The organism is Glutamicibacter sp. AOP12-B1-11, from assembly GCF_052379245.1.
In the GTDB taxonomy this organism is placed as follows: domain Bacteria; phylum Actinomycetota; class Actinomycetes; order Actinomycetales; family Micrococcaceae; genus Glutamicibacter.
In genome coordinates, this window is record NZ_JBQSYL010000032.1 from 1 (window position 1) to 45,450 (window position 45,450).

A 45,450-nucleotide genomic window follows, 5' to 3' on the forward strand; every position below is an offset into this window, starting at 1 on the left:
GAGATAATTGCCGTTGAAGGCTGATGGTGTTGTTCCTCGGATGAGGTGTGAACGCGTTTCCAGAGGCTGCGGGGGCGCCTCGACGGTACGCAAATTTTGGGGGGTGCTTCACCGAGGCGCTGAATTCGCTGGCTCGTGAATGCGGAAAGGTAGGAGAAGCTCAGAGATTGGTTGCCGGATTACGAGGATCGATCCTGGCTCTGGTCGCCTCAAATGCCCAGGCATCCTGCAGTCGCATCTCGTTCTTGGCCGCGGTCAGCAGTGCATCGGTGAGTACCCGGGAGCGGTGCTGTCCGAAGCTCAGCCCTCGGTGGGAAGGCCGTGGATCCGCCGATTCTCCCGCTTGCGAGAATCTTGGAGACAGCCGCTGGGTAAAGATCGAGTGCTCCGTGTGCGGGGCTGAGATCCGAGCCGTTGCGGCGGTGAGACGGTCGGCGATCTCCTGCACAGCGGTGTCTGGCACGTAGAGCACCATCGCGTCGCTGCGCGGATAGGCGAGGGAAGAGGAAAGCGCTTTAGCCTGATAGCCGCCGGCTGACTTTGCTAAGACATCTAGGACGATAGGCCAGAGTTCCAAGGCTTGAGCCGCCGAATCGCAGGTGACATAGATTCGTGCAGTGACCTGCTCCGCATCGATTCCGCTTGCTCCGAGCGCCAAGACGTATCCGGGAGTGGTCCGGGTGCGCCAGCTGGGCGTGCGCACGGCCGCTTCGGATGAGGGATCCAACCGAGACACATCGTGGTGTGGGACAAGTACCTTGACGCCGCCGAGGGTGACTACGTGGTGCTTGAGACCTTGGACATCGACCGTTTGCCTTGCGGGCGATCCGGATTGCTGCCAGATGCTTCGGTGGGGGATATCCGCGATTAATTCGTCCGCGAGATCCTGGTACCCGGTCGTTGGCATATTCTCGATGAGCGGATTTCTGATGTGCAGGTGAGTGTAGGTGGCCGCGCTAAGCTGCGATCTGAGCTCACTTCGACTTCCTGCGCTCAATGAGGTGCTCCCGATACGCGCCGTATTCGCCGCCAAGTCCACCCTGACGTGATCGGCCAATCCTTCAAGTATTCGCTCAAAGCTCGCCCAGCGGGTGAGGGTCGGTGGCATCAGTGTTCACTCCTTCCGAATCCAAGGGCTTGGTAATAGCTGCCAGGACTAAGCAACGCCTTTCGTCCGACGCCGGCTGCGGCTCGTTCGATGCCAGGTAGCCGGGAGACCATTGCAGCTCGGGCAATTGAACGATCGATGAGATGCCAACCCAGATGCGCGGTGGCGCGCACGGGGAGCTGCTCGTCATAGCCGGTTGCGATGCGGGTGTAGCTGCGCCAGAGTTCCTGGATCTGCGGGACCACCATGGCCATGCGTTGCGCCATGACCGCTGTGGCCTGCTCTTCGTCGAAATGTTCCGGGGGCGCCCCGGCATTGCCCCGGCTGGTGACCGTGTCGAGAACCGCGCGGTAGATCCATTCTCCGGCCAGCATGCCGAGATCCCGGGCGGGATCTCCTAGTCCGAATTCCTCCCAGTCGAGCAGGAGTAGCTCGTTCTCCTCAAGATGAAACTGGTCGAGCCGCAGGTCCGCGTGGATTGGGCTGGTTTGATGCTGCAGTTCCCAGTCACGCAGTTCAACGGCTGCATTGATGAGTAGATTATCGGACTGCAACTGCGCCCACAGCGCGATTTCGGCGAGGGTAAAATTCTGGTACTGGGCCTGCGGAACGCCGAGGTGCAGCATTTCAATCGGGGGACTGGAAATGGTGGTGGGCTCCAGACCTGTCGGGGCAGCGGTATGCAAACGTCCAAGGATTTCACCGGCCCGTGACGCGAAATCTGCCGGCACCCGTTCCTCAACCACCATGCTGGCTAGGCTTTCACCGGGGCAGTAGTCAAAGATGAGAAGGCGTTCAATTTCATTCGAGGCGATCAGGCGTGCGCTTGCCGGCGCATGGTGCGGATGCGTGTGGGCGAAGCGTGCGAATTCCAAGGAGCGATTGAACGCTCGCGGCGTCGAAGATTTTTCGGAGAAACGTTTGGCAAAGACCTTGCTGCCATCGGCTAGCGTCAGGACCCAGGTCCCGTTGCGCCCGGCAAAAGCTGCCGGAGAAATACTCCGGACCGAGGCCCGCCCTAGCTGTTCCAATAGCGCATCAGCCAAAAGTGAAGCCTGATGAGCCTCGGGGTTCAAAGATCGAGGATAAAGCGTAGTCGTGCTCATGATGATCTGCTTCCTTCCTGTTCGTACCGGCGACGCCGATACGAACAGGGAATCTCGAAGAGCTGACGGGGTCGCTAGCGGAGGAAATTGGTGACGACGTAGGCAATGGCGACGCCGAGGGCGAGCAAGGCGAGATTACGCAGTTGCTTTCGAATATTCGAGGGCTTCTTGGCGAGATCCTGATGATTGTCGTTGTCAGTCATGGGGTGTCCTTTCGTCATTGACTGTGTGAAGCGGGAGAATCTAGGCGGCATCGTCGGAGCTGAGCGCATCGCGTAGCGAGACTCGCGAACCGGTACGCAGCGCGTTGTTCCGGTAGAGCTTGGTGGCCATCCAGAAAAGCACTGGAATGGACAGCACCGCGATTGCGGCGGAGGTCGCCATCTGCCAGGCATCTACTCCATCGAGTCCGACGCGCATCGGCATGAGGTACGAGGAGAACAGCGGTACGAACGACAGGGCGTGCAACCAGCCGTTCTCAAGATTATTGGGCAGGACATAGAGCGCTAGTACCAGCAGCACCATCTGCAAGACCGACAGCGGCATAACCGCAGAAGCTAAATCTTCTTGGCGGGCCACGGTGGCCGCCAGCGCCGTGTTCAATAGCGCAAAGATGGCATATCCAAGCAAGAACCAGATCAGGAACCACACCAGGATAGGTCCAGCTTCCACGTCGAGTAGCGAGAAGCCTCCCACCACCGAGAACCCGAGCACCCCTGCGCCACCGATGACCAGTAATTGCGTGAGAGTTACCAGGCCGATGCCGATGAGCTTGCCGAGCAGCAACGGCGTGATACCGATTTTGGTCAGCAGGATTTCGACGACTCTCGAAGATTTTTCCTCCACGACCCCGGTGGTCAGGCTTTGAGCCGAATAAACCAGAGAGGTAAGGAGTGCACAGATCATGGCTGTGGCAAAGAGCATTCGAGGATTAAGCGTGAAGGCCTGAAATTGCTCCATGGAGTTCACGAGGAACCAACCGCCGATGCCTGCTGCTGCGGCGACTCCCAGGGCAAGTAATCCGGTGGTAATCAAGATGGTTCGATTGGCCGTCCGGGTGAGGATTTCGCGCCGAATTACCAATCCAGTTTCGCGGAACGTTCCGCTCAGGCCCGGCATGATGTTAAGGCTTAGCGGCTGGGTGGTCATGAGATTCCTCCTGCATTCTGGGCGAGTTGTGCGTTGATGGTCAGTTCGCCACGTCCGGCGGAAATGAAGTCCTGGGACAGCAAGTCGTCCAAGGATCGCTGAATTGCTTCGATGCTGCGCAAGGAACCATGACGTTGCGCCGCCGCCAGTAGCGCCGGCGGCAGGTCCAGATCGGTTCCGGACATGGACACGAACACCGTGCTGTGGTCTTCGGCGGGCAACGTGACTGTGAGCCCTCGGATCATGGCGATCTCTGCTGCGAAGCCGTCGGCATTCGCCGAGAACCTCAGCTGCCATCTGCTTTGGCCGTCATTTTGCAATTCGGCGACACTGCCGCTGGCCTTCACTCGCCCTTGGTCTAGGACGCAAACCTTGTCGCAAAGACGTTCTACCAGGTCAAGCTGGTGGGATGAGAAGAGCACCCCCACACCGCGGGCAGCCTGTTCGCGAAGCAGCGAACCCATCGTGGCCACCGCGGTTGGGTCCAAACCAGAGAACGGTTCATCGAGGACCAGAAGCGCAGGATTGCCGACGAGCGAGACAGCCAACTGGACACGTTGCTGATTGCCCAGCGACAGGTCCTGGATTAAGGTTTTTTCCCGCCCGGTCAAGCCCAGGGAGCCGATAAGATCGTCGGCAACCGCTCTGGCCTGTTTTCCCATATGGCCTTCCAGCAGAGCAAAATGAATAATTTGCTCGCGGACGGGCATTTGCGGGTAGAGTCCGCGTTCTTCTGGCATGTAGCCGATGGCTCGACGATCTGCCGTGGTGATTGGTGATCCATCCCAGGTGATTTCTCCCCGGTCGGCGTTCAGCAATCCGAGGATTAGCCGCATCGTGGTGGTCTTGCCGGCGCCGTTACCGCCAATGAACCCGACGATCTCGCCGCGTTGAACCGAAAGGTCCATATCGTGCAGAACCGTGCGGTTGCCGAAGCTGCGGACGATGCCGGTGAGCTGCAGTCCGTTCATGAGGTGCTCCTCGTGTTGGTTTCGTTATCGATACCGACTCTATGGAGCGAAGAACGAGCTGACCCTGTACTTGAGTACAGTTCTGCATTGTTCTAAAGGCCAATATTCCTTCCTGAGCGGGAATTGATCAGCACTCCTGGCAGATTAGTTGAGCGTATATTCGCAGACTATCGATTCGCTTCCCACTGTTCGAAGTGTGGGTATTCGGCCTGCCGCCATTTAATCCAGCTGAATCATATAGAGCGGAATTATTGGTCTTTTGTATATGTGCCGCATGCGCGGACCGGTGAAAAGTTGTTGGTGGCACAAAGCTGCCGGGCACGTCATCATCTAGATCGCGAAAACTGGAGAAACTCATGGTCAAGTTGCTTACCGCTGGAACCGTTGCACTCAACACCACACTTATTTCCTTGGCCGACGCGGCATTCAGCGGAGCATTGCTATGCCAGTACTTCGGATTCTCTTGCTAGCTCAGGTTGCGAATTCCACGCTGAGTAAAGGTATAAACGTTGCTCATGACTCAGTGGGCCATGGGATTCAGCAGCTGCCGATAGCCCCATGACGCGTTTTCGCGCAAATGCAGAATAAGGTGCTACAAGCCGCGCTGAGTCCATTGGCTCCTGCTCGCTGACCCTTGCGGCGCCGACATGGGACGCGGACAGCGGGATCCGGCATTAAGGACTTGCAGAAGGTTAAACGAAAAAGTCTCGGGACATCAAATCAACGATGTCCCGAGACTTTTACTTTTTTGGTGCGCCCAGAGGGATTCGAACCCCCGGCCTCCTGTTCCGTAGACAGGCGCTCTATCCAGCTGAGCTATGGGCGCATATTTAGTTTGCTTGATTCACTCTCGCGAACCTCGAATAACTATACAGATGAAATTCGATCGGTACAAATCGCAGGTGGACGGTATCTATCGAAAGTGAACAGAAGGTTATGTGAAGAATCCAAAAGGGTACCGGTCTACGTGACCTTGGTCACATAAATGGGTTGATGTTCATCGATAAACCCCCGAAATTTCGGGAAATTTATCTTCCCAAGTCTAACATCAGCCCAATGCTGAGGATTGGGTCACACAATGTGCCAGCTGGAGTACCCCTAGCCTTGATTTATTGACAAATTCAGCCCAATGGAGGGAATGGATAATGAGCACGAGCTCCGATCAGAACGTAATCGACGCAGCGCCAACCACGCACGCAAAGTTGGCAGCTTGGGTTGAGGAAGTTGCCGCGCTGACGAAGCCCGAACGTGTTTATTGGGTCGACGGCTCCGCTGCGGAGAATGACCGCCTGACCGCTGAACTGGTTGAGGCCGGCACTCTGGTTAAGCTGACCGACCCGAACTTCCCGAATTCCTACGCAGGATTCTCGGATCCGAAGGACGTCGCCCGTGTTGAGGAGCGCACCTTCATCTGCTCGGAGAAGGAAGAAGACGCCGGCTTCACCAATAACTGGGAAGACCCAGCGAAGATGAAGTCGATGCTCAACGGACTGTTCGACGGATCGATGCGCGGACGCACCATGTACGTCATTCCTTTCGTCATGGGCCCGCTGAACGCCGACGAGCCTGCATACGGTGTAGAGCTGACCGACTCCGCCTACGTGGTCGCTTCGATGCGCGTCATGGCCAAGATCGGTAGCGAAGTGCTGCGCAAGATGGAAGCCGAAGAAGCCTTCTTTGTTCCTGCGTTGCACTCGGTCGGCGCACCGCTTAAGCCAGGGCAGGAAGATGTCGTCTGGCCATGCAACGAAGACAAGTGGATCGTGCACTTCCCCGAAGAGCGCGCCATCATGTCTTACGGCTCGGGCTACGGCGGAAACGCCCTGCTGGGCAAGAAGTGCTACTCGCTGCGCATTGCCTCGGCAATGGCCCGCGACGAGGGTTGGCTCGCCGAGCACATGCTGATCCTGAAGCTGACCAGCCCACAGGGCAGGTCCTACAACATTGCAGCGGCCTTCCCCTCGGCCTGCGGCAAGACGAACCTCGCCCTGCTGGAACCAACCATTGAAGGCTGGAAAGCCGAGACGCTGGGCGATGACATCAACTGGATGCGCATCGGCAAGGACGGCGAGCTGCGCGGGGTGAACCCGGAATACGGCCTGTTCGGTGTGGCGCCGGGCACCGGGTGGTCCACCAACCCGAACGCCATGCGTGCCATCACCAAGGGCAACTCCATCTTCACCAACGTAGCGCTGACCGACGAAGGCGGCGTCTGGTGGGAGGGCATGACCGACGAGGCTCCGGCGCACCTGACCGACTGGTTGGGCAATGACTGGACGCCAGAGTCGGGCACCAACGCGGCGCACCCGAACTCCCGTTTCTGCACCCCGATCGACCAGGTCGACATGCTGTCCGAGGATTACTACTCGCCAAACGGCGTGAAGATCGACGCGATCCTCTTCGGCGGACGTCGCAAGACGACCATCCCGCTGGTGACCGAGGCACGCAGCTGGACCAACGGCATCTTCATGGGTTCAACCCTGTCCTCGGAGACCACCGCCGCCGCTTCCGGCGCAACCGGTGTGATCCGCCGCGACCCGATGGCCATGCTGCCATTCATTGGCTACAACGCAGGGGACTACCTGAACCACTGGGACAAGATCTCCGAGAAGCTCAACCCGGAGCAGATGCCGAAGATCTTCTTGGTCAACTGGTTCCGCCGCACCGCCGACGGCGGCTTCGCATGGCCTGGTTTCGGAGATAACTCGCGCGTGCTCAAGTGGGCCATCGAGCGTATCGAAGGCACCGCGGACGCCAAGGAGACCATCATCGGCAACGTGCCAACCGGCGACTCCCTGGACCTGACGGGTCTGAAGGATTTCACCCCAGCCGACGTGGAGGCCGCCGTGGCGGTCAACAAGGACGAATGGGCCACCGAGGTCGAGGGAATCGAAGAATGGTACGAGAACTTCGGTGACGCGCTGCCAGCATCGCTGCGTGCCGAGCTCGACGGTTTGAAAGCCCGCCTCAGCGCCTAGCTTTCGGTGGCAGAAGATCCCGTGGGATCCGCAGAACTGCGGATTCCGCGGGATCTTCGTTTAACCACGCGGAGTTGATTGCCCGCCCATCGCTAGGGGTGCTCCATGGCGCCGGGGTGGAAACGATCCGCGGTGTAGAGGAGCGCGCCAAACGCGATCAGCGAACTGGCCACCGCGGTGAGCGCAAAGGCCAACGCGGAATCCGCCCCGGACAGACCGACCAGCGGGGTGGCTAACGCGCCGATGAGGAATTGCGCCGACCCCAAGAGTGCGGAGCCCGAGCCCGAAACATCGCGCACCTCGGCCAACGCCAATCCGGTGGTATTGCCCATGGTGAAGCCGATCGAGGAGACCAGCACGAAGATCACCGCCGCCAGGCCCAGACTGCGTATCTGGAGCATCGCCAGCAGGAGGATCACCAGGCTTGCGCCCAGCAGAATCGTCAGCGCGACCGATATGGTGCGGCGTAGCGGGACCCGGCCCACCAGCCGTGCAGAGACCAAGCCCGAAAGGATCAGGCCCGCCGCGTTGAGGCCGAAGCATAGGGCGTAGCCCCGCGCGCTGAGACCCAGCACCTCTTGATAGAGGAAGGGCGAGGCCGAGACATAGGCCATCATCGCGCCGAAAGCGAAGCCGAACTGGACCAGGTAGCCGACAAATCGCCGGCGGGAGAGCGCCAGCTTCAGCGGGGCAAGGAAATTTCCGCCCGAACGTGCCGCGGGGGCGAGGGTTTCTCGGTAGATGGCCAGGGATCCGGTGACCATGAGCAGCGCGGCGGCGCTGAGCACCCACAGCACCAGGCGGAAGCCGCCTAGCTCACCGAGGTAGGCTCCCAAGAGCGGGGCCACCGCCGGAGCTATTGCCCCGAAAGTCATCAAAATGCTGAAGGTTCGTGCGGTCTGGACGCCCTTGGTCGTGTCGGCCACGATCGCCTTGGAAATCACCACGCCCGCCGCTCCGCCGATGCCTTGCAAACCGCGGGCGATGCTCAACGCCTCCAAGGATGGCGCCAGCGCGGCGGCCACCGAGGCCAGCACGAATAATGCGGTGCCCCAGCGCAACGGCCTGGCGCGGCCTAGCCGGTCCGAGAGCGCTCCCCACAGGAGCTGTCCAAGGCCCATCCCCAGCAGGAAGAAGGTCAGGGTCAGCTGGATCGCCGAAGCGGAAGTGGAGAACTCCTGCGTCATCGCCGGGAAGGAAGGCAGATACATGTCCGTGGCCAGCGGGCCGGTGGTGCCCAGCAGGATCAGCAGGGCAAAAAGCGGTGGGGTCAAGCGTGAGCGCTCGAAGGCAGAAGGCATAAGCCCATTCTAGAAGCGGAAACCGCCCTAGCTACGCTTGTTCCCTAGCGAGGTCCGTCGCGGGTACCTGCTCCAGCGGACCGGGCGGTTTGGCGGCAAACCAGGTCACCCCGGCACCGGCCAGCGCCACGCAAAGGATGCCGAGCAGGGACAACCAACCCAGCTGCTCACCGAGCACCAGCCAACCGATCAGCGTGCCCATGGCCGGGTCGATGGCGAACAGCGTACCCACCACGCGGGCCGAGGATATGCGAGCCGCCAGGGTGTCCACCAGATAGGGGATGGCCACCCCGATCGCGCCGCTCAGGGCCAGTAGTCCCCATTGCGCTCCGGTCACCTCGGCAACCTTCGGGATGCCGAAGGGCAAGGAGACCAGCGCGGCGATCGACACGGACAGCGCCAGCGAGCTGACGGAGGAGTCGCCTGCCTTGCCTACCTTCTCGGCCAGCAGGGTATACAACGCGAAGCAGAGTCCCGCCCCGATGCCGAAGGCGAAGCCGAGCAGATCGAAATGGCCGCCGGGCCCGGCAATGAGAATCACCCCGCCCAGGGCGAGCAATGCCCAGGCGGCCTCGCGGATACGGCGGGAGAACACCAGCGCCACCACCGCAGGGCCCAGAAAATCCAGGGTGACGGCAACGCCTAGGGGCAAATATTCGATCGCCTTATAAAGCAACAAGTTCATCGCCGCCATGACGATTCCGTAGCAGGCAATCGCCGACCACGCGCTCGCGCTGTGCCCGCGCACGGTCGGACGCAAGAAGACCAGCAGCACCACGGCCGCAAGGACTAGCCGCAAGGAACTGACGGCGGGTGAGCCGAGTGCCTCGAACATGCTTGCCGAGATTGCCGAGGAGCTCTGCACTCCGATCGAACCCAGCACCACGAAAAGCGCCGCGCGGCCACCCGAATGTGGCGGGGCGGCCGGTTTGCTTTGAGCTTGGGAGTTCATAGGGGGACAACCTTTTTCGAGTCGGGGCCTCTCTGATTGAAGTGCAGGCAGGTCAGTTGGCCAAGAATACGGCGTGGAATTGTCACAATCCGGGTTCAGTTTCCAGCTACCGACGGGTAAGTGGGTGCAAAATCAACTAAATATGAAAAGATGAATCCATGGTTTTGGCACGATTGATTCTAGGGTTGCTTTGTTTGGCACCGATGACTGGTTACGAGCTCAAGAAGCACTTTGACTCCTCTATTAATCACTTCTGGAACGCCGACAAGGCACAGATCTACCGCACGTTGGCGCAGCTGGTGGATCAAGGCTGGGCCACGGTGACCACCGTGGCCCAGTCGAATTATCCCGACCGCCAGGAGCACCACATCACCGATGCGGGGCGCGAGGCCCTGGTCGGGTGGCTTTCCAACGGCGCGGCCCACGGTGCCGAACGAGATCCGTTCATGGGCCAGGTCTTTTTCGCTGCCGAGCTGCCGCGCGAGGACATCGACCAGCTGCTGGTCGAACGCCGGGCCAAGACGCAGGCGATCCTGGATGACTACCTCTCGCAGCGCGAGGGCATCGATATGCGAGCTGCCGCGGACCGTCGTAGCTTCCTGATGGCCGCCACCTTGGACCATGCAATCCGACAGCAGGCCGCCGAGCTGGAGTGGCTCGACGCAGTATTGGAGCATCTGCCATGACGCTAGGCAAAGATCAGGGGCCCACGGCGAAGAAATTCACCCGCGAGGCTACCGATTACCCCGAGCTGCATCCGGCTCGCCGGCAGGCGGGGCCGCATAAGCACGAACAGACGCTGGTGTTCCTGCATGGCGGAAACGTTGGCAACTGGAGCTGGGATCCGCAGGTCCTGGCCTTTGGCGACTATAACGTCTTGACCTTGCACCTGCCGGCCTTCGGCGCGCGCAGCGAAGAAACCTGGCAGGGACTGGATTCCGCCGCAGACGATGTGGCGGCGCTGATCGCCGACGAAGTATCCGAAGGCGGAGTGCATCTAGTAGGGATGTCGCTCGGCGGTGTCATTGCCTTGCATGTGGCGGCCCGGCATCCGGAACTGATCGATTCGCTGTTGCTGACCGGCACTCCGGTCACCGGAGTTCCGGCCGCGGCACGTGCGGTGAACCGGATGCAGCTCAAGCTCATCGGCAGCGAATGGTACTGGCGGTTCCAAGCCGGCGCCTACGGCATGGTGGATGACGAAAGGGAGCTGTTCACCGAACACGGGGTGATGCTGAAGCCGGAGAATCTGCGCGCCATCATGGACGATCTGGATCCCGGAGGAGTGCCGGAAAGGCTCTCTGCCTACACCGGCCCGGTGCTCGCGCTGGCTGGGGGCAAAGAACCCAAACTCGTGCAGAAGTCTTTCGCGGCGCTCCGCGAGGAGCTTGGGCAGGCGGTGACCCGGGTGGTCCCGGGAATGCACCACCAATGGAATATTGAGAACCCCTTGCTGTTCAACTCCGTGGTGCGGCGTTGGATTACCGACTCGACGATCCACCCGATCCTCGTAGATCCGTTAACCGCCAAGCCATCGAAACAGCCCAAGGCTTCCAAGCAGGCAAAGCCCGAGCGCGCGGCAACTGTTGAAGCGCCCGCAGAAAAGCCGGAGCGAGCCTCAGCGCCGCAGTCCGCGGTCCCGGACGAGAAACCGAAAGCTAAAAAGCCCGAGAAGAAGTGAATGGCTTCGGCTGACAGCTAAGCGCGGTGCAGCTGCCCCCATTGATGTAGCTGCACCGCGCTTAGCCGGTCTATATTCAGGCTGCTAGCCAAACATCCGGTCCGAAGACCTCGTAGTGGATGTGCTGGGCTGGGACGCCGGCGGCCAGCGCCTGGCCGCGGACCGCGTGCATGAACGGCAGTGGCCCGCACAGGTAGAGGTGGCTGCCGGCGGCAACCTGATCGCTCAGGTCCATGAAGCCCGCGGTGGCCTCGATGCGTTCCGGAAGTTCTCCGCGTTCGAACCAGGTGCGCAGCTTCGCCTGTGGCAGCTGGGACAGCGAATCGAGCATCTGCTCGCGCAGCGGCCAGGAGGCGTAGTCCCGGTCCGCATGCAGCACGGTGATTTCACGGGTCGAGCCGTGCGCCGCCAGGGTGCTCAGGGCCGCGGCGCTCGGAGTGCAGCCGATGCCAGCGGTGGCGATGACCAGCGGTGCGCCAGAAACGTCGATGATGAGGTCTCCATAGGGATTTGAAAGTTCGACTTCGTCCCCGACCTGCAGCGCGCCATGCAGGACCGGGCTGAACTCGCCAGCCACATCAAGTTTCACGGTGAACGTGCGCCGTGCGGTGTTCTCGATATCCGCGCTGAGCGTGTACTGGCGAACCTGGCGCAGGCCATCGGCCATCGGCATGCGCACCGAAATGAATTGTCCGGGCTTGGCTAGGGTAGCCGCGGTGTCATCGCCCGGCTCGAAGCTGAAGGTCAGCGAGCCGTTGGCAGCTTCGGTACGTTCGATGAGCCTCCACAGGCTGTAGACGACGTCGTTTGCCTGCTGAGCGTACAAGCCCTTTTCGATCTTGATCAGCGCGTGGGCCATCAGCCAGTACACCTCGCTCCAGGCCTCCGCGATTTCCTGGGTCAGCGCGTCGCCAAGGTCCTCGGCGATGGCGGCGAACAGGTGCTCATGCACGATGGGGTACTGCTCCTCGACGACACCGAGCGAGCTGTGCTTGTGCGCAATGCGGGCCAGCATGGTTTCGGGCAGCGTCGCTGGCGAATTCAACAGGTGGGCGGCGAAGACCGCGATGGAGCCGGCGAGAGCCTGCTGCTGCGTTCCGTTCTTCTGGTTCGACCGGGAGAAGATTCCGTCGAGCAGCTGCGGGTGAGCGGCAAAGAGCCGCTCATAGAATTTTGGGGTGATGCTGGAGATGCGCTGACCAATAATCGGCAGCGTGGCTTCGATGATTGGGCGGGACTGGTTTGAAAGCATCTGGTCTCCTTGAAGGCGGGAATAACTTGTATTTGAAATACAAGATTATGCTTTTAGTTCTACTCCTTGTAGAAGATGATTGCAAATCGATCAGGAACTTAGCGGAAGCCCAGGGCTTGGCTACGCGCCATGACGAACAGTGGGGAAGGGGAGGAGACCAATTGCCGGCGAGTTTTCGCAAATCTCTTTGACCGTCAACGGGTCTAGGGAAGCATAAAAGGCTTCTCTGGCCGCCCGCAATGCCAAGCGCAGCCGGCAACCGCCAGCCAGGGGGCAATCGTCCGTTGCGTCATGAGATGTGCAGTCCACGACATCTTCACGCCAATCCAGCCGGCGCAAGAGCGCGCCCACGGAGAACGCTAAACCTTGCTCGGTCATCTGTGCGCCACCATGACGCCCACGGGTGACCTCGATGAGGCCCAGGGTGCGCAATTCCAGTACGGCCTTGGCCACGTGGTTATAGGGAACCCCGACTAGGTCGGAAACTTCACGGCTGGTCAGTTGGCCTACGCCCGGTGCGCCTAGAACCATTACGGTTCGTAGGCACACGTCGGCGAAGGCGCTGAGTTTCATGAACTCAAGTCTACTGCTGGGTGTTGGCCCACACCGACTCGGCGGATTCCGCGGCAGGATCTTCGAAGGTCCACTCGCCGCCTGGTTCGGATGGCATGGCGTATGGCTGGACAATCGCCAGCGCCGCGCCGACCTTGTGCTCGGCCACCACATGGATGGCGTCGCGGTCATCTGCTTCGAGCAGCACGTCCGAGGCGATCGCAATCGCATCGAAGTGGGTTCCCTGCTGGTTGAGCACCTCAACCAGATCCGCGGCCATGGCCTCGGTGTCGATGTCCGCATCCGGGTCTTCGGGGTTGTCCGTTGGTGGAACCGCGATCAGACGCAGCTCTGGCTCGCCATCGGCTTCCGTGGGTTCCAAGGCGATAGCGAAAGGCAGGAAGACGCCCTGCTCCTCAAGCTGCTCGCGGGCCACACCCAGTGCGGTGCCCAAAACCTTGTTCAGTGCGTCCTTGACGGACTCGTCTAGTTCTTCGAGATTCATGGCTTTGACCCCTTTACTTGGTGGTGTTTGCTTCGCGCACGATTGCTAAAACCGTATCGCGAATCGGTTCGATATGCTGCGCCGTGGCGCCTTCACCGTTGAAACGCAGGAACGGTTCGGTATTCGAAGGACGCAAATTGATCCACCAGCTGCCGTCCTGTGCGCTGAAGGTTGTGCCATCCAGCGTGCTGACGTCCACCGGCTGGCCGGCAAAATGCGCTACCACCCGAGCGATGGCACCAGCCTTGTCCGCGACCTCCGAATTGATTTCCCCGGTGGCAACATAAGGCTCGTATTCCCGGCCCAACTCGGAAAGCGGCAACTGCTGCTCACCCAAGGCCGCCAACACGTGCATGGCAGCGAGCATGCCGGTATCGGCATTGTAGAAATCACGGAAATAGTAGTGAGCCGAGTGCTCACCGCCGAACACCGCCCCCTGGACCGCCATCTCGGCCTTGATGAACGAATGACCCACACGGGTCTCCACCGGAACACCACCGAACTTCTGCACAAACTCGGGCACCGCCTTGGAGGTGATCAGATTGTGGATGACCACCGGTTGCTGCTCGCCCTCGGCCTGCACCCGCGCGATCTCCCGGACCGCCACCAAGGCGGTAATCGCCGAAGGAGACAACGGCAGGCCGCGCTCGTCGATCACGAAGCAACGATCCGCATCCCCGTCGAAGGCCAGCCCCAGGTCCGCGCCGTGCTCCAGCACCGCCGCCTGCAGATCCTTGAGGTTTTCCGGTTCCAGCGGGTTAGCCGGATGGTTCGGGAAGGTCCCATCGAGGTCGAAATACAGTGGCACGATCTCCAGCGGCAGGCCGGGAAGGACCTGATCTCCGAGAACCGCGGGGGTGGTCAAACCGCCCATGCCATTGCCGGCATCAACCACCAGCTTCAGCGGGCGGATCGCGGAAAGGTCCACCAGCTCGCGCAGGTAGCCTGCGTAGTCGGCCAGCACGTCGCGTTCGCTGACGGTGCCCTGGGCGCCGTCACCGGAAACCGGCAGGCCCTCATCCAGGTACTGCTGAGCTAAGTCACGAATGTCGAAAAGCCCGGTGTCCGAAGAGATCGGCCGTGCCCCGGCCTTGGACATCTTGATGCCGTTGTACTGGGCCGGGTTATGGCTGGCGGTGAACACCACGCCGGCGGCCTTGTGCTTGCCGGAGGCAAAATAAAGTTCATCGGTGGAGATCAGGCCGAGCATCACCACATTGGCGCCGCGGTAGGTGGCGCCCCGGGCGAAAGCCTGGGCAAAAGTCGTGCTTGACGGGCGCATGTCGCCGCCAACGAGGACATCCTTCCCGGCCAGGGACAACACGTCGACAAAAGCGGCGCCGATAGCTTCGACGGCTTCGGCATCCAGGCTTTCACCGACTACGCCTCGCACGTCATAGGCTTTGAAACTCTGGTTCAGGTCAATTTCTTCACTCACAGCATTCAGACTACCGGTTTGGCGGTGCCAAGCGGTGGCGAATGGCCAGTTAGTACATGGGAAATGGCTTACACTTCCACGCGGTTGTACCCAATGCGCGCCGAGGAGAACAAAAACGTGGGCCGATACTGAAATACTGTGGATATGGAAGCCACACAGCACAATGATCTGAAGAATCTCGCGCTGCAGAAACTGCGTGCCCTCGTACAGCATCCCGAGGCACAGTTTCACGACGGACAGTACGAAGCGATTAGCGCGCTGGTCGAAGAACGCCGCAGGGCGCTGGTGGTGCAACGCACCGGCTGGGGTAAATCTGCGGTGTACTTCATTTCCTCGTTGTTGTTGCGTGAACAGGGCTTCGGCCCCACCCTGATCGTCTCCCCGCTGCTTGCCCTGATGCGGGATCAGGTGGCCGCGGCAGAGCGTGCCGGAGTGCGGGCCGCGGCAATCAACTCCGCCAATGTACTCGAATGGCGCGAGATTCTGTCCAAGCTGGAACGCGACGAGATCGATGTGCTGCTGGTTTCGCCCGAGCGCCTGAACAATCCCTCTTTCCGGGAACAGCAGCTGCCGATGCTGATGAGCCGCCTGGGGCTGTTGGTGATTGACGAAGCCCACTGCATTTCCGACTGGGGACACGATTTCCGCCCCGACTACCGACGCATTCGTGACCTGATCAACCGTCTCCCGCAGGGCCTGCCGGTGCTTGCCACCACCGCAACCGCGAACTCCCGCGTGGTGCAGGACGTGGCCGAACAGCTCTCCGGCGGAACCCAAGAAGTCTTCACCTTGCGCGGCACGCTCGCCCGCGACTCGCTTCGCTTAGGGGTGCTCCGCCTGCCCTCGCCCCGAATGCAGCTAGCCTGGCTGCTCAGCCACATCGACGACTTCCACGGCTCGGGAATCATCTACACCTTAACCGTCTCTGCCGCCGAAGACATCGCCCGGCTGCTGCGCGATGCCGGGCATCCGGTTGCCGCCTACACCGGACGCACCGACATAGAAGAACGCGAAAAACTCGAACGCGCGCTGAAAGCCAATGAAGTCAAGGCGCTCATCGCCACCAGTGCCTTGGGCATGGGCTTCGACAAACCAGATCTGGGCTTTGTCATCCACGTGGGGGCGCCAAGCTCACCGGTTGCCTATTACCAGCAGGTCGGTCGCGCCGGTCGTGGCAGCATCAATGCCGATGTCTTGCTGCTGCCGGGCTCGGATGACGCAGAAATCTGGGACTATTTCGCTACCAGCTCCATGCCCGACCAGAACCGGGCGAACCAGGTCCTGGAGGCCTTGGCCCAAACCGACGGGGCGATGAGCGTGCCAGCTCTGGAAAGCGCAGTGAACCTGCGGCGCTCCCCGCTGGAGCTGCTGCTCAAGGTCCTCGCAGTAGATGGTGCCGTCGAACGCGTGGCCGGCGGATGGATGCGCACCGACATGCCTTGGGCCTACGACGCAGAGCGCTATAAGCGAGTGGCGCAAAGCCGGGTGCATGAACAGACCCTGATGATTGATTATGAGAACACCCGGGGTTGCCGAATGGAGTTCCTCACCAAGGCGCTTGACGACCCGGAATCAGCCCCTTGCGGACGCTGCGATAACTGCGCTGGCACCTGGTTCGATGACCACATCCCGGATGCGTCCAAAGACAACGCCCAAGCCGCCCTGGTGCGTGCCGGCGTCCAGATAGAACCACGCAAGCTCTACCCCTCGGGTCTGCAGCGACTGGGGCATTCGCTGAAGGGCAAAATCCCGGTGGATGAGCAATTGGCCACCGGCCGCTCGCTGGCACGACTGACCGACCTAGGCTGGGGTAACCGGTTGCGTCAGCTCTTCGCTGACCCGGTGGACAAGCCAATTGACCCCGCCATGCTCGAGGCCTGCACCAAGGTGCTGGCCGAGTGGAACTGGGAACAGCGTCCGGTCGCCGTACTGGCGATGCCCTCGACCAAGCGTCCACAGTTGATCAGTTCGTTGGCTCAGGGGCTGGCGCAGATCGGCCGGCTACGTTATCTGGGGCAGCTGGAATACCGCGGGACGCCGCCACAGGGCGGACCGGGCGGTAACTCGGCCTTCCGTCTGGCAGCCGTGGCAGACGCCTTCGAAATTCCTGCACAGATCGATCAACTGCTGTCCACCGCACCGGGGCCGGTGATGCTGGTTGACGATCTCGCCGACTCCCGCTGGTCCTTGGCGATGGCGGGCCGTGCATTGCGGATCGCCGGAGCACCGGGTGTTTTGCCTTTCACTCTGGGCATAGCAGGGTAATTGCACAGTTAAACGAAGTAGTCTGGATGTATGGAGATCGTCATCTGGCTCGTTGTTGCTATTGCTGTTATTACCCTCGGTTACGTGTGGCTTCAATCTGTCCGGAAGAAAAATACTACTCAGATTTCGCAAGCTATCAGTCGGGAAGCAGCGAAGGATGCAAACGCGAAGCTCGATGACAGCTCACGCAACGCCATCTATCGGAACCTTGCTAAGGGCGACGTCATGGGGGCCGTGCAGAATTATCGTGCGGTAACCGGTGACACGGTAAAGAACTGCGTGATCGCAGTGCGTAGCCTCGACGCCTATCCGCAGACCGCGCCGGTTAAGGAACTGCCAGTTGATGAAGCCGAAATTCAGGCGCTTCGGGACAAGCTGGAAGCTCAGATCGCCGATTCCGAAGAGGACTCGGGCGTGGCGACGTCTCCGGCCGTTGCCCCGGAAGCCGATGAGGATAAGTCTGACGATCTGTGGGTAGTTCCCGAAGAGTGGAGCAATCAGTTCGGCTCCGAGCAAGAACATAGCGCCACGCATTTTAAGATGGCCTTCGAAGTTGAGGGAGAGGCGCACGAGTTCTCCAGCGAAGAACTGCCACCCAACGAATACGATCAGCTGTTCTCGATGCTGCGGGACGAGAACTTTTCTGGTGCCGCCGAAATCCTGCACGGACACACGGGACTCCCCGTCGAAGACCTTGAACGCATGATCTCTACTTCGCCAATTGCCGGGCAAAGCTCGCATGGGAACGTGGCAGATTTTCGTTTCGAAGGCCAAGGCCCAGATGGACCGGTGCACTTCGACGCGGCCGATCTGCCCGAAGCAGAACGCGAAGCGTTATTTGACGCCATCGCGCACACCGACCTTGAACGAATGTCCGAGATCATTGTGCGCCACACGAAATTGCCTGATGACGTCGTGCAAAACATGCTTCGCACCTTCGTGAAGCGCAAGGACTAGATTCGTCGCCAATTTCGTTGCTTCGTGCTCAATGGATGGCTATCGTGAGGAGATACCAGCCAGTTCGACCGCTCACGAAAGGAACCTGACCGTGGATCCAAGCGACAAGGATGCGGACGAGAACTTACCTCCGATCGGCGATGACCAGCAGCAGAACGAGCAGCTAAATGAAGAAGCCGCAGCCAAGCTGCGCGAGGCGGAAGAACGGATCAAGGAAGCCGCGCACGATGTAGAGCTCGACCTGAAATGATCATCGAAAGCCCCTGAACTTTCGGCTCAACCGCCGTGTTCGGGGGTCTCTGCGTTAACGTGCCAATACCGGGCGGACATCCGGAAGCAGTAATTCTGCAAAGACCTAGAAGAAAAGTAAAACCCCCTAGTCACCTAGGGGGTTTTGGCGGACACGGGGAGATTCGAACTCCCGGTCGAGTTTAACCCCGACACTTCATTAGCAGTGAAGCCCATTCGGCCGCTCTGGCACGTATCCATCCGCTGTTTCCAGCAGAATCTAGCCTACCCGAACATGGTCGAGTGTTCCAAAACGAGAGTGTTAACGTACCTGTCGCCACAGGAATTCGTAGCTCGTAGCCAACATTCTGGCGGTCGATTCGTTGTCCGTGGAACCGGCATGCCCACCGTCTTCCGGTTCGTGGTAGCGAACGTTGGCGATGCCCTTGTCGATCATTCTCGCCGCCATCTTACGGGCTTGAGAGGGGCCAACTCGGTCATCGGTGGTAGTCGTCCAAATCAGCGATGCCGGGTAATCATCGGTCGGGTGCGGTTGATCATCCAAGCGATGCAGTGGGGAGAACGTGCGCAAGAACACCCAGTCCTGTGGAACGTCGGGATCTCCGTACTCGGCAATCCACGAGTGCCCCGCCGCCAGCTGGGTATACCGTTGCATATCCAGCAATGGCACACCGCAAGAGATCGCGCCGAACAGCTGCGGGTAGCCGGCAATCATATTGCCCATCAACAGGCCACCGTTGGACCGTCCGGTCGCCGCCAGCCGGGCGCGACGGGTCACACCGCGGGCGACCAGGTCTTCGGCTATGGCTGCGAAGTCTTCATAGGCACGATGGCGGTTTTCGCGTAATGCCGCACGATGCCAGCTGGGGCCGTATTCGCCGCCGCCACGAATGTTGGTCATGACGTATACCGGCAGGCGCCCATTGCCGGAGCGTCTACTCAACCATCCGGCTCCCATAGCCGGGGCATAACCCGGAGTCATGCTGTGCTGGAAACCGCCATAGCCGTCCATCAACACAGAATTTTCGCCGTCGAGTTTCAACCGCGCATCGGCGACTTGGAAGTAGGGCACACGAGTCCCATCGTTGGAGCGCGCAAAATGCTGCGTCACGCTGAACCCGGCAGCGTCAAAACGCTCGGGAGATCGCTTTACGACTTCTGGCTCCGCTCCGATCGACCCACGAAATAAGGTTGTCGGGGTGGTGAAGCCGGTGACCGTCATCCAATAATCATCGGCGGTCGCGGCATCCTCATCGTCCACCGCTCCCACCGAAACGCTGAGCATCGGGTCGGCGAGCGGCAGGGATGTTTCGGCAAAGTTCTCGCGCAGGTCGAATACCCGAATCTGCGCGGCCACATCGTGTAGCAACGAGACCAGCAGGTAGTTGGCGGTGAAGTCCATGCCTTGCAGGGAAGTCTTCGCATCCGGTTGGAAGATGACCTTCTGGATGCGGCCGTCGTTCAGGAAATCGGTGAGATTGCCGATTGCCAGGGACCCTGCAGGAATGAGCTCTGCATGATGTTCCCAGTCGGTTTGCGGGGCGAACAACACCCATTGGCGGTGCAGGCTGACCTGCACATCGGTCGGGACCTCAATATTATGGTGGGTCCCGTCGAGGATGACGCCGGTGCGTGAGTTGTAGAAGTCGATGGCATCGGTAGTCACGATGCGTTCAAAGCCCGGAGCCGAATCGAAATAGCAGAAGGCCGCTACATGTTCTTGGGCAACTTCAAAAACGACCTCGGCATCTTCCAGAGCTGTACCGCGGGTGAGCTTTCGTGCGGTGCGTGCATAAGTTGAACGTGTCGTATCGGACTCGTTGGTAGCCGAAGCGACCAGCAACGTATTTTCATCGATCCAGCTTGCCGAGGTCTTTGCAACGGCGAGGTCGAAACCGTCATCGATGAAGCGCAGGGTTTCCAAATCGAATTCACGCACACGCACCTGATCTCCACCGTCGGGGCTTAACCGGATGAGTGCCCTGCGGTGTGGCTGTCCTTCTGCCGGCCGCAAAAACGCGGACCCGGCGAAGTGCCATGGTTCACCCTGCTGCAGGGCATAGCCGTCCATGTCCAACAGAATTTCCCACTGGGGATTCTCGGTGCGATATGAATCCCACGTGGTACGGCGCCAGAGGCCCAGGCGGTGCTCGGCATCCCGCCAGAAGTTGTAGTAGTAGTCTCCGCGCTTGGTGACCATCGGGATGCGGTCCTGAGCATCCAGCACCCGGCGAATAGCGTCGACCCTTTGCGAAAAGTCGGCATCGTGAAGTTCGGCTTCGGTGCGTTGAGTTTGCGCGCGGACCCATTCCAACGCGGCATCATCGTGGGTGGCTTCTAGCCAGGCATAAGGATCGGTCGTTTCCAGGGATTCAGACGGCGTTGAAGGCATAGCCACAGTCTATGCATTCAAGGTAGATCATGGGCCAGCGACGCTCTTTTGAATTTGGGCCGCAGCTTTTGCCGGGAGGCTGGGGCGCTTGATGGCGTGACAAGTTGCTTCTAGGCAATAATCTTGGAAGGTGAGCAACTTCTGGGAAGAACCCCAACCACAGTACAACGTCGCTATAGTTGGCGCTGGCCCGCGCGGTACCAGTGTCATCGAACGCCTAGCTAAGCTGGCCGTCAAGGTGCCCAAGCTGGCTACCTTGGTACGCGTAACGGTGTTCGACCCGTACCGCCCGGGGTCCGGGCATGTATGGAATCCAAAACAGTCGCTACACTTCCTGATGAACACCCCTGCCTCATTTCCAACGGTAGCTCCCGAAAGGGTCGCAGCTGAACCGGGGCTTAGCTTCCGGCAGTTTGTGGAGGCCAATGGGGATGGCCTCCGGCTCGAAGAGCGTCAAGCCGCTGCGCTGCGCGCCACGCAACCTGGCACCTACCCGCCACGAGCAATTTACGGTCGCTACCTAGAACACGTTTATGACTCGTGCGCCCGCGTGCTCGATGAGCATCCGAATTTCGTTTTGAACTACATCCGCGCTGAAGTGTTGGCGGTTCGCCCGCAGGAGGCTGGCTACCGACTGGATTACCGGTCCTTTGCCCAAGGAGATCCTGGCGCCGGGCACTTAGAGTTCGACAGCGTCGTTCTGGCATTGGGGCATCAGGATGCTGAATTGAACCCGTGGCAAAAACAGCTGCAACGGGCAGCCGAACAAGATGGTGCCACATATCTGCCGCCAAACATTCCGGCGGATGTCGACTACTCGAACTTCAAATCAGGCGAGTCGGCACTGCTGCGCGGAATGGGGCTAAATTTCTTCGACGGCATGGCCGAATTGACTAGCGGCCGCGGAGGAATTTTCAAGGAAGTGAGCCAAGAACCGGGACACCGATTCGAATACATCGCCTCGGGGAAGGAGCCCAAGCTGATCGCGGCTTCACGTCGGGGCACCCCCTATTGGGGGAAACCGGTCGTAGAAGAATTTATTCCAGCGGAAATCACCCTGCGTTTCCTGCACGCAGAAGAGCTGATCGGAAAGGTCGCCGAAGCTCGTCATTCGAATCCGGACGCCGCCTTAAGCTTTTCCCGCCATATCTGGCCCCAGCTGCACCGCGACATACTGTGGGTCTACTACTCAAAATGCGTCGCCACCGAGGCGGCCGGACCGACCGCGGACGCCAGCCGGTTGCTAGCCGGGTTGGAACGGATCCTCGAAGCTGAACACCACGAAGGCAATCAGGTGTGGCTCAGCGAACTGCGCGACTACATTGATCAGTTCCCGCACCTGAAATGGTTGGACATTCCGGCTTTGGCGCGACCTTTTGACCAGGTTGGCTTCGGTTCCCATGAGCAGTACCAGCAGGCGGTGCGCGACTATCTCGTTGGCAATGCGCAGCACAGTTCCGCCGGGCTGCGCGACCCGCTGTCCTGTGCCATCATGACGATGAACGCCGGGCGCATGGTTATTAAGGACCTGGTAACCAAGGGGATCTTGGACGAGCAGTCCCGAATTGAAGAAGTGCAGGCCCACTTTGAGCCGCTGGTCGAAGGCCTGTCCTCGGGGCCACCCCTGGAACGGATCGAACAGCTCCTGGCGCTGTCCCGCGCAGGGCTGGTGAGCTTTATCGGGCCAGAACCCGAGTTCGGATTCGACGATGTACGCGGAAAGTTCACTGTTTCCTCGCCGTGGGTAGATACCGAGATCTATGGCGCGAAGGTCTTGTGCGAAGCGATGATGCCCAGCAACAGGGTACTGCAGAACAACACCCCACTAATCACCCAACTGCTAGCCGACAAGGTGGCCCGCGCGCATACCTGGCGCAACGCCGAAGGCGAACAGATGACGGGATCCGGATTCGACGTGGTGGGCGAGCCCTACCGGCTGATCAACGCAGAAGGTCTGGCCCATCGCGGAATATTCGTGCTCGGCTTGCAGCTTTCCTCGGCACAGTGGGGGACTGCAATTGCGGCCCAGGCCGGAGACCCGACGCACCCGGCCGCGCAAACCTTGCACGATGCGGAGCAGGTGGTCATCGAGATCGCCCGCATGGCGGGAGTCAATCTGGAAGAACTGTTGGCGGGCAGTTCAAAATAAGAAGTCTGGGGCAGCAGATCAATTGATCTACTGCCCCAGACTGTAACGCGGATGGTAAGAGATTTGAACTCTTGGTACGGGGTTACCGCACACTGGTTTTCAAGACCAGCTCCTTAGGCCGCTCGGACAACCATCCAACCCGAAAAACTATACGCTATGAGGAAGCCAAGAAGGGAATCGACATACATGAATGACACGATGCAGGCCTATATCTACACCGGCGCAGGGGGACCAGAAGTGCTTGAAGCACAGGCTCGCCCAATCCCGGAAACGGCAGATCATGAAGTACTAATTGAGATTGCCGCCTTCGGCCTGAACCGGGCAGATGTCCAGCAGCGCAAGGGTGTTTACCCCCCACCTGCCGGTGCCAGCGACATCCCAGGGCTGGAAGTTTCCGGAACCATCGCCAAGGTCGGCAAGCAGGTCACCGAGTGGAACGTTGGTGACCGCGTGGCAGCTTTGCTTGCCGGAGGCGGCTACGCCCAGTACGTCAATGTCGAATCCTCCCACGTGCTGGCCGTCCCTGCCCAGATGGATCTAGTCGAAGCCGCGGGGCTCCCCGAGGTGGCCGCAACCGTGGTCTCGAATATTTTCCTTGAGGGAGCGCTCAAGGATGGAGAAACGATTCTGGTCCATGGCGGTTCCGGCGGAATCGGATCTATGGCAATCCAGCTGGCGAAGGCCGCCGGCGCGACAGTGATTGTCACTGCTTCGTCAGACGAGAAGATTGCGTACTGCAAATCGCTGGGCGCTGATGCGGGGATCAACTATCGCGAAGAAGATGTGCTGGAACGGGTTCGTGAATTGACCGCGGCCAAAGGTGTTGACCTGATTCTCGATGTGGTTGGTGCGAAATATCTGGCGATGAACGTGAAGGCGCTCGCCGTGGGCGGCCGCATGGTCGTCATTGGCTTGCAGGGCGGCGCCAAGGCGGAACTGGATTTGCGCATTCTGATGTCTAAGCGTGCCAGGGTTATCGGCACCACGTTGCGTGCTCGTCCGGCGAACGAAAAGACCATAATCGTCAAGGAAACTTCAGACCGTATTGCACCGTTGCTGGCAGAAGGGAAACTCAGTCTGAACGTCACCAGAACTTATTCTTTCGAAGCTCTCGTCTCGGCGCATGAACATTTTGATTCCGGGACGCATCTGGGAAAAATCGTCGTGCGGGCTTGATTTATCCATACCTCCGTCGCGTAAAGTGACCCGTGGTATTACCACGTGACTCGTTCCACAGGAACTAGTCATCCACATCACTTGAAAGATTCCGAGGAGGCTACTCCCAGTGAGTACCCAAGAAGCCCTGCCGCCGGCGGGCGTGGACCCAGAGATTGTCGAACGCGAAGATAAGCGGTGGACTCCGTTGCGCATCGCCGTCTGGGTTGTCATTGCATTGATCGGCGGCGTGGCCTGGTCCATGCTCGCATTCTCCCGCGGTGAAACCATCAACGCGATCTGGTTCGTTTTCGCCGCGGTGGCGACGTACCTGATCGCTTACCGGTTCTATGCGAAGTTCATTGAGCGCAAGATCGCCAAGCCGGATGATTTCCGGGCCACTCCCGGCGAGTATATGAATAACGGCCGAGACTTTGTGCCAACCGATCGACGGGTGCTTTTTGGGCACCACTTCGCGGCAATCGCTGGAGCCGGGCCGCTAGTTGGGCCGATCCTCGCAGCGCAGATGGGCTACCTACCGGGAACCATCTGGATCATCCTCGGTGTAGTTCTGGCCGGTGCGGTGCAGGACTACCTGGTCTTGTTCTTCTCGATGCGCCGTGGTGGGCGTTCGCTGGGCCAGATGGCCCGTGAAGAGTTGGGTCTGATTGGTGGCACCGCGGCGTTGATTGCGACTCTTGCCATCATGATCATCATTGTTGCCATCTTGGCGCTGGTGGTTGTCAACGCGCTGGGGGAATCTGCATGGGGCATCTATTCGGTGGGGCTGACGATCCCGATCGCATTGTTTATGGGGATTTATCTGCGCTTTATCCGCCCGGGCAAGGTACTGGAAATTTCGGTCATCGGCTTCGCGCTATTGATGTTCGCGATCATCTCGGGCCGTTGGATTGCTGAATCGGCGTGGGGTGCTGAGTTCTTCCACATGGAACGCACCACCATTGCATGGGCGATCATTGTTTACGGTGTCATCGCTGCGGTACTTCCGGTCTGGCTGCTGCTTGCGCCGCGCGACTACCTGTCGACCTTCATGAAGATCGGTGTGATCGGTCTGCTGGCCGTGGCCATCGTCGTAGTCCGACCGGAGATCAGTACCCCGGCCTTCTCCGAGTACGCCTCACGTTCAGACGGCCCGGTCGTCTCCGGCTCGCTGTTCCCGTTCTTGTTTGTCACCATCGCTTGTGGTGCGCTCTCCGGCTTCCATGCGCTCATCGCCTCGGGAACCACCCCGAAGCTGGTCGAGAAGGAACGCCAGACCCGCTTCCTGGGCTACGGCGGCATGCTCATGGAGTCCATGGTGGCCATCATGGCATTGGTTGCGGCGATCTCCATTGATCGCGGCATTTACTTCGCGATGAACTCCTCCGCCGCCGCGACCGGTGGCACCGTGGAGACCGCGGTGGCGTTTGTGAACTCCTTGGGACTGGCCGGCGTGGACCTAGTTCCAAGCCAGCTGACCGAACTGGCGGCCAACGTGGGCGAACCGTCGGTGGTTTCGCGAACCGGTGGCGCTCCAACGCTAGCGGTCGGCATTGCGGTGATCATGAATCAGTGGTTCGGTGGCGTCGCCATGATGGGCTTCTGGTACCACTTCGCGATCATGTTCGAAGCGCTGTTCATTCTGACCGCGGTAGATGCCGGGACACGCGTGGCTCGCTTCATGCTGCAGGACGCTATCGGTAACTTCGTTCCAAAGTTCAAGGACACTTCGTGGCGCCCCGGAGCCTGGATATGTACGCTACTCATGGTGGCCGGATGGGGTTACATTCTCATTCTCGGAGTCACCGACCCGCTTGGCGGCATCAATACGTTCTTCCCGCTGTTCGGTATCTCCAACCAGTTGCTTGCCGCTATAGCTTTGGCGGTGGTCATGACGATTGTGGCCAAGCGAGGCAACTTCAAGCACCTGTGGGTCATTGTGCTCCCGCTGGCGTTCGCCGTCGTGGTCACCTTCGTCGCCTCGTGGCAGAAGATTTTCTCCACGAACACCAAGGTTGGCTACTTCGCAAACCACAACGCGTTCAAGGAAGCCTTGGCCAACGGTGAGACTTCCTTCGGATCGGCAAACGGCGTTGAAGCCATGGAAGCCGTCGTGCGCAATACCGGTGTGCAGGGCTGGCTTTCGGTAATCTTCTTGGTGCTATCGGTCATCGTGATCGCCGCGGCGGTAGTCGAAACGGTCAAGGCGAAGTCCCTTGGCGGCGGAAAAGACACCGAGGACCCATACACGAAATCGAAAATCTTCGCTGCGCAAGGCCTGATCTCCTCGCCCGCAGAAAAGGCACTTGAAGCTCAGTGGAAGAATGTTCCAGATAGCCAAAGAGTGAGCCGTGGTGGACACTAAAATGGAAAAACTTCGCGAAAAGCTCGGCCAAGCTAGGCGTTTCATGGAAGGCATACTCGGTGCAGATAAGTACCGGCACTACCTGGAGCACTTGGCTAACACCCATCCCGAAGCCGAACCGATGACGGAACGCGATTTTTGGCGCGAATACACCAACTGGCAAGAACGCAACCCGCAAGGCCGCTGCTGCTAATTGGAGGGTAGAGCGAAGGAGTCTTGGAACTCGATTTCGAGTTCCAAGGCTCCTTTTCACGTCAAGCGAAGCCACGAAGCTGGGGAGTTTTGAGCAGCGACCGGTAGTCTGGTACTAGTCATTTCGTAGCGACCTAGCAAAAAAGAGTGTGATGGGGTTTTTCTCGCGTCTGCGCGAACAACGCGCAACAAACCGTGACCTTGGGCAAGGCGTATGGCGTCGCGCCCATGACAGGTTCGTGCGCTCTTTGGACCGCGTTTTCCAGGTCTTAGAAGGAATCGAAGACAACGACCTGTACAACGAGGTAGTTACGCAAGCCAATGAGCTGGCAGATCTGCTCCCGCAGGTGCGTCAGCTGTGCATCGATGCCCAGCGGGTGACGCCAAGCGATGACGAGCACATTCCGCAATCCACCTCCAAGGTGCACCGAGCGCTGACCAAGTCAGCCAACGACTTAGCCGCTACGGCTCAGGCAATTGCGATGATGCGCATGCAGGCCAAAGGTGGAGCAGAAAACAATATGCAACCGGTCGAACACCGTGCACAGATCGTCAAAGACGACATTTCGCACGCAGCCAAAATGCTGGCTGACGTGAGCTGAACCGTTGAAACATGGTGCCTTTCACCTCAAGTTCCGCTCCGATGCACTAAATTAGTTGCATGATCCAAACTATTCCACAATCTAATTTCCACGATGGCAACTGCATCGACCAGATCGGTTACGGCGTCTGGAAGATATCCGATGCCGACGCTGAGATCGCAGTTGGCAAGGCGCTGAAAGCCGGATACCGCCATATCGATACAGCCCGTATCTACGGCAACGAAGAAGGCGTGGGGCGCGCAATCGCCACCAGCGGCATTCCGCGTGGCGAAATCTTCGTGACCACCAAAGTCTGGAATTCCGACCAGGGCTACGACAAGACATTGGCGGCGTCCGAAGCCTCCCTCGAACGTTTGGGAACGAGCCACGTCGATCTTTACCTGATTCACTGGTTGCAGCCTCAGCGCGGCACCTATGTGGACACGTGGAAAGCCTTGATTCAGCTACAGAAAGACGGAAAGGCCACGTCTATCGGCGTCTGCAACTTCACCATTGAGGCCATGGACGAGCTCTATGAGCACACCGGTGTGCGTCCGGTGATCAACCAAGTTGAAACTCACCCGTACTTCCCACAGGCCGAGTTGCGCGCTTACGAAGCTAAGCATGGCATCGCCCACGAATCATGGTCTCCGCTTGGCCACGGCGGCGAGCTCTTGACCGACCCGGTCCTTTTAGGGATCGCCCAAAAGCATGAGGCCAGTGCGGCGCAGGTAGTCATCGCCTGGCATTTGGCTTTGGGCAACGTGGTGATTCCAAAGTCAGTCACCGATTCGCGAATCATCGAGAACCTCGAGGCAGTCGAGTTGAAGCTTGATGACGAGGACCTTGCTGCGATCAACGGGTTGGACCGTGGTCCCGAGGGGCGCATCGCGGCAGATCCGGCTACCTCAGACTTCGAATAAATCCGAATCTGCAGAGCATTGAATTTTGGACCCTGGTTTCGGTAGGAACCAGGGTCCTTGACTGCTTGAAACCCAGAGCGGTTGTCGAGATCCGCACTAGGCTGAGATCGGTGCATAATATCCCTCTTGCGACGGAACGCCGTCAGGCTTTCGGTGCAAGGCTGATCCTCACTGCGTTGAGTGCCGAAGCTTTAACTTCCAGCGGGTGCGGTTCCCCGGTATACATGATCGGCCCAGGATGGCCTGCGGTGCCCGGGCAAGCCGGTAATGCGCGGGGTACCGTCGCCCTTGACTGAAGTCCCAATCGTGTTCGTTCGCTCGGCGCTATTTTGGGGCATCTGACGAACTGCGGTCAGGACTCCTTGTAGCCGATAGCTGAAGCTCTGCGCATCGAACCGTGCGCAGGCTTATCTCGTATTTGGTGAACCCTGCTCATGTTCACATCGGATGTCCGCGTCTAGCTCCTTCCTGAAAGATGGCGGGGCTGCGAATTAGGAACCCATGAGTGTGCCCGTATCACGGAGCTTGTTGACCGCTGTCTGGCTTAGATTCGTACTGTCAGCAATCAGGCTTACCGCAACCCCGTTGCCAAGTGCTTCAAGGATCGAGTTTTCGAACTCTGCGATGCTCTGCTGTGCGTCTGCCAATTCGGATTCGTCTAGTTCGGCGTTTCCTTGGGACGCACGCCGCATACGTGCCTGCGCCGCCAGCATTGACCGCGTAGCGGCTTGAATCCGCGTCCAGTCATATCCCGCTGCCGGGGGCGGCGCATCGTTGCCGAAAACGAACATCCAGTCGTCCATTGAATATTCCCAACCGGGGAAAACCTGAGTTCCCCGCTCTTTGGAATGGATCCTACCTTCGTGAATAAACGGTGTCAATGCGTGACCTGTCAGCCGAGGTGAGAAGAGGCGAAGTTGAATCTAAAGAGGCCGGCCTTGGCTCTTTGGCGAACCTTTACTTGTGTAGGCAGATTCGTTGCCAGCGATTCTTCGAAGTCTTTTTTAGGGTAAAAGATGCATGATTGATTATCATTGTAGTAATCAGAATGAATAAAATTAAGGATGACTTCTTGCCTATGAAAAAACCGGGATATGACACCCTGATCTATTTTTGGTTGAGCATCGCGCTGAGTTTTTTAGGATTCTTCCTGCTGTTCTTCGGGGCTCAGCTGGCATTTCGAGACGGGGATCCTAATCCCTTGGCGCTTTCACCATTCGAGCTCGCCTCGACCGGCTGCTTCGCATTGGCCTTCATATTTGGGCTCGTCGTCATTCATAAAATCATCGCCATGTTGATGTTTTTGGTGCATAAGAAGCAGTGATGAGCGAGGCTCGGTGTCCCAAGACAGCGAAAAACCCCGGAAGCACACGGTAGTACCGGTGTCCGGGGTTTTTCTTCACACGAGCCCCCTGGCGGATTTGAACCGCCGACCTGCTCTTTACGAGGGAGCTGCTCTACCCCTGAGCTAAGGAGGCCGATACCTGAAAACAGGCACCTCGCTACTTTATCTGAGTACTCGAGAGATCGTCAAAACGAGCTGTTTCTGTGAAGCCTTAGATCAGCACACGGTGCCATCTTCGGGCGCCTTGCCATCGATCAAGTAAGCATCAACCGCCTCGGTGATGCAGTCATTCGAACGACCATATGCGGTGTGGCCATGCCCTTCAAAAGTCAGCAACGTTGCGCTGGACAATTGCGAGGCCAGCGACTGCGACCATTCGTAAGGCGTCGCGGGATCTCCGGTTGTCCCGACCACCAGGATCTCGCCGGAGCCCTTCGCCTGCAGCTCCGCAGGTGCCCCAGTCGCGTCATGCTCCCACTCGTTGCAGGTGATTGCGCCGTAGGAGAGATATTTCCCTAGGGTGGGGGCTACGCGCATTAACTCTTCGGCTTCGGTCTGCATCGTGGCTGGGTCTGCATCCATTGGCCGGTCCAGGCAATTGATAGCCACGAACGCGTCGGACGAATTCGATGTGTAGGTGCCATCTTGGCTTCGGTCGCTGGCGAGGTCTGCAAAGAGCAAGACCTGATCTACATCGCCTTCCATAGCTTCACGCATGGCAGTGGTCAGTATCGGCCAGCTCGAATTGTCATAAAGCGGAACGATGAATCCGTTGATGAAATCGATAATCGGTACGGTTCGGCCGTCGCTGGACACGAGCGGTTCATTTTCGATTTGAGCAAAGAACAGTTGCAGTTGCACTTTGGCTTCTTCAAGAGTCCCGTCAAATGGGCATGCTTCACTGTTCAAACAGCTTTCGAGCCAGGCATCGATCTCTCGCTCAAATCCCACGGCCTGCGCCCTGTTCACCTCAGCGGATGAAACTGAGGGATCCATGGCGCCATCTAGGACGAACCCGCCAACCCGCTGCGGAAAGAGCTCCGCGTAGGTGGCGCCGAGGAACGTGCCGTAAGAGAAACCAAGATAATCGAGTTTTTCGTCTCCAAGGGCTGCCCGGATGATGTCCAGATCCTTGGCCGCCGAAACGGTGTCCACATGTCCGAGCAAATCCCCGGTGTTCTGCGCGCACTCCTTGGAGTATTCCTTAGATTGCTTGATGATTTCTTCTCGGTCTTCTGGAACCCAGGCGCGTAGGTTCTGTTGCCGGCTCAGGTCGGTTTGCTCATCTGTCTGACATTTCACCGGGGAGCTCTTGCCTACGCCACGTGGGTCGAAACCGATCGTATTGAACTCACGCTGCAGATCATTGCTGAAAATATGGGGCACAGTTTCGGTGACCATGCCGAGGCCTGACCCGCCCGGACCGCCGGGATTTACCAGAAGGTTTCGTTTCGCACCTTCCGAAGCACGTCGATTCAGCGCAAGATCAATGCCCTCTTGCTCGGGGTTTTCATAGTCCAGGGGCACCTGGATAGTCGCGCACTCCACTGTGCTGCCGCATGGTTCCCACATCACGTCTTGATCGTAGTATTCGGCCAGTTCGCCCTGGGCTTCAGGAGCCGCAGTAGGCGGGGATTTGGTGGCCGAAGGGGCAGCGTCCGTATCGCTCGGCCCGGAGCCAGCGCAGGAAACCAAGGCGAGGGACAACGCCGCGCCCAGTGACGCGAACCGGAGCAGGGAAATACGTGCAGTCACTTTTGCGTCTCCTGTTGAAGTTGGGGTATCGGTCGTGGCAGCTGCTGATCTAGCGACGGCCTGGCTTTGGAAGTAGCCGGGCCATGAGCGCCTCAAGGGCGATCAGTTGATTAACGTTGGCGGCCAGGCGCTGACGCGTTTCGTTGATTGCATCAAGCTGGGCGAGTGTCTTCTCGCTGGGTTGCGCCGCTGCGTAGGCTTCTAGCTTCGAGCGGAGATGTTCGTTGATGAGTTCTATGCCCGAATGCAGTTGCAAACTAAGCACATCGCGGAAAAAGGTCGTCAGATCTATCAGAGTGCGGTCCAAGGAATCAAAAGTAGCGCGCCTGGCGAAACGCTTGGCATTTTCCTCTAGGGCCTTGAACTGTCCGCGCAGTCCCGGAGGAATATTTTCCTCTTCGCCCAAGCCATTTGCGTGGCGAAGCTCGGCAATCTGTGCGCTGAGCTGCGAACCGGTCATGGCTTCGGCATGCTCGCTGGCCAGCGCAGAGATGTCTGCCGCGGCAGACATCGCCTGGGGGAGGGTAGAGAGCCGCAGCGGCAGCGTGACGACCTTTTCACGACGCTCGCGAGCCTTTTCATCTCGGGCTAACATACGGGCAACGCCAATATGGGACTGCGATACTCGCGCGGCAAACTCTGCCATCTCCGGTTCCAAACCGTCGCGACGCACCAAAAGCTCGGCGACCTCCGCGGCCGCAGGCACCGACAAGTTGACCGCGCGGCAGCGCGAGCGGATGGTCACCAGCACATCGGCCGGTGAGGGCGCACAGAGGATCCAGATCATCTGTGCAGGCGGTTCTTCGATGGCCTTCAACAGCACATTGGTAGTGCGTTCGGTCATACGGTCTGCATCTTCGATGATGATGATGCGCCATTTGCCGTTACCGGCACGTTCTTGGGCGCGCGTGATCAGATGCCGGACATCTTCGATCTGATAGGCGACCTTACTAGTGGAAACGAAAGAAACATCTGGATGGTTGCCCGCCATTACTTTCTTACATGCATCGCACTGTCCGCAGCCCGCTGGAGTTTGTGTACATTGCAAGGCCGCGGCGAACGCCCGGGCCGCGGTGGTCCGTCCGGAACCAGGCGGACCGGTCACCAGCCAAGCATGTGTGGGGTTGCCTTGATCAACCTCGGAAATCAGCGAGTCGACCACACGCTGCTGACCGGCGAGCTCGGCAAATACCAGCCGGCTCACAACAGACCTGCAAGGTGTGTCGTGATTTCCTGTTGGAGCTGCTCAACGCTGCCTGTCGCATCGACAACCAGATAACGCCGTGGATCCTTGGCGGCAAGTTCGAGGAAAGCGCCGCGGATGCGTTCGTGGAAATCATCTGGTTCGGATTCCAGCCGGTCCGAATCCTCCACCCCGCCGCTGGCAGCGATTCGCCGAGCGCGACCATCCGCGGCAGAGATATCGAGGATGATTGTGGCATCCGGTTTCAAACCGGTGGTCGCAAAGTCATTGATGGCCGAGACAGCCGAAAACCCTAGGGATCGGCCCATGCCTTGATAGGCCAGCGAAGAGTCGACAAATCGGTCGCAAATCACGTGGGTACCCTCCGCGAGCTTTGGAGCGATGAGCTGCTGCACGTGGGCTGCGCGGGCCGCCGCATAGATAAGAGCCTCGGTGCGTGAATCGATGTCGCCGTGACCGTGTTCGAGCACCAAGGAGCGTAGTTTCTCGCCGATTTGGGTGCCGCCGGGTTCCCTAGTGGTCGCTACGCGGGCACCACGATTTTCCAACCACTGACGGGTCATGGCCACCTGCGTGGACTTGCCGGCGCCGTCGCCGCCTTCAAAGACGATAAACAGGCCGCGCTGGGATGCAGTCGAATCGATACTCACACCTCTACCCTAACTAACCGGGGTCGGGAAAAAGGACAGATTCCAGGGCTTCTGGCCAAGAGTGACGAACAAGCCGGGTAACACGGGCGGACATGCACGTAAACGCTTGTGCATTGCGCCGCTATGCGGGCGTAATCTGGTGCTCATGAGCCAACTGCCAGAATCAGCTACCGAAGCACAAACTTGGGACCCGAACACGCTTATCGTGGCCGGGGGACGTCCTGCGCACACCAATGACGGCCCGGTGAATCATCCGATCACGTTCACCTCGACCTACCACTCGCACGGGCTTGCCGGCACCGGGGATCGCGTGTACGCGCGATTCTCCAACCCAAGCTGGGACCCGTTCGAAGAAGTCTTGGGTCAATTAGAGCAGGCACAACATCCGGCATTGGTGTTTTCTTCCGGGATGGCGGCGATCTCCGCGGCGCTGACCCTGGTGCCCGAGGGCGGCGTGCTGGTCTTGCCAAAGCATTCCTATAACGGTTCGTTGGGGTTGAGCGCTGAACTGCAGGCAGCCGGACGCTTCAGTGTACGAGCTGTGGATGTGGCAAATACCGATCAGGTGCTGCGCGCGATGGACGGTGCCGACGTGCTGTGGCTGGAGTCTCCAACAAACCCGATGCTTGAGGTTGCGGATCTTCCCGCGCTGTTGGCGGCGGCCAAGTCCTCGGGTGTGCTCAGCATCGTTGACAACACCTTTGCCACCCCGCTATTGCAACAGCCTTTGACCTTGGGGGCTGATCTGGTGGTCCACTCGGTGACCAAATATCTGTCGGGCCACTCGGATCTGATCCTCGGCGCGGTGGTCACCAACGACGGGCAATTGCATAGCAAGCTGCACGGGCACCGCACCTTGCATGGAGCCATCGCCTCGCCAATGGACGTATTCCTGGCCCTGCGCGGGGTGCGTACCCTGTCGGTCAGGCTCGAACGCTCGCAGGCGAACAGCCAAATCCTGGCCGAGCGGCTGGCCGCGCATGCGAAGGTGAGCGCAGTACGCTACCCCGGTCTGCCAACGGATGTCGGACATCAGCGGGCCACCGAGCAAATGAGCGGCTACGGTTCGGTGATTTCATTTACCGCAGGTTCAACCGCCAAAGACGCGGACCGGATGATCGAAGAGCTCCGCCTGATCACCGGCGCCACCTCGCTGGGCGGAGTGGAAACTCTGGCCGAGCGCCGGGCGCGCCACGCGAATGAACCCGCCACCGTGCCGGAAAACTTGATCCGGCTTTCGGTGGGTATCGAAGCCGTGGAGGATTTGTGGCGGGATCTTTCCGGAGCCCTTGAACGAATCTGAAGACTCACGACCCCCAGGCCGATGGACGCGCCGGAGAGAAAGGTAGAGTGTAGATATGGACTTGGCACGAATAATCGAGATGTACTTGATGTATGCGCTCAGCATTGTTGTCGGCGTCGTCGCCGTCTGGGCATTGATCGATTGCCTGCGCCATCAGGCGTCGCGGTTTACCCAAGAAGGTAAGCGCACCAAGGGCTGGTGGATGGCATTGACCGGCGGCGCCACCATCATTTCGGTGTTGATGGTGCTTTCCGGCCCAGCCAGCAGCGGCGGCTTCCTGCAGCTGATCGCGGCCTGTGTAGCCTGCGTTTACCTGGCGGATGTCAAGCCCGCGGTCAGCGGCCAGAGCGGCAACTGGTACAACTAAGGGCAACAAGCTTTTCAACGCCTCGGACTTCGTCAAGCGAAGACCGGGGCGTTGTTTTTTGCTGACATGTCTTAACTTTCGGCTACGCGGTGCATCGCATTGGATAGGATGGAATGTATGACCCATACTTTGATCTTGCTTCGCCATGGGCAGAGCGAATGGAACGAAAAGAATCTGTTCACCGGTTGGTACGACGTGAACCTGACCGAAAAGGGACGGGCCGAAGCCGCTCGTGGCGGCGAGCTGCTGGCTGAAGCCGGCTACAAGCCAGAGGTGCTTCACACCTCGCTATTGACCCGCGCGATCACCACAGCCAACCTCGCACTGGAAACGGCTGGTCGTTCGTGGATCCCGGTCAACCGCAGCTGGCGCTTGAACGAACGCCACTATGGTGCGCTGCAGGGCAAGGACAAGGCACAGACGCTGGCCGAGTTCGGCGAAGAGCAGTTCATGCTGTGGCGCCGCAGCTACGATACCCCGCCCCCGGTCCTGGACGATGCTTCGGAATTCAGCCAGGCAACTGACGAGCGTTACGCGGACCTGGGCGACCAGGCGCCACGCACCGAGTGCCTCAAAGATGTGCTCGAGCGCATGCTTCCGTATTGGGAGAATGAGATCAAGACGGACCTGTCCGCAGGCAAGACCGTCATGGTCACCGCGCACGGCAACTCGCTGCGTGCGCTGGTCAAGCACCTGGACGGCATCAGCGACGAGGCCATTGCCTCGCTGAACATCCCGACCGGCATTCCGTTGGTGTACGAACTGGACGAGAACTTCCAGCCAATCACCGCCGGTGGCACCTACCTGGATCTGGAAGCTGCCGCAGACGCGATCAAGGCAGTCGCGAATCAGGGGCGTAAGTAGCACGTTCTGAGTTTGTACGGGGCGCACCAGCGCCGGCACTTTTGGGTGTCGGAAGCGGTGCGCCTCGTCGTTTCTTAAGCGCAAAGTTCAAATGAATGTCAGGCTGTGAGCGAAACAACGACACAGGATTGTGTTTCTGGCATTAGTATGCTGTAATCTCCTATTTCGAATAGGCTCAATGGCTCACGTTAGGAATGCAATTCGTGGCAACTGATTACGATGAAGTCCGCCCGGACGTTGCCGAGGCGCGCAAGGCTTCTCTAGACGCGGTTAAGTCCGCAAACGCACCAGACGCGAAGAGCGTCGTGCGCGAGCTCGACGAGGCCGATCACACCGACGGTATGGACCTTCCAGGCGCAGACCTGTCCAATGAGGAACTGACCGTTACGGTCGTCCCGCAGAAGGAAGACGAGTTCATCTGCGGCTCGTGCTTCCTGATCCGCCACCGCTCACAGCTAGTTCGTGAAGAGGGCATTGTAGGTTTCTGCGTCGAGTGCGAAGGCTAAAGCCGGAAATACTCTAGCCTCCGGCATGTCCGGGGGACGCACACATGAAGGGTGGGACACCGATACGGTGTCCCACCCTTACTGCGTTAACTTCTGACTCTCGGGTCGCTTAGCACCAACCACTAGATATTTTGGTGACCTTGGGGGTTGCGCTATCCCACTCGATAGTGCCGCGGAAGGTTGTCTCCAGATCTTTCGTTTCGTATTCGTAGTACTCGGTGTCGTTCTTCTTGTACTTGAACTTGGTGCTTTGAGCGATGAAACTGTTCTGGCTCAGGCTTTCCAGGCCGCCGGTCTGCTCCGTCAACTTCATCGATGCGAGATCTTTCTGGCGTAGCTCGTAGGGACAGCCATCCGCCATATTCGTAGGAGGCGTGACACACGCCGTAGCGAAGTCCTGCACGGCCTTCAACGCGAGTTCTCGTGGCCGAAGACAGCTCCCGGGTAATCTCCACATGTGCGTTGCCGTCAACGCTGTAGGTGAGGCGAAGCGGTTCGGTCGATGCGGCGATGAAATCCGTGGACTTTCCCTTGACCTCATAAATTCCAGGGAAGGCAAAGAACTCGCCACTGAAATTTTCCTGCTCTGCGAATGCTTAATAGGAAGTAATCGGCCATGTAGCTCGTAGTGACTATATATTTCTGTGAACCGCCAGGCAGAGCTGTTGCCCTGGATCGTGACTAGCGGTAGGCAATAGACTTGGGCGCCCGCAAAAATGGCCTTGGGCCGGTGAGGAAATCACCGGCCCAAGGCCATCGAAGTACGTCGGCGCTAGTGCGCTAACTTGCGGAGCTTAGAACTCTGCTGGATCCCATTCGCCGGTTACCAAGTAGGTCACTTTGCGGGCAACGGAGACGCCGTGGTCACCGAAGCGCTCGAGATAGCGGCTGGTGAGCGAAACATCCACGGTGGTCGGCGCCGTCTCGTCCCACGCGTCGTCGGCGATCACGGTGAACACACTGGAATGCAACCCATCCAGCTTGTGGTTCAATTCGATAATTGCCCGGGCAATGGCCAAGTCACGAGTTTCGAGCAGTTGACCGACTTCCTTGGCGATCTGAATGTCGATCTCTGCCATCTGTGAGAATGTGTCGGAAATCTGCGCGGGGATCGCCGGGTTCGGGAAACGCAGGCGGGTTAGCTGGGCTAAGTGGCGCGCCAGGTCTCCCATGCGCTCTAGCGAAGCGCTCATGCGCAGCGAGCCTACGATCATGCGCAGATCCGAAGCCACCGGCCCCTGGAGTGCCAAGGTGTCGATGGCGCGCTCGTCGAGCTGGTTCTGCAGGAAGTCGATCTTCGCATCGGCTGCGATAACTTCCTGAGCCATATCGACATCGGCGTTTGCCAGCGATTCCCATGCACGGTCCATCGCGATGGCAACCAGCTTGGACATCTCGATCAGCTCTTCACCGATTTGCTGCAGATCTGCCTGAAATACCTTGCGCATTGAAGGTCCTTTCGAGTTACGGAATCCCACACCCTGATTTTGGGCATGACGGAGGGTCTGCCTCCACCTTGTCAGCGGGTTATTAACGAATATCCCACGGAAAGTGAACGTTTGGTGAATAGGATAGCGAAAAGTCCTATTTCGCGTCATTTGAGACCAGCCCCCAGCGCGTTGGAAGCTAGTCTGATTATGTGAACGAAGTAATTTCGACCCTGCTCGCCGGCCTGCTCGGTTTGACCTTGGGACTTGTCGGGCTTGCCGCCTACCGTTTCTCGCAGCGGCGTGCCTCCGGCCTTCCCGATGTTGACGAACCGGTGCTGCCCGAAGGCGCCGCCTCGGTGCTTTCGGTCATTGGCCGCGCGTTCGTGATCCTGGACGACGTGGACGGAGTGGTTCGCGCCAACCCCGCCTCCTATGCCTACGGGCTGGTACGCGGGCATACACTGGTCCACGAGGAGCTGGCGACGCTGGTGCGTCAGGTACGCGCCGACGGTGTGATCGCCGAGAGCCAGTACGAGCTGCAGCGGGCCACCCTGGGCGCCGGACAGCTGATCGTGCACGTACGTGTTGCGCCGTTGGGTGATGAGTACATCCTGCTGCTCGCCGATGACCGCACCGAGATCACCCGCACCGAGGCCATGCGCAATGACTTCGTGGCCAACGTGTCGCACGAGTTGAAAACCCCGGTGGGCGCGATGTCGCTACTGGCCGAGGCGATCAGCGACGGCGCCGATGACCCGGTGGCGGTGCGCCGTTTCTCCACTCGGATGCAGAAGGAATCCCGGCGCCTGGCCGCACTGGTCCAGGACATCATCGAACTCTCCCGGCTGCAGTCCAGCGACTCAATCCTGCACGGGGCCGATGTGGCCATCGAATCGGTGATCAGCGAGGCGGTTGACCGCAACAAGCTGCTCGCCGAGGAAAAGGGAATCAGCATTACCGTGGGCGGTCAGCTTGATGCCGCGATCTACGGCGATGCGGATCTGCTGATGACTGCCCTGCGCAACCTGATCGACAACGCGATCCGCTACTCACCGCCAAACACCACCGTGGGTGTGGGGCTGCGCCAGCGTGACGGCTACGCGCAGATCTCCGTCACCGATCAGGGTCCGGGCATCTCCGCCGAAGAGCAGGAGCGCGTCTTCGAACGCTTCTACCGGGTGGATGGGGCACGCTCACGGCAGACCGGCGGAACCGGCCTGGGACTGAGCATCGTCAAGCATGTGCTGGCCAACCACGGCGGCGAAGTATCGCTCTGGTCGCAGCCCGGGCAGGGATCCACGTTCACACTCAGACTCCCCATAGTGGATGAAGAAGGGGCCGAGCCATCGGAATTGGCCACCGATACGACGAAGGATAAAGCGAACGCCACGCGTGTGGCGGATCGTGAAGGAGGACGCCGATGACCCGCATATTGATCGTTGAGGACGAAGAGTCGCTCTCGGACCCGCTTTCTTACCTGTTGGAACGTGAAGGTTTTGAGGTGCGCATCGCCGACGACGGTATTGTGGCTGTCACCGAATTTGAGCGCCACGGCGCCGATCTGGTGCTGCTAGATTTGATGCTTCCTGGACAACCCGGTACCGAGGTGATCCGTCAGATCCGCGCCACCAGCCAGGTCCCTGTCATCATGCTCACCGCCAAGGACTCCGAAATCGATAAGGTGGTGGGCCTCGAGCTCGGCGCCGATGACTACGTCACCAAGCCGTACTCCTCGCGTGAACTGCTGGCCCGCATTCGAGCGGTGCTGCGCCGACAGGGCGAAGTCGAGGAGCTGATCACCAACGTGGTCACCGCCGGGCCTGTGCGCATGGATGTCGAACGCCATGTGGTTTCGGTCAGCAATACCGAGGTCGCGATGCCGTTGAAGGAATTCGAGCTGCTCGAAATGCTGTTGCGCAACGCAGGTCGCGTGCTGACCCGCGGACAGCTGATCGACCGGGTCTGGGGCAGCGATTATGTCGGGGACACCAAAACTCTCGACGTGCATGTCAAGCGCCTGCGGTCGAAGATCGAGGAAGATCCTGCAGTCCCAGAGCATCTGGTGACGGTACGCGGGCTCGGATACAAATTCGTCGCTTAGCTCGTCGCTGAACTAGCGCAGAAATGCAAAAGGCTTCGGCCTTCGAGAATCTTCCATCGAGGAGGAATTCTCGAAGGCCGAAGCCTTTGTCGTTTAGAAAGCGCTTAGTGGCCCGAAGTGGATTCGTGCTCTACCGGCTTCAGGTGTTCGGTGGTGGCCGAGTCGTATCCGCCCGGAACGAAGTCGCGGTATTCGGCGAGGGTGCCGTCGACTACCGGAACGCTGAACTCGACGGTTTCGCCGTCCGCGGTGAAGATGGTGACGGCGTGCTCGCCCTGGTTGACGCCAAGCGAGGAGATGACGGTTTCGTTAGCGTCGTCTTCCAACTTGATGACCTCGTTGGCCGGAACCTCGATCGTCACGGCAGATGCCGAGCCGGCCTTGATGCTCACGCTTACTGCGCTGTCTCCGTCATTGACCACTGAGCCGATCAGGCGGGCCTCGGAAGCGTCGGTGTTTGCGACGAACATCAGGTTGCGAACCTCGGCGTCGGCAACATCAACGTGGATGCCATCGGATGCGTTGTACTGGGTGGTAGTCGCCTGCTGGTTGATGGCGCCACAGCTGGTGACACCGAATGCCAGGGCAGCCACGGCTAGGGACGCAGCGATGCGGCGTCCAGCGGTCATGCGTGCGGTGATCACGACACTAACTCCTCGGTGAGAATAATGAGTTGCGGGTTTCGCGGCCATTTATCGGTGTTCCGCACCCAAGGCGCGGGGCAGCACGAAGACCACGACTGCTACTAAGCCTAACCGTAATTCGCGCCAGAACGTGATTTAGCGACGGGCAACACATCGATTTCGACAAGTTGTAGATAAGTTGAGGCGGCTTGTGGGAGAGGGGTGAGCCGCGCAACCTATTAACTTCATACCACGTTTCTCCCGCAAGTGGAAGAGGGAATTCCGCGTCTTTTCGGGGTTATTGGGGTCATGGTGAAGATTTCCCAGAGCGTGCCCGTGGTAGACTGGGAGGTGGGAAAGGGGTTTATTCACATGGTTTTTGAGGTTGGCGAGACTGTTGTCTACCCGCACCACGGCGCGGCAATGATCGAAGAGATCAAAATGCGCAAGATCAAGGGCGAAGAGAAAATGTATCTCAAGCTCAAGGTGGCTCAGGGCGACCTGACCATCGAGGTTCCAGCAGAGAACGTTGATCTCGTTGGCGTGCGTGACGTGGTAGGTCAGGAAGGCTTGGACCATGTGTTCGATGTCCTTCGTGCTGAATTTACTGAAGAGCCGACCAACTGGTCGCGTCGTTACAAGGCAAACCTAGAAAAGCTTGCCTCCGGTGATGTCATCAAGGTGGCAGAGGTCGTTCGTGACCTTTGGCGCCGTGAGAATGACCGTGGCCTGTCCGCAGGCGAAAAGCGTATGCTCTCCAAAGCCCGTCAGGTATTGATCAGCGAATTGGCTCTTGCCAAGGACCTGGACGAGACCAAGGCAGAAGGCCTGCTGGACGAAGTTTTGGCCTCCGCCTAAATTTCGTCGAGTTATCGAAGCCTGATGCCGAACGACAAGTAACCGTGGGACGCTGGAAAGCGACCCACGGTTTAGTCATTTAACCGCAGTTCTAATGCGGGATAAGCTGGGATTCGTGAGTGAGCAACGAGAAGAATCGGTAGCGGTCATCCTGGTAGCGGCCGGCTTGGGGACTCGCCTAGGTGCGGGCCTGCCCAAGGCGTTAGTTGAGGTCCACGGCAAATCGCTGGCCGAGCATGCACTGGACCGCATTCTCGAAGTGGGTGGAGTCAACGACGTAATCGTGGTGGTACCGCCGAAGGACTCCCGGCTTACCGAACGCCTTGCCGACTACCCGTCGCTGGTGCGTACAGTCCCCGGCGGGAACAGCCGCGCGGCCTCCGTGCGCAATGGTCTGGCCGCGGTCTCCGCGCAGATCACGCGAATCCTGGTTCATGACGCGGCACGCGCCTTCGCCCCGGTATCCCAATACGAGCTGATACTCTCCGAGCTGCGCAAGCCCGCAGTCCAGGCAGCCATCCCGGCCCTGGCGGTGACCGACACGATCAGCGTGGTCGGCACGGACGTGGGCTTGGGTTCGCCGACTATCGTAGAAACGCCGGATCGCAGCACCTTGCGGGCGGTGCAAACCCCGCAGGGATTCGACGCCCAGACCCTCATCGATGCTCATGCGCAACTCGACCACTACAGCTCCGAAGAATTAGCACGCGTCACCGATGACGCTTCGATCGTTCGCGTCCACGGGGTTGAAGTGCACGTCGTGGCTGGCGACGCGCGTTCGCTGAAGGTCACCCACCCTGAGGATTTGGATACCGTGGGGCGATTGTTCACCACCGCCGCAACGAAGAACCTGGAGAAAAACTTGGCCATCCCACGCATCGGCAATGGCATCGACGTGCACGCGGTCAGCACCGACCCATCACGGCAAATGTGGCTGGCAGGCCTTTTCTTCCCCGACGATATCGGTCTGTCGGGACACTCGGACGGGGACGCGGTAGCCCACGCTGCCTGCGACGCATTGTTCTCCGCCAGCGGGATTGGCGATCTGGGAACCCACTTTGGGGTGGATCGACCCGAATTTGCCGGGGCAAGCGGTGTGAGCCTGCTTGCAGAAGCTGCGCGTCTGGTCCGAGGCGCGGGGTTCGAGATCGGCAACGTTGCGGTGCAGTTCGTGGCCCGCCGTCCACGCTTCGCGGCGCGCCGCGAAGAAGCCAATCAACTGCTCTCTGAAGTCCTTGGTGCCCCAGTCAGCGTCACCGCAACCACCAGCGATGGATTGGGCTACGAGGGGGAGGGCATCGGGGTCACCGCATACGCCACCGCGCTGGTCTATCCGGCCACTCGGGCAGGGCAGTAAACAACGCGTCAGTGCGTTCCTTGTCGCATCCCCGCACAACCACCGGTTTCTTCGGATAACCTTAAAGATGTGAGCCTGCGATTTTATGACACCAAGACTGCGTCCGTACGAGACTTTAAGCCGTTAACCGACGGCGAAGTCAAGCTGTACTACTGTGGCGCAACTGTGCAGGGCATGCCGCACGTGGGCCACGTGCGCAGCGCTATTGCCTACGACATCTTGGTGCGCTGGCTGGAATACCGGGACTTTACCGTCACCACCGTGCGCAATGTGACCGATATCGACGACAAGATCTTGGAAAAGTCGTCGAACTCCTTCGCCGAGGAATTTGCCGCGGATCAGCACTACCCGCCACGGGAGTCTTGGTATGCGCTGGCCTACCGCTTCGAACAAGAGTTTGCCAACGCCTATGCAGCGCTCGGAGTACGCAGACCGACCTATGAGCCACGCGCTACCGGCCACATCACCGAAATGCATGAGCTGATCGAAACCTTGATCTCCCGCGGTCATGCCTACCCGGCCACCGATGACTCCGGAGACGTGTATTTCGACGTACGCTCCTTCGAGGCCTACGGTTCACTGACCCGACAGAAAATCGACGATATGCAGGCTGCCGCCGACGCCGATCCGCGTGGCAAGCGAGATCCGCGGGACTTCGCCCTGTGGAAGGGACACAAGGAAAGCGATCCCTACACCGCGTCGTGGACGAGCCCCTGGGGCCGCGGGCGACCGGGCTGGCATTTAGAATGCTCGGCTATGGCCGCCAAGTACCTCGGCACGCACTTCGACATCCACGGTGGTGGGCTAGATTTGCGCTTCCCGCACCATGAAAACGAATTGGCGCAGTCAACCGCCGCCGGTCAGGGCTTTGCCAATTACTGGATGCACAACGGCATGGTCACCTATGCCGGGGAAAAAATGAGCAAGTCCATTGGCAACACCATCTCCCCGGAAGAAATGCTGCAGCTGGCCGAACCTCGCGTGGTGCGCTACTTCCTAGGTCAGGCGCAGTACCGTTCGCAGCTGGATTACCGTCCCGATTCGCTCACCGAAGCCGCCGCCGCCGTAGAACGCATCGACACTTTCATTTCCAACGCCACGTACCGAGCCGCCAATACCGGGCTCAGCGTGGAAGCTACTTCGGTACCCGAAGCTTTCGGCTTCGCCATGGATGATGACCTGAACGTGCCGATGGCCTTGGCTGTGCTTCATGAGACGGTCCGCCGCGGCAACGCCGCACTGGATGCGAACGAAGAACAGACTGTAGCCGAGGCGCTCGACCAGGTACTTGCCATGACGCAGGTTCTTGGACTGGACGATGCACGTAGCGTCAGCACCGGGCAGGGAAGTGCCGAAACCGAAGCGCTGGACACGCTAATTCAGGCACAACTGGCCGAACGTACCCAGGCGCGAGCCGCTAAGGATTGGGCTCGATCAGACGCCATTCGCGACGCGCTAGCCTCCGCGGGCATCACCGTTGTTGATTCCGCGGACGGTGCCCGCTGGACCCTGACGAAGTAACCGCACCCGCGGCCATACGAAGAATTCAAAACAAAGGACACATCAAATGAGTAATCCTCAAGAACGCGCGGGAGCGGTTCGCAAGGGCAAGAAGGGCCCAACCAAGGGAAGTGGCGGCAAGGGCCGCCGTTCCCTGGAGGGCAAAGGCCCGACCCCGAAAGCCGAGGATCGTCCTTACCACAAGGCCTACCGCACCAAGGAGCTGGCCGACCGCGCAGCTACCAAGCGCAGCGCGGCTAAGCGTAATGACCGGATTAAGGTCAATGCCGAGATGGTGACCGGCCGTAATTCGGTCGTTGAAGCGTTGCGCGCCGGCATTCCGGCGAAGGCACTGCACGTAGCCATCCGCATCGAAGTTGATGACCGAGTGCGCGAGTCGCTGAAACTCGCCGCCGCTCAGGGTATTCCGCTGATGGAAGTGAGCAAGCCGGAGCTAGAACGCATCACCGACGGCGCGATTCACCAGGGCATGGCCCTGCAGATCCCACCGTACGAATACAAAGACGCCGTGCAGTTGGTGCAGAAGTCGGTCAAAGACTACGACCGCGGTTACTCACGTACCCAGCCGCTGTTCATTGCGCTGGATGGCATTACCGATCCGCGCAACCTAGGCGCGATTATCCGTTCGGCTTCGGCCTTCGGCGCAAACGGTGTGATCATCCCCGAGCGGCGCAGTGTGGGCATGACCGCTTCGGCGTGGAAAACCAGTGCCGGAGCAGCGGTACGTGTGCCAGTGGCCAAATGCAGCAACCTGACCAACGCGCTGAAGGAAATCAAGGCCGCAGGCATCTTCGTCATCGGGTTGGACGCCGGCGGAGATATGGATCTGCCGAATCTGGAACTGGCTACCGGCCCACTGTGCATCGTGGTCGGTTCGGAAGGTAAGGGACTGTCGCGTCTGGTCCGCGAGAACTGCGATGCGATTGTCTCGATCCCGATCGACTCGGCCATGGAGTCGTTGAACGCATCCATGGCAGTTGGCATCTCGCTTTACGAGGTTTCGCGTCTGCGTAACGCCGAAAGCAAGTAAGTTCTTTCTTTTCTGTTGGGCCTGTTTCCTGTGATTCCGCGGGAAAGCAGGCCCAACTGCTTTAAGCGTGAGCTGCTTCATAAGAATGTTTTTGACGGTTTTTTCTCGGAGACCAGCTCAACGAGCCACGAATTCCCGTAATGACAGGGAAGTTTGGATGAATAACGGGCCATGCGCCCGATTTTGCGTTCACCTCAAAGACGTGTAGAGTTATTTCTCGCGCCGCTTGAACGGAAAGCCCGAAAGGGAACGAAATTCAAGAGACGTAAACAAGTGGAAAACATGGAGTTGACAACAGTCAACAAGATGGTAACC

The 45,450-nt window shown here is 59.3% G+C and carries 42 protein-coding genes and 4 tRNA genes; 23 read left to right on the forward strand and 23 right to left on the reverse strand.

Annotated elements, in window-relative coordinates:
- Positions 1–160: 160 nt before the first annotated feature.
- From ACT3UQ_RS16530 to ACT3UQ_RS16555, 6 genes are all read right to left on the reverse strand, one after another.
- On the reverse strand, positions 161–1,108 hold the full coding sequence (locus tag ACT3UQ_RS16530) for a T3SS effector HopA1 family protein (RefSeq protein WP_176484141.1): 948 nt from the start codon (positions 1,106–1,108) through the stop codon (positions 161–163).
- Positions 1,108–2,214 carry a class V lanthionine synthetase subunit LxmK gene (gene lxmK / locus ACT3UQ_RS16535; RefSeq protein WP_444636187.1) on the reverse strand — a complete coding sequence of 369 codons (1,107 nt, stop codon included), beginning with the start codon at positions 2,212–2,214 and terminating at the stop codon, positions 1,108–1,110. Before lxmK ends, ACT3UQ_RS16530 begins: the two co-directional genes overlap by 1 nt.
- A gap of 74 nt (positions 2,215–2,288) precedes the next feature.
- Positions 2,289–2,417 (reverse strand): hypothetical protein, encoded by a 129-nt coding sequence (locus tag ACT3UQ_RS16540; protein ID WP_258133558.1) that lies wholly within the window; start codon positions 2,415–2,417, stop codon positions 2,289–2,291.
- Positions 2,418–2,457: 40 nt separating this feature from the next.
- Positions 2,458–3,363, reverse strand: coding sequence for an ABC transporter permease (locus tag ACT3UQ_RS16545; RefSeq protein WP_105569677.1), 906 nt, complete (start codon positions 3,361–3,363; stop codon positions 2,458–2,460).
- Positions 3,360–4,334 (reverse strand): ABC transporter ATP-binding protein, encoded by a 975-nt coding sequence (locus ACT3UQ_RS16550; protein WP_105569676.1) that lies wholly within the window; start codon positions 4,332–4,334, stop codon positions 3,360–3,362. Before ACT3UQ_RS16550 ends, ACT3UQ_RS16545 begins: the two co-directional genes overlap by 4 nt.
- Before the next feature lie 749 nt (positions 4,335–5,083).
- Positions 5,084–5,160, reverse strand: a tRNA-Arg gene (locus ACT3UQ_RS16555).
- 319 nt (positions 5,161–5,479) lie between these two features.
- Here ACT3UQ_RS16555 and ACT3UQ_RS16560 point away from each other — a divergent pair.
- Positions 5,480–7,312, forward strand: coding sequence for a phosphoenolpyruvate carboxykinase (GTP) (locus tag ACT3UQ_RS16560; RefSeq protein ID WP_105553392.1), 1,833 nt, complete (start codon positions 5,480–5,482; stop codon positions 7,310–7,312).
- Between the two features lie 92 nt (positions 7,313–7,404).
- Here the strand turns inward: ACT3UQ_RS16560 and ACT3UQ_RS16565 are convergent, their stop codons facing one another.
- Both ACT3UQ_RS16565 and ACT3UQ_RS16570 read right to left on the reverse strand, forming a co-directional pair.
- Positions 7,405–8,613: a multidrug effflux MFS transporter gene (locus ACT3UQ_RS16565; RefSeq protein WP_105553391.1), complete on the reverse strand. Its 1,209-nt coding sequence runs from the start codon at positions 8,611–8,613 to the stop codon at positions 7,405–7,407.
- A gap of 31 nt (positions 8,614–8,644) precedes the next feature.
- Positions 8,645–9,565 carry an EamA family transporter gene (locus ACT3UQ_RS16570; protein WP_105553390.1) on the reverse strand — a complete coding sequence of 307 codons (921 nt, stop codon included), beginning with the start codon at positions 9,563–9,565 and terminating at the stop codon, positions 8,645–8,647.
- A gap of 158 nt (positions 9,566–9,723) precedes the next feature.
- On the opposite strand from ACT3UQ_RS16570, the gene ACT3UQ_RS16575 reads away from it, so the two are divergent.
- Positions 9,724–10,251, forward strand: coding sequence for a PadR family transcriptional regulator (locus ACT3UQ_RS16575; protein ID WP_096285361.1), 528 nt, complete (start codon positions 9,724–9,726; stop codon positions 10,249–10,251).
- Positions 10,248–11,246 carry an alpha/beta fold hydrolase gene (locus ACT3UQ_RS16580; RefSeq protein ID WP_096285359.1) on the forward strand — a complete coding sequence of 333 codons (999 nt, stop codon included), beginning with the start codon at positions 10,248–10,250 and terminating at the stop codon, positions 11,244–11,246. Before ACT3UQ_RS16575 ends, ACT3UQ_RS16580 begins: the two co-directional genes overlap by 4 nt.
- A gap of 76 nt (positions 11,247–11,322) precedes the next feature.
- On the opposite strand, the gene ACT3UQ_RS16585 is transcribed toward ACT3UQ_RS16580, so the two are convergent.
- The 4 genes from ACT3UQ_RS16585 to ACT3UQ_RS16600 form a co-directional block, all read right to left on the reverse strand.
- Entirely contained in the window at positions 11,323–12,498 is a 1,176-nt protein-coding gene (locus tag ACT3UQ_RS16585; RefSeq protein WP_444637558.1) for a globin domain-containing protein, read from the reverse strand.
- A 120-nt stretch (positions 12,499–12,618) separates the two neighbouring features.
- Positions 12,619–13,071, reverse strand: coding sequence for an RrF2 family transcriptional regulator (locus tag ACT3UQ_RS16590; RefSeq protein WP_105553388.1), 453 nt, complete (start codon positions 13,069–13,071; stop codon positions 12,619–12,621).
- A 10-nt stretch (positions 13,072–13,081) separates the two neighbouring features.
- Positions 13,082–13,555, reverse strand: coding sequence for a hypothetical protein (locus ACT3UQ_RS16595; RefSeq protein ID WP_096285353.1), 474 nt, complete (start codon positions 13,553–13,555; stop codon positions 13,082–13,084).
- A gap of 13 nt (positions 13,556–13,568) precedes the next feature.
- Positions 13,569–14,993 carry a phosphomannomutase/phosphoglucomutase gene (locus ACT3UQ_RS16600; RefSeq protein WP_105553387.1) on the reverse strand — a complete coding sequence of 475 codons (1,425 nt, stop codon included), beginning with the start codon at positions 14,991–14,993 and terminating at the stop codon, positions 13,569–13,571.
- Between the two features lie 144 nt (positions 14,994–15,137).
- Here ACT3UQ_RS16600 and ACT3UQ_RS16605 point away from each other — a divergent pair, with 144 nt between their 5' ends.
- From ACT3UQ_RS16605 to ACT3UQ_RS16615, 3 genes are all read left to right on the forward strand, one after another.
- Positions 15,138–17,258, forward strand: coding sequence for a RecQ family ATP-dependent DNA helicase (locus tag ACT3UQ_RS16605; protein WP_096285349.1), 2,121 nt, complete (start codon positions 15,138–15,140; stop codon positions 17,256–17,258).
- Between the two features lie 30 nt (positions 17,259–17,288).
- Positions 17,289–18,215 (forward strand): hypothetical protein, encoded by a 927-nt coding sequence (locus tag ACT3UQ_RS16610; protein WP_105553386.1) that lies wholly within the window; start codon positions 17,289–17,291, stop codon positions 18,213–18,215.
- A gap of 91 nt (positions 18,216–18,306) precedes the next feature.
- Positions 18,307–18,465, forward strand: coding sequence for a hypothetical protein (locus tag ACT3UQ_RS16615; protein WP_444637559.1), 159 nt, complete (start codon positions 18,307–18,309; stop codon positions 18,463–18,465).
- A gap of 145 nt (positions 18,466–18,610) precedes the next feature.
- Here the strand turns inward: ACT3UQ_RS16615 and ACT3UQ_RS16620 are convergent.
- A tRNA-Ser gene (locus ACT3UQ_RS16620) sits at positions 18,611–18,702 on the reverse strand.
- A 63-nt stretch (positions 18,703–18,765) separates the two neighbouring features.
- The gene (locus ACT3UQ_RS16625) at positions 18,766–20,856 is read right to left on the reverse strand and encodes a prolyl oligopeptidase family serine peptidase (protein ID WP_105569675.1); all 2,091 of its coding nucleotides are present in this window, start codon (positions 20,854–20,856) and stop codon (positions 18,766–18,768) included.
- A 130-nt stretch (positions 20,857–20,986) separates the two neighbouring features.
- On the opposite strand from ACT3UQ_RS16625, the gene ACT3UQ_RS16630 reads away from it, so the two are divergent.
- Entirely contained in the window at positions 20,987–23,005 is a 2,019-nt protein-coding gene (locus ACT3UQ_RS16630; RefSeq protein WP_105569674.1) for an FAD/NAD(P)-binding protein, read from the forward strand.
- A gap of 48 nt (positions 23,006–23,053) precedes the next feature.
- On the opposite strand, the gene ACT3UQ_RS16635 is transcribed toward ACT3UQ_RS16630, so the two are convergent.
- Positions 23,054–23,141 (reverse strand) — tRNA-Ser (locus ACT3UQ_RS16635).
- 62 nt (positions 23,142–23,203) lie between these two features.
- On the opposite strand from ACT3UQ_RS16635, the gene ACT3UQ_RS16640 reads away from it, so the two are divergent.
- The 5 genes from ACT3UQ_RS16640 (at position 23,204) to ACT3UQ_RS16660 (ending at position 28,221) form a co-directional block, all read left to right on the forward strand.
- Positions 23,204–24,181, forward strand: a complete 978-nt coding sequence (locus tag ACT3UQ_RS16640; protein ID WP_105553662.1) for an NAD(P)H-quinone oxidoreductase — start codon at positions 23,204–23,206, stop codon at positions 24,179–24,181.
- A 109-nt stretch (positions 24,182–24,290) separates the two neighbouring features.
- Positions 24,291–26,525, forward strand: coding sequence for a carbon starvation CstA family protein (locus ACT3UQ_RS16645; RefSeq protein WP_308727248.1), 2,235 nt, complete (start codon positions 24,291–24,293; stop codon positions 26,523–26,525).
- A 1-nt stretch (position 26,526) separates the two neighbouring features.
- The gene (locus ACT3UQ_RS16650) at positions 26,527–26,718 is read left to right on the forward strand and encodes a YbdD/YjiX family protein (RefSeq protein ID WP_105553382.1); all 192 of its coding nucleotides are present in this window, start codon (positions 26,527–26,529) and stop codon (positions 26,716–26,718) included.
- Between the two features lie 151 nt (positions 26,719–26,869).
- A complete protein-coding gene (locus ACT3UQ_RS16655; protein WP_105650180.1) occupies positions 26,870–27,319 on the forward strand; it encodes a hypothetical protein in 450 nt (149 codons plus the stop codon).
- Between the two features lie 59 nt (positions 27,320–27,378).
- The gene (locus ACT3UQ_RS16660; protein ID WP_105553380.1) at positions 27,379–28,221 is read left to right on the forward strand and encodes an aldo/keto reductase; all 843 of its coding nucleotides are present in this window, start codon (positions 27,379–27,381) and stop codon (positions 28,219–28,221) included.
- A gap of 491 nt (positions 28,222–28,712) precedes the next feature.
- Here the strand turns inward: ACT3UQ_RS16660 and ACT3UQ_RS16665 are convergent, their stop codons facing one another.
- Positions 28,713–29,024, reverse strand: a complete 312-nt coding sequence (locus ACT3UQ_RS16665; protein ID WP_105553379.1) for a hypothetical protein — start codon at positions 29,022–29,024, stop codon at positions 28,713–28,715.
- Between the two features lie 275 nt (positions 29,025–29,299).
- Here ACT3UQ_RS16665 and ACT3UQ_RS16670 point away from each other — a divergent pair, with 275 nt between their 5' ends.
- A complete protein-coding gene (locus ACT3UQ_RS16670) occupies positions 29,300–29,545 on the forward strand; it encodes a hypothetical protein (protein ID WP_105650181.1) in 246 nt (81 codons plus the stop codon).
- Positions 29,546–29,627: 82 nt separating this feature from the next.
- On the opposite strand, the gene ACT3UQ_RS16675 is transcribed toward ACT3UQ_RS16670, so the two are convergent.
- The 4 genes from ACT3UQ_RS16675 to tmk form a co-directional block, all read right to left on the reverse strand.
- Positions 29,628–29,699: transfer RNA gene (locus ACT3UQ_RS16675), tRNA-Thr, on the reverse strand.
- Between the two features lie 83 nt (positions 29,700–29,782).
- Positions 29,783–31,321: an alpha/beta hydrolase gene (locus tag ACT3UQ_RS16680; RefSeq protein WP_258133981.1), complete on the reverse strand. Its 1,539-nt coding sequence runs from the start codon at positions 31,319–31,321 to the stop codon at positions 29,783–29,785.
- Positions 31,322–31,370: 49 nt separating this feature from the next.
- Positions 31,371–32,525, reverse strand: a complete 1,155-nt coding sequence (locus ACT3UQ_RS16685; protein WP_105553377.1) for a DNA polymerase III subunit delta' — start codon at positions 32,523–32,525, stop codon at positions 31,371–31,373.
- Complete coding sequence (tmk, locus tag ACT3UQ_RS16690; RefSeq protein WP_444637560.1) at positions 32,522–33,175, reverse strand: dTMP kinase; 654 nt, start codon at positions 33,173–33,175, stop codon at positions 32,522–32,524. The genes ACT3UQ_RS16685 and tmk overlap by 4 nt, the downstream gene beginning before the upstream one ends.
- Before the next feature lie 145 nt (positions 33,176–33,320).
- Here tmk and ACT3UQ_RS16695 point away from each other — a divergent pair, with 145 nt between their 5' ends.
- The 4 genes from ACT3UQ_RS16695 to ACT3UQ_RS16710 all read left to right on the forward strand — a co-directional run bounded on the left by ACT3UQ_RS16695 (position 33,321) and on the right by ACT3UQ_RS16710 (position 36,215).
- Positions 33,321–34,478 carry a trans-sulfuration enzyme family protein gene (locus tag ACT3UQ_RS16695; protein WP_105553375.1) on the forward strand — a complete coding sequence of 386 codons (1,158 nt, stop codon included), beginning with the start codon at positions 33,321–33,323 and terminating at the stop codon, positions 34,476–34,478.
- Positions 34,479–34,533: 55 nt separating this feature from the next.
- Positions 34,534–34,845: a DUF2516 family protein gene (locus tag ACT3UQ_RS16700; RefSeq protein WP_096283063.1), complete on the forward strand. Its 312-nt coding sequence runs from the start codon at positions 34,534–34,536 to the stop codon at positions 34,843–34,845.
- Positions 34,846–34,962: 117 nt separating this feature from the next.
- Positions 34,963–35,709, forward strand: a complete 747-nt coding sequence (locus ACT3UQ_RS16705) for a phosphoglyceromutase (RefSeq protein ID WP_096283064.1) — start codon at positions 34,963–34,965, stop codon at positions 35,707–35,709.
- A gap of 203 nt (positions 35,710–35,912) precedes the next feature.
- Positions 35,913–36,215 carry a DUF4193 domain-containing protein gene (locus ACT3UQ_RS16710; protein WP_096283070.1) on the forward strand — a complete coding sequence of 101 codons (303 nt, stop codon included), beginning with the start codon at positions 35,913–35,915 and terminating at the stop codon, positions 36,213–36,215.
- 109 nt (positions 36,216–36,324) lie between these two features.
- Here the strand turns inward: ACT3UQ_RS16710 and ACT3UQ_RS16715 are convergent, their stop codons facing one another.
- Together ACT3UQ_RS16715 and phoU are read right to left on the reverse strand one after the other, a co-directional pair.
- On the reverse strand, positions 36,325–36,528 hold the full coding sequence (locus tag ACT3UQ_RS16715; RefSeq protein WP_146112457.1) for a hypothetical protein: 204 nt from the start codon (positions 36,526–36,528) through the stop codon (positions 36,325–36,327).
- Between the two features lie 481 nt (positions 36,529–37,009).
- Complete coding sequence (gene phoU / locus ACT3UQ_RS16720; RefSeq protein ID WP_105553373.1) at positions 37,010–37,663, reverse strand: phosphate signaling complex protein PhoU; 654 nt, start codon at positions 37,661–37,663, stop codon at positions 37,010–37,012.
- Between the two features lie 191 nt (positions 37,664–37,854).
- Here phoU and ACT3UQ_RS16725 point away from each other — a divergent pair, with 191 nt between their 5' ends.
- Both ACT3UQ_RS16725 and ACT3UQ_RS16730 read left to right on the forward strand, forming a co-directional pair.
- The gene (locus tag ACT3UQ_RS16725; protein ID WP_105553372.1) at positions 37,855–39,069 is read left to right on the forward strand and encodes a sensor histidine kinase; all 1,215 of its coding nucleotides are present in this window, start codon (positions 37,855–37,857) and stop codon (positions 39,067–39,069) included.
- Positions 39,066–39,746 carry a response regulator transcription factor gene (locus ACT3UQ_RS16730; RefSeq protein ID WP_096283068.1) on the forward strand — a complete coding sequence of 227 codons (681 nt, stop codon included), beginning with the start codon at positions 39,066–39,068 and terminating at the stop codon, positions 39,744–39,746. Before ACT3UQ_RS16725 ends, ACT3UQ_RS16730 begins: the two co-directional genes overlap by 4 nt.
- 104 nt (positions 39,747–39,850) lie before the next feature.
- Here the strand turns inward: ACT3UQ_RS16730 and ACT3UQ_RS16735 are convergent, their stop codons facing one another.
- Positions 39,851–40,390, reverse strand: coding sequence for a hypothetical protein (locus ACT3UQ_RS16735; protein ID WP_105553371.1), 540 nt, complete (start codon positions 40,388–40,390; stop codon positions 39,851–39,853).
- Positions 40,391–40,741: 351 nt separating this feature from the next.
- On the opposite strand from ACT3UQ_RS16735, the gene ACT3UQ_RS16740 reads away from it, so the two are divergent.
- The 4 genes from ACT3UQ_RS16740 (at position 40,742) to rlmB (ending at position 45,135) form a co-directional block, all read left to right on the forward strand.
- On the forward strand, positions 40,742–41,227 hold the full coding sequence (locus ACT3UQ_RS16740; RefSeq protein WP_096288501.1) for a CarD family transcriptional regulator: 486 nt from the start codon (positions 40,742–40,744) through the stop codon (positions 41,225–41,227).
- A 115-nt stretch (positions 41,228–41,342) separates the two neighbouring features.
- Positions 41,343–42,584: a 2-C-methyl-D-erythritol 4-phosphate cytidylyltransferase gene (gene ispD, locus ACT3UQ_RS16745; RefSeq protein ID WP_444637561.1), complete on the forward strand. Its 1,242-nt coding sequence runs from the start codon at positions 41,343–41,345 to the stop codon at positions 42,582–42,584.
- 69 nt (positions 42,585–42,653) lie between these two features.
- On the forward strand, positions 42,654–44,105 hold the full coding sequence (gene cysS, locus ACT3UQ_RS16750; protein ID WP_444637562.1) for a cysteine--tRNA ligase: 1,452 nt from the start codon (positions 42,654–42,656) through the stop codon (positions 44,103–44,105).
- Positions 44,106–44,151: 46 nt separating this feature from the next.
- A complete protein-coding gene (gene rlmB, locus ACT3UQ_RS16755; RefSeq protein WP_096288490.1) occupies positions 44,152–45,135 on the forward strand; it encodes a 23S rRNA (guanosine(2251)-2'-O)-methyltransferase RlmB in 984 nt (327 codons plus the stop codon).
- The last annotated feature ends 315 nt before the right edge of the window (positions 45,136–45,450 follow it).

Coding starts and splice junctions, on each gene's coding strand:
- ACT3UQ_RS16530 (WP_176484141.1), bottom strand. CDS start 1,108: ATGCCACCGACCCTCACCCGCTGGGCGAGCTTTGAGCGAATACTTGAA.
- lxmK (WP_444636187.1), bottom strand. CDS start 2,214: ATGAGCACGACTACGCTTTATCCTCGATCTTTGAACCCCGAGGCTCAT.
- ACT3UQ_RS16540 (WP_258133558.1), bottom strand. CDS start 2,417: ATGACTGACAACGACAATCATCAGGATCTCGCCAAGAAGCCCTCGAAT.
- ACT3UQ_RS16545 (WP_105569677.1), bottom strand. CDS start 3,363: ATGACCACCCAGCCGCTAAGCCTTAACATCATGCCGGGCCTGAGCGGA.
- ACT3UQ_RS16550 (WP_105569676.1), bottom strand. CDS start 4,334: ATGAACGGACTGCAGCTCACCGGCATCGTCCGCAGCTTCGGCAACCGC.
- ACT3UQ_RS16560 (WP_105553392.1), top strand. CDS start 5,480: ATGAGCACGAGCTCCGATCAGAACGTAATCGACGCAGCGCCAACCACG.
- ACT3UQ_RS16565 (WP_105553391.1), bottom strand. CDS start 8,613: ATGCCTTCTGCCTTCGAGCGCTCACGCTTGACCCCACCGCTTTTTGCC.
- ACT3UQ_RS16570 (WP_105553390.1), bottom strand. CDS start 9,565: ATGAACTCCCAAGCTCAAAGCAAACCGGCCGCCCCGCCACATTCGGGT.
- ACT3UQ_RS16575 (WP_096285361.1), top strand. CDS start 9,724: ATGGTTTTGGCACGATTGATTCTAGGGTTGCTTTGTTTGGCACCGATG.
- ACT3UQ_RS16580 (WP_096285359.1), top strand. CDS start 10,248: ATGACGCTAGGCAAAGATCAGGGGCCCACGGCGAAGAAATTCACCCGC.
- ACT3UQ_RS16585 (WP_444637558.1), bottom strand. CDS start 12,498: ATGCTTTCAAACCAGTCCCGCCCAATCATCGAAGCCACGCTGCCGATT.
- ACT3UQ_RS16590 (WP_105553388.1), bottom strand. CDS start 13,071: ATGAAACTCAGCGCCTTCGCCGACGTGTGCCTACGAACCGTAATGGTT.
- ACT3UQ_RS16595 (WP_096285353.1), bottom strand. CDS start 13,555: ATGAATCTCGAAGAACTAGACGAGTCCGTCAAGGACGCACTGAACAAG.
- ACT3UQ_RS16605 (WP_096285349.1), top strand. CDS start 15,138: ATGGAAGCCACACAGCACAATGATCTGAAGAATCTCGCGCTGCAGAAA.
- ACT3UQ_RS16610 (WP_105553386.1), top strand. CDS start 17,289: ATGGAGATCGTCATCTGGCTCGTTGTTGCTATTGCTGTTATTACCCTC.
- ACT3UQ_RS16625 (WP_105569675.1), bottom strand. CDS start 20,856: ATGCCTTCAACGCCGTCTGAATCCCTGGAAACGACCGATCCTTATGCC.
- ACT3UQ_RS16640 (WP_105553662.1), top strand. CDS start 23,204: ATGCAGGCCTATATCTACACCGGCGCAGGGGGACCAGAAGTGCTTGAA.
- ACT3UQ_RS16650 (WP_105553382.1), top strand. CDS start 26,527: ATGGAAAAACTTCGCGAAAAGCTCGGCCAAGCTAGGCGTTTCATGGAA.
- ACT3UQ_RS16655 (WP_105650180.1), top strand. CDS start 26,870: ATGGGGTTTTTCTCGCGTCTGCGCGAACAACGCGCAACAAACCGTGAC.
- ACT3UQ_RS16660 (WP_105553380.1), top strand. CDS start 27,379: ATGATCCAAACTATTCCACAATCTAATTTCCACGATGGCAACTGCATC.
- ACT3UQ_RS16665 (WP_105553379.1), bottom strand. CDS start 29,024: ATGGACGACTGGATGTTCGTTTTCGGCAACGATGCGCCGCCCCCGGCA.
- ACT3UQ_RS16670 (WP_105650181.1), top strand. CDS start 29,300: ATGAAAAAACCGGGATATGACACCCTGATCTATTTTTGGTTGAGCATC.
- ACT3UQ_RS16695 (WP_105553375.1), top strand. CDS start 33,321: ATGAGCCAACTGCCAGAATCAGCTACCGAAGCACAAACTTGGGACCCG.
- ACT3UQ_RS16700 (WP_096283063.1), top strand. CDS start 34,534: ATGGACTTGGCACGAATAATCGAGATGTACTTGATGTATGCGCTCAGC.
- ACT3UQ_RS16705 (WP_096283064.1), top strand. CDS start 34,963: ATGACCCATACTTTGATCTTGCTTCGCCATGGGCAGAGCGAATGGAAC.
- ACT3UQ_RS16715 (WP_146112457.1), bottom strand. CDS start 36,528: ATGAAGTTGACGGAGCAGACCGGCGGCCTGGAAAGCCTGAGCCAGAAC.
- phoU (WP_105553373.1), bottom strand. CDS start 37,663: ATGCGCAAGGTATTTCAGGCAGATCTGCAGCAAATCGGTGAAGAGCTG.
- ACT3UQ_RS16730 (WP_096283068.1), top strand. CDS start 39,066: ATGACCCGCATATTGATCGTTGAGGACGAAGAGTCGCTCTCGGACCCG.
- ACT3UQ_RS16740 (WP_096288501.1), top strand. CDS start 40,742: ATGGTTTTTGAGGTTGGCGAGACTGTTGTCTACCCGCACCACGGCGCG.
- rlmB (WP_096288490.1), top strand. CDS start 44,152: ATGAGTAATCCTCAAGAACGCGCGGGAGCGGTTCGCAAGGGCAAGAAG.